The organism is Nocardia donostiensis (assembly GCF_002081715.1).
Lineage (GTDB): Bacteria > Actinomycetota > Actinomycetes > Mycobacteriales > Mycobacteriaceae > Nocardia > Nocardia donostiensis.
In genome coordinates, this window is sequence record NZ_MUKP01000041.1 from 1 (window position 1) to 42,696 (window position 42,696).

50 protein-coding genes, 1 tRNA gene and 2 pseudogenes are annotated in these 42,696 nt (G+C 65.0%); 20 read left to right on the plus strand and 33 right to left on the minus strand.

Annotated elements, in window-relative coordinates; all coding sequences use genetic code 11:
* Window positions 1-1,189: cytochrome b (locus B0T44_RS21140; protein WP_077120887.1), on the plus strand; the 1,189-nt coding region annotated here is incomplete at its 5' end.
* 74 nt (window positions 1,190-1,263) lie between these two features.
* Here B0T44_RS21140 and B0T44_RS27295 read toward each other — a convergent pair.
* The gene (locus B0T44_RS27295; RefSeq protein ID WP_077120844.1) at window positions 1,264-1,473 is read right to left on the minus strand and encodes a DUF397 domain-containing protein; all 210 of its coding nucleotides are present in this window, start codon (window positions 1,471-1,473) and stop codon (window positions 1,264-1,266) included.
* Window positions 1,474-1,902: 429 nt separating this feature from the next.
* Here B0T44_RS27295 and B0T44_RS21150 point away from each other — a divergent pair, with 429 nt between their 5' ends.
* The 3 genes from B0T44_RS21150 to B0T44_RS21160 all read left to right on the plus strand — a co-directional run bounded on the left by B0T44_RS21150 (window position 1,903) and on the right by B0T44_RS21160 (window position 4,258).
* Window positions 1,903-2,400, plus strand: a complete 498-nt coding sequence (locus tag B0T44_RS21150) for a DUF309 domain-containing protein (RefSeq protein ID WP_077120884.1) — start codon at window positions 1,903-1,905, stop codon at window positions 2,398-2,400.
* A 102-nt stretch (window positions 2,401-2,502) separates the two neighbouring features.
* On the plus strand, window positions 2,503-3,459 hold the full coding sequence (gluQRS, locus tag B0T44_RS21155) for a tRNA glutamyl-Q(34) synthetase GluQRS (protein WP_077120842.1): 957 nt from the start codon (window positions 2,503-2,505) through the stop codon (window positions 3,457-3,459).
* Window positions 3,460-3,499: 40 nt separating this feature from the next.
* The gene (locus B0T44_RS21160) at window positions 3,500-4,258 is read left to right on the plus strand and encodes an RDD family protein (RefSeq protein WP_077120840.1); all 759 of its coding nucleotides are present in this window, start codon (window positions 3,500-3,502) and stop codon (window positions 4,256-4,258) included.
* A 92-nt stretch (window positions 4,259-4,350) separates the two neighbouring features.
* On the opposite strand, the gene B0T44_RS21165 is transcribed toward B0T44_RS21160, so the two are convergent.
* Window positions 4,351-4,911 carry a DUF4190 domain-containing protein gene (locus tag B0T44_RS21165; protein ID WP_077120838.1) on the minus strand — a complete coding sequence of 187 codons (561 nt, stop codon included), beginning with the start codon at window positions 4,909-4,911 and terminating at the stop codon, window positions 4,351-4,353.
* A 29-nt stretch (window positions 4,912-4,940) separates the two neighbouring features.
* On the opposite strand from B0T44_RS21165, the gene B0T44_RS21170 reads away from it, so the two are divergent.
* Entirely contained in the window at window positions 4,941-5,723 is a 783-nt protein-coding gene (locus B0T44_RS21170; RefSeq protein WP_077120836.1) for a queuosine precursor transporter, read from the plus strand.
* Between the two features lie 3 nt (window positions 5,724-5,726).
* Here B0T44_RS21170 and tgt read toward each other — a convergent pair whose 3' ends face one another.
* The 5 genes from tgt to B0T44_RS21195 form a co-directional block, all read right to left on the minus strand.
* Entirely contained in the window at window positions 5,727-6,971 is a 1,245-nt protein-coding gene (gene tgt, locus B0T44_RS21175) for a tRNA guanosine(34) transglycosylase Tgt (protein ID WP_438269035.1), read from the minus strand.
* Between the two features lie 120 nt (window positions 6,972-7,091).
* A complete protein-coding gene (locus B0T44_RS21180; protein ID WP_077120880.1) occupies window positions 7,092-9,017 on the minus strand; it encodes an ABC transporter ATP-binding protein in 1,926 nt (641 codons plus the stop codon).
* Between the two features lie 70 nt (window positions 9,018-9,087).
* The gene (locus B0T44_RS21185) at window positions 9,088-10,818 is read right to left on the minus strand and encodes an ABC transporter ATP-binding protein (RefSeq protein WP_077120834.1); all 1,731 of its coding nucleotides are present in this window, start codon (window positions 10,816-10,818) and stop codon (window positions 9,088-9,090) included.
* Between the two features lie 12 nt (window positions 10,819-10,830).
* Complete coding sequence (locus B0T44_RS21190; protein ID WP_077120832.1) at window positions 10,831-11,343, minus strand: RrF2 family transcriptional regulator; 513 nt, start codon at window positions 11,341-11,343, stop codon at window positions 10,831-10,833.
* 39 nt (window positions 11,344-11,382) lie between these two features.
* On the minus strand, window positions 11,383-12,030 hold the full coding sequence (locus B0T44_RS21195) for a TetR/AcrR family transcriptional regulator (RefSeq protein WP_081512472.1): 648 nt from the start codon (window positions 12,028-12,030) through the stop codon (window positions 11,383-11,385).
* A 309-nt stretch (window positions 12,031-12,339) separates the two neighbouring features.
* On the opposite strand from B0T44_RS21195, the gene B0T44_RS21200 reads away from it, so the two are divergent.
* On the plus strand, window positions 12,340-14,637 hold the full coding sequence (locus tag B0T44_RS21200; RefSeq protein WP_077120829.1) for an MMPL family transporter: 2,298 nt from the start codon (window positions 12,340-12,342) through the stop codon (window positions 14,635-14,637).
* A gap of 118 nt (window positions 14,638-14,755) precedes the next feature.
* Here the strand turns inward: B0T44_RS21200 and B0T44_RS21205 are convergent, their stop codons facing one another.
* From B0T44_RS21205 to B0T44_RS21220, 4 genes are all read right to left on the minus strand, one after another.
* A complete protein-coding gene (locus tag B0T44_RS21205; RefSeq protein ID WP_367947005.1) occupies window positions 14,756-14,947 on the minus strand; it encodes a hypothetical protein in 192 nt (63 codons plus the stop codon).
* Between the two features lie 256 nt (window positions 14,948-15,203).
* Window positions 15,204-15,294, minus strand: a tRNA-Ser gene (locus tag B0T44_RS21210).
* Window positions 15,295-15,339: 45 nt separating this feature from the next.
* Window positions 15,340-15,813: a nucleoside deaminase gene (locus tag B0T44_RS21215; protein ID WP_077120825.1), complete on the minus strand. Its 474-nt coding sequence runs from the start codon at window positions 15,811-15,813 to the stop codon at window positions 15,340-15,342.
* 1 nt (window position 15,814) lies between these two features.
* Window positions 15,815-16,354 carry a tRNA adenosine deaminase-associated protein gene (locus tag B0T44_RS21220; protein ID WP_077120823.1) on the minus strand — a complete coding sequence of 180 codons (540 nt, stop codon included), beginning with the start codon at window positions 16,352-16,354 and terminating at the stop codon, window positions 15,815-15,817.
* A gap of 58 nt (window positions 16,355-16,412) precedes the next feature.
* Between B0T44_RS21220 and B0T44_RS21225 the strand changes: the two genes are divergently transcribed.
* Window positions 16,413-17,366 (plus strand): prephenate dehydrogenase, encoded by a 954-nt coding sequence (locus tag B0T44_RS21225; protein ID WP_077120821.1) that lies wholly within the window; start codon window positions 16,413-16,415, stop codon window positions 17,364-17,366.
* A 59-nt stretch (window positions 17,367-17,425) separates the two neighbouring features.
* On the opposite strand, the gene B0T44_RS28795 is transcribed toward B0T44_RS21225, so the two are convergent.
* The 3 genes from B0T44_RS28795 to B0T44_RS21235 form a co-directional block, all read right to left on the minus strand.
* Complete coding sequence (locus B0T44_RS28795; RefSeq protein ID WP_497006532.1) at window positions 17,426-17,593, minus strand: DUF8730 family Cys-rich protein; 168 nt, start codon at window positions 17,591-17,593, stop codon at window positions 17,426-17,428.
* A complete protein-coding gene (locus tag B0T44_RS21230; RefSeq protein ID WP_139347981.1) occupies window positions 17,593-18,069 on the minus strand; it encodes a mycothiol-dependent nitroreductase Rv2466c family protein in 477 nt (158 codons plus the stop codon). Before B0T44_RS21230 ends, B0T44_RS28795 begins: the two co-directional genes overlap by 1 nt.
* An 85-nt stretch (window positions 18,070-18,154) precedes the next feature.
* Window positions 18,155-18,703, minus strand: coding sequence for a putative glycolipid-binding domain-containing protein (locus B0T44_RS21235; protein ID WP_077120817.1), 549 nt, complete (start codon window positions 18,701-18,703; stop codon window positions 18,155-18,157).
* A 379-nt stretch (window positions 18,704-19,082) separates the two neighbouring features.
* On the opposite strand from B0T44_RS21235, the gene B0T44_RS21240 reads away from it, so the two are divergent.
* The 6 genes from B0T44_RS21240 (at window position 19,083) to B0T44_RS21265 (ending at window position 22,991) form a co-directional block, all read left to right on the plus strand.
* Window positions 19,083-20,216 carry a DNA cytosine methyltransferase gene (locus B0T44_RS21240; RefSeq protein ID WP_077120815.1) on the plus strand — a complete coding sequence of 378 codons (1,134 nt, stop codon included), beginning with the start codon at window positions 19,083-19,085 and terminating at the stop codon, window positions 20,214-20,216.
* Window positions 20,213-20,632 carry a very short patch repair endonuclease gene (locus tag B0T44_RS21245; protein WP_077120813.1) on the plus strand — a complete coding sequence of 140 codons (420 nt, stop codon included), beginning with the start codon at window positions 20,213-20,215 and terminating at the stop codon, window positions 20,630-20,632. Before B0T44_RS21240 ends, B0T44_RS21245 begins: the two co-directional genes overlap by 4 nt.
* A gap of 66 nt (window positions 20,633-20,698) precedes the next feature.
* Complete coding sequence (locus tag B0T44_RS21250; RefSeq protein WP_081512473.1) at window positions 20,699-21,415, plus strand: maleylpyruvate isomerase family mycothiol-dependent enzyme; 717 nt, start codon at window positions 20,699-20,701, stop codon at window positions 21,413-21,415.
* 139 nt (window positions 21,416-21,554) lie between these two features.
* On the plus strand, window positions 21,555-21,923 hold the full coding sequence (locus B0T44_RS21255) for an ArsR/SmtB family transcription factor (RefSeq protein WP_077120811.1): 369 nt from the start codon (window positions 21,555-21,557) through the stop codon (window positions 21,921-21,923).
* A complete protein-coding gene (locus B0T44_RS21260) occupies window positions 21,920-22,408 on the plus strand; it encodes an SRPBCC family protein (RefSeq protein WP_077120809.1) in 489 nt (162 codons plus the stop codon). The genes B0T44_RS21255 and B0T44_RS21260 overlap by 4 nt, the downstream gene beginning before the upstream one ends.
* 1 nt (window position 22,409) lies before the next feature.
* Window positions 22,410-22,991 carry a maleylpyruvate isomerase family mycothiol-dependent enzyme gene (locus B0T44_RS21265; RefSeq protein WP_077120807.1) on the plus strand — a complete coding sequence of 194 codons (582 nt, stop codon included), beginning with the start codon at window positions 22,410-22,412 and terminating at the stop codon, window positions 22,989-22,991.
* Window positions 22,992-23,013: 22 nt separating this feature from the next.
* On the opposite strand, the gene B0T44_RS21270 is transcribed toward B0T44_RS21265, so the two are convergent.
* From B0T44_RS21270 to B0T44_RS21285, 4 genes are read right to left on the minus strand one after another with little or no spacing between them, the layout of a single operon-like run.
* Entirely contained in the window at window positions 23,014-23,889 is an 876-nt protein-coding gene (locus tag B0T44_RS21270; RefSeq protein ID WP_077120805.1) for an SDR family oxidoreductase, read from the minus strand.
* Window positions 23,889-25,352, minus strand: coding sequence for a flavin-containing monooxygenase (locus tag B0T44_RS21275; RefSeq protein ID WP_077120803.1), 1,464 nt, complete (start codon window positions 25,350-25,352; stop codon window positions 23,889-23,891). The genes B0T44_RS21270 and B0T44_RS21275 overlap by 1 nt, the downstream gene beginning before the upstream one ends.
* A gap of 35 nt (window positions 25,353-25,387) precedes the next feature.
* The gene (locus tag B0T44_RS21280; RefSeq protein ID WP_077120801.1) at window positions 25,388-26,425 is read right to left on the minus strand and encodes a PDR/VanB family oxidoreductase; all 1,038 of its coding nucleotides are present in this window, start codon (window positions 26,423-26,425) and stop codon (window positions 25,388-25,390) included.
* Entirely contained in the window at window positions 26,425-27,327 is a 903-nt protein-coding gene (locus B0T44_RS21285) for a metal-dependent hydrolase (RefSeq protein WP_077120799.1), read from the minus strand. Before B0T44_RS21285 ends, B0T44_RS21280 begins: the two co-directional genes overlap by 1 nt.
* 93 nt (window positions 27,328-27,420) lie before the next feature.
* Between B0T44_RS21285 and B0T44_RS21290 the strand changes: the two genes are divergently transcribed.
* Entirely contained in the window at window positions 27,421-28,026 is a 606-nt protein-coding gene (locus B0T44_RS21290) for a TetR/AcrR family transcriptional regulator (RefSeq protein WP_077120797.1), read from the plus strand.
* A 41-nt stretch (window positions 28,027-28,067) separates the two neighbouring features.
* On the opposite strand, the gene B0T44_RS21295 is transcribed toward B0T44_RS21290, so the two are convergent.
* The gene (locus B0T44_RS21295; RefSeq protein ID WP_077120795.1) at window positions 28,068-28,733 is read right to left on the minus strand and encodes an NAD(P)-dependent oxidoreductase; all 666 of its coding nucleotides are present in this window, start codon (window positions 28,731-28,733) and stop codon (window positions 28,068-28,070) included.
* Window positions 28,730-29,662 (minus strand): EamA family transporter, encoded by a 933-nt coding sequence (locus tag B0T44_RS21300; protein WP_081512475.1) that lies wholly within the window; start codon window positions 29,660-29,662, stop codon window positions 28,730-28,732. Before B0T44_RS21300 ends, B0T44_RS21295 begins: the two co-directional genes overlap by 4 nt.
* Before the next feature lie 79 nt (window positions 29,663-29,741).
* Between B0T44_RS21300 and B0T44_RS21305 the strand changes: the two genes are divergently transcribed.
* The gene (locus B0T44_RS21305; RefSeq protein ID WP_077120792.1) at window positions 29,742-30,638 is read left to right on the plus strand and encodes a LysR family transcriptional regulator; all 897 of its coding nucleotides are present in this window, start codon (window positions 29,742-29,744) and stop codon (window positions 30,636-30,638) included.
* A 235-nt stretch (window positions 30,639-30,873) separates the two neighbouring features.
* Here B0T44_RS21305 and B0T44_RS21310 read toward each other — a convergent pair whose 3' ends face one another.
* The 5 genes from B0T44_RS21310 to B0T44_RS21320 form a co-directional block, all read right to left on the minus strand.
* On the minus strand, window positions 30,874-32,598 hold the full coding sequence (locus B0T44_RS21310) for a DUF3556 domain-containing protein (protein ID WP_077120790.1): 1,725 nt from the start codon (window positions 32,596-32,598) through the stop codon (window positions 30,874-30,876).
* A 146-nt stretch (window positions 32,599-32,744) separates the two neighbouring features.
* Complete coding sequence (locus tag B0T44_RS21315; protein ID WP_077120788.1) at window positions 32,745-33,161, minus strand: hypothetical protein; 417 nt, start codon at window positions 33,159-33,161, stop codon at window positions 32,745-32,747.
* Complete coding sequence (locus B0T44_RS28225) at window positions 33,158-33,292, minus strand: hypothetical protein (RefSeq protein ID WP_254893701.1); 135 nt, start codon at window positions 33,290-33,292, stop codon at window positions 33,158-33,160. Before B0T44_RS28225 ends, B0T44_RS21315 begins: the two co-directional genes overlap by 4 nt.
* Window positions 33,292-33,465 (minus strand): hypothetical protein, encoded by a 174-nt coding sequence (locus B0T44_RS27300; RefSeq protein ID WP_175648127.1) that lies wholly within the window; start codon window positions 33,463-33,465, stop codon window positions 33,292-33,294. Before B0T44_RS27300 ends, B0T44_RS28225 begins: the two co-directional genes overlap by 1 nt.
* Window positions 33,462-33,719: a hypothetical protein gene (locus tag B0T44_RS21320; protein WP_077120785.1), complete on the minus strand. Its 258-nt coding sequence runs from the start codon at window positions 33,717-33,719 to the stop codon at window positions 33,462-33,464. Before B0T44_RS21320 ends, B0T44_RS27300 begins: the two co-directional genes overlap by 4 nt.
* A 163-nt stretch (window positions 33,720-33,882) precedes the next feature.
* On the opposite strand from B0T44_RS21320, the gene B0T44_RS21325 reads away from it, so the two are divergent.
* Window positions 33,883-35,091, plus strand: coding sequence for a helix-turn-helix domain-containing protein (locus tag B0T44_RS21325; protein ID WP_077120872.1), 1,209 nt, complete (start codon window positions 33,883-33,885; stop codon window positions 35,089-35,091).
* A 3-nt stretch (window positions 35,092-35,094) separates the two neighbouring features.
* On the opposite strand, the gene B0T44_RS21330 is transcribed toward B0T44_RS21325, so the two are convergent.
* A complete protein-coding gene (locus B0T44_RS21330; RefSeq protein WP_077120783.1) occupies window positions 35,095-35,409 on the minus strand; it encodes a putative quinol monooxygenase in 315 nt (104 codons plus the stop codon).
* 146 nt (window positions 35,410-35,555) lie between these two features.
* On the opposite strand from B0T44_RS21330, the gene B0T44_RS21335 reads away from it, so the two are divergent.
* Complete coding sequence (locus B0T44_RS21335; RefSeq protein WP_077120781.1) at window positions 35,556-36,200, plus strand: hypothetical protein; 645 nt, start codon at window positions 35,556-35,558, stop codon at window positions 36,198-36,200.
* A 98-nt stretch (window positions 36,201-36,298) separates the two neighbouring features.
* Here B0T44_RS21335 and B0T44_RS21340 read toward each other — a convergent pair whose 3' ends face one another.
* The 4 genes from B0T44_RS21340 to B0T44_RS28615 form a co-directional block, all read right to left on the minus strand.
* Window positions 36,299-37,108 carry a PP2C family serine/threonine-protein phosphatase gene (locus B0T44_RS21340; protein ID WP_077120870.1) on the minus strand — a complete coding sequence of 270 codons (810 nt, stop codon included), beginning with the start codon at window positions 37,106-37,108 and terminating at the stop codon, window positions 36,299-36,301.
* Window positions 37,109-37,445: 337 nt separating this feature from the next.
* Window positions 37,446-37,817 carry a DUF4288 domain-containing protein gene (locus B0T44_RS27305; RefSeq protein WP_077120779.1) on the minus strand — a complete coding sequence of 124 codons (372 nt, stop codon included), beginning with the start codon at window positions 37,815-37,817 and terminating at the stop codon, window positions 37,446-37,448.
* A 300-nt stretch (window positions 37,818-38,117) separates the two neighbouring features.
* Window positions 38,118-38,474, minus strand: a complete 357-nt coding sequence (locus B0T44_RS21350) for a hypothetical protein (protein WP_139347980.1) — start codon at window positions 38,472-38,474, stop codon at window positions 38,118-38,120.
* A 10-nt stretch (window positions 38,475-38,484) separates the two neighbouring features.
* Window positions 38,485-38,724, minus strand: coding sequence for a CdiA C-terminal domain-containing protein (locus B0T44_RS28615; RefSeq protein WP_367947004.1), 240 nt, complete (start codon window positions 38,722-38,724; stop codon window positions 38,485-38,487).
* Between the two features lie 74 nt (window positions 38,725-38,798).
* Between B0T44_RS28615 and B0T44_RS28230 the strand changes: the two are divergent.
* The 3 genes and pseudogenes from B0T44_RS28230 to B0T44_RS21365 all read left to right on the plus strand — a co-directional run.
* Window positions 38,799-38,864, plus strand: a pseudogene (locus B0T44_RS28230) (hypothetical protein); the annotation flags it as partial.
* 223 nt (window positions 38,865-39,087) lie between these two features.
* A complete protein-coding gene (locus tag B0T44_RS21360; protein WP_217697553.1) occupies window positions 39,088-40,338 on the plus strand; it encodes an ABC transporter substrate-binding protein in 1,251 nt (416 codons plus the stop codon).
* Window positions 40,339-40,381: 43 nt separating this feature from the next.
* The gene (locus tag B0T44_RS21365) at window positions 40,382-41,134 is read left to right on the plus strand and encodes a hypothetical protein (protein ID WP_077120771.1); all 753 of its coding nucleotides are present in this window, start codon (window positions 40,382-40,384) and stop codon (window positions 41,132-41,134) included.
* A 49-nt stretch (window positions 41,135-41,183) separates the two neighbouring features.
* Here the strand turns inward: B0T44_RS21365 and B0T44_RS21370 are convergent, their stop codons facing one another.
* From B0T44_RS21370 to B0T44_RS21380, 3 genes and pseudogenes are all read right to left on the minus strand, one after another.
* Window positions 41,184-41,756 (minus strand): PIN domain-containing protein, encoded by a 573-nt coding sequence (locus tag B0T44_RS21370; protein WP_077120769.1) that lies wholly within the window; start codon window positions 41,754-41,756, stop codon window positions 41,184-41,186.
* 12 nt (window positions 41,757-41,768) lie between these two features.
* Entirely contained in the window at window positions 41,769-42,299 is a 531-nt protein-coding gene (locus B0T44_RS21375; RefSeq protein WP_077120767.1) for a helix-turn-helix domain-containing protein, read from the minus strand.
* A gap of 173 nt (window positions 42,300-42,472) precedes the next feature.
* Window positions 42,473-42,696 (minus strand): annotated as a pseudogene (locus B0T44_RS21380) (NUDIX hydrolase); the annotation flags it as partial.

Sequence of the window (42,696 nt, forward strand, 5' to 3'; positions counted from 1 at the left end):
GCTGTTGATCCTGGCGATGTTCGAGGGGTTCTTCGGGTATTCACTGCCCGATGACCTGCTCTCGGGTACCGGGCTGCGGGCCGCGTTCTCCGGTATCACCATCGGTATCCCGGTGATCGGCACCTGGTTGCACTGGCTGATCTTCAACGGCGACTTCCCAGGCGACATCATCATCCCGCGGCTGTATGTGGCGCATGTGCTGCTGCTGCCCGGCATCATGCTGGCACTCATTGCCGCACATATCGCCATCGTCTGGTATCAGAAGCACACGCAGTTCCCCGGTCCAGGCCGCACCGAGAACAACGTGGTCGGCGCTCGTATCGTGCCGGTGTTCGCCGCCGATCAGGGCGCGTTCTTCGCGTTCACGCTGGGCTTTGTCGCCGTCATGGGTGGCGTTATGCAGATCAACCCGATCTGGAACCTGGGCCCGTACAACCCCTCGCAGGTGTCGGCGGGTTCGCAGCCGGACTTCTACATGATGTGGACCGACGGGTTGGCCCGCCTGATGCCGCCGTGGGAGCTGTATCTGGGCCGCTACACCGTGCCCGCATCGTTCTGGGTAGCGCTGACCATGGGCTTGGTCTTCGTCATCCTGATCGCTTATCCCTGGATCGAAAAACGCCTCACCCGCGATACCGCCGCCTACCACAATCTGCTGCAGCGGCCGCGTGACGTGCCGGTGCGCACTGCAATCGGCGCGATGGCGGTCACTTTCTACGTGATATTGACCCTGTCCTGCATCAACGACATCATCGCCTACAAGTTCCACGTCTCGCTCAACGCCACCACCTGGGTCGGCCGGATCGGCTTGCTACTCGGCCCGCCGCTGGCGTTCTTCATCGCCTACCGATTCTGCCTCGGCTTGCAGCGCAGCGACCGCGCGGTGCTGGAACACGGTATTGAGACCGGTGTGATCAAGCGGTTGCCGCACGGTGAATACATCGAGGTGCATCAGCCGCTGGGCCCGGTGGACGAGCACGGGCATCCGATTCCGCTGGAATACCAGGGCGCGGCAGTGCCGAAGAAGATGAACAAACTCGGTGCGGCGGGCAAGCCGGGTACCGGCAGCCTGTTGCGCGCCGATCCGGTGACAGAATCCGAGCGCAATCTGGCGATCGAGGAAGAAGAGGAACGCCAGCAACTGGCGATTCTGCGCCGCTACCAGGAGCGCGGCAACTCACACGAATAGGCACCGCACTGCGAAGGCCCCGAGTCCATGGTGACCCGGGGCCCGTTATGCCTGGTTTCGGCCGTGCCGGCTGCTCAGCCGCGGCGGAACCCACCCTCCGCTATACCGGTTAGGAATGCGTTCCACTCTCCGGGCGCGAACGCGAGGATCGGTCCGTTCCCGTGGTCCTTGGTATCACGGACCGCCACGTTGCCGTCACCGAGGAATGCCACTTCCACACAGTTCCCGTCCGGGCCACTGTATGTGCTCTTACGCCACACAGCGCCCGTTACATCAATCTTCACGGCACTGACTCCTTTGCTGCGTCGTTCACGATATGTATTTCTGACATCGTTCTGACAAGCTCCGGTATTCGATGAAAACACCAAATACCGGGATGCGCCCAGTATTAGCGAAGCAACTCTCCGGAACGCCAGAGTGCGTTCGCATAGCCAAGAACGCAGATGTTGCGCGGCAGAAACGCCCATCTGGGCCCGCGCCGCGCCATGAACCCTAGCAGGTTCATCCCATATTTGCCGGGCTCTTGCCCACTCCGCCAACACATTTGCCAATCTTGCGAAGACAGAAAGTTGCCGAACAATTGCTGAGCTCGAACGTGCATTACTGGCATCAGACAGAATCGGACCAAAAGGACGAATTAATTGAAACGTGATCTCTTCTATTCGAGAAGACCGAACCACTCACATCCGCATCCGGTGTGCATGATGGAGGTCATGGTGGAACGTGATCGCGATGCCACAGGTCGGGCCGTCAACGCCCGACCCCGAGACAGGTTCGGCCGGCCGCTGCCGCCGGGCAGCATCGGCGTACCACGCATTCCCGATGACCTGAATCTGCCACCCCAGCAAACCCTTGCCTACGCCCAGCAACTGCTGGACGAGGGTCTGGCGTTCAATGCCCACGAGGTTTTGGAGGCGGCCTGGAAGAACGGTCCGTTCGCCGAGCGGATGCTGTGGCAGGGGCTGGCCCAGTACGCAGTGGGCCTCACCCACATTCAGCGCGGCAATACCAAGGGCGCCCGCACGCTGCTGACCCGTGCAATCGGCAAGCTGTCCGCCTTCGACCCGGCGAACGCGGACCATCCGGCGGGAAGATTGCCGTACGGCATCGACGGCCCCGGTCTCATCGCGCACGCCGAAATGCTCCTCGCCGAACTCGCGGCAGGTGGCGCGATCGAGGAGAGCCGGTTGATGCCGCGCCTGTGCACCTGACCGGGCATTGCCGTCGAACCAGCGGCGCAACGCTGTCCAGCTTCGCGACAACGCGGAACCCGCAGCTCACCACGCCCCGAACGAACTCCTACGATGGGTGGAATGCCGACCGACCGCGACCCAAGCAACCATCGCCCGGCCGCTCCGGCTCCCCCCGCAGGCCGATACGCGCCGAGCCCATCGGGTGATCTGCATCTGGGAAATCTGCGCACCGCGCTGCTCGCCTGGCTGTTCGCCCGCTCGACCGGCCGCCGCTTCGTCTTACGCATCGATGATCTGGACCGGGTCCGTCCAGGCGCCGAACAGCGGCAACTGGCCGACCTGGCAGCCATCGGAGTGGGCTGGGACCCGCCGGTGGTCCGCCAATCCGATCGCATCGACCACTACAACGCGGCGATCGATCAACTCACGGCAGCCGGGCTCACCTATGAATGTTTCTGCACCAGACGTGAAATCCAGAAGGCCGCCACCGCACCACACGGCCCCATGGGCGCCTACCCGGGCACCTGCCGCGACCTCAGCGACACCGAACGCGCGGCCAGAAGAGCCGAAGGCCGCCCCGCCGCACTCCGGTTACGCGCGGCGGACACCGAGTTCGAGGTGGTCGACGAACTGCACGGCCGATACCGTGGCCCAGTCGACGATGTGGTGCTGCGGCGCGGAGACGGTATTCCCGCCTACAATCTCGCGGTCGTGGTCGACGACGCCGAACAGGGTGTCGACCAGGTGGTGCGCGGTGACGATCTGCTGCCGTCCACCCCGCGACAGGCCTATCTCGCCACGCTGCTCGGCCTACCGATACCGCGGTACGCCCATGTTCCGCTGGTGCTGAACTCATCCGGGCAGCGGCTCGCCAAACGCGATGGCGCGGTGACCTTGGCCGATCGGCTCGCTCTGGGCGATAGCCCCGGACATATCGTCACCGCGCTCGCCGCATCACTTGGTATGACGGGAACCTCTGCGGCGCAACTTCTCCCGGTTTTCAACCCCGCGCACCTACCGAACAAGCCATGGATACTGGACCCGGACGGGTTGTTGCCCGTCGCCGATAATCCGTAACGTACGCGGCGACCGATTTCTGAGCACGACGAGGGTTTCTATGACAAGCGGTGGGTACGACCCCAACCAATATCCCCAGGGCGGACAGCCGTACGGCCAGCAGCCCCAGTACGGCGGGCAACCGCAACAGCAGTACGGCCAGCCCCAGCAGCCGTATGGGCAACCGCAGCAACAGTACGGCCAGCCCCAGCAGCAGTACGGGCAGGACCCCTACGCCCAGCAGCAGCAACCGTACGGCCAGCCGCAGCAGCCGTACAGCCAGCCCCAGCAGCAGTACGGGCAGGACCCCTACGCCCAGCAGCAGTACGGCCAGCCGTACGCACAGCCGCAGCAACAGTACGGCCAGCCGTACGGCCAGCAGCCCGGATACGGTGGGCAGCCCGTCGGTTTTGGTCTGCGCTTCGCAGCCCGTCTGATCGACGGCCTGATCGTCGGTATCCCCATGGGGATCCTGACGAGTCTGCTGCTCGGGGACAGCATGATGGGCAGTTTCCTCACCGGCCCGCTTACTGTCCTGGTCGCCGTCATCTACTTCGTGGGCATGGAGACCTCCATGGGCACGACGCTGGGTAAGAAGGTGCTCGGCATGCGCGTGATCGCACCCGGTGGCGCCCCGAAGATCGATGCGGCGACTTCGTTCAAGCGCAATATCTACCTGGCGGCGGGAATCATCCCCTGCCTCGGACAGTTGGTCGGGTTCGGTCTGGCGATCTACATGGCGATCACCATGGAGCAGGATCCGAACAAGCAGGGCTGGCACGACAAGTTCGCCGGCGGCACCCAGGTGGTCAAGGGCTGAACGCTCACCCGCAAGGCGAAGGGGCGCATCCGATCCGGATGCGCCCCTTCCGCTGTTTCACGCCTCACGCGAGGCCGAACACTGATGAACGACTACGCGGAACCGGCTGCCACAACAAAGATGAACACCCAGTACAGGACGAAAAGCACAATGAACGCCACACCGATCCAGATCCCCGCCTGCGCCATGCCACGGCCCTGCTGGCCGGTGCGGTTGATCTGATTCAACGCCGCGACACCAAGAAAGATCCCGACGATCGAACTGAGGCCGCAGGTGAACAGGCCGCACAGTGAAGTAATGAGCGCGGCGAGCGCCATGCCATTGGTGCCCTGGCTGGGCGGGTAACCGTAAGGCTGATAACCCACCGGGTAGGTGTACCCGCCCTGCGGATAAGCCTGCTGGGGCTGCTGGTAACTCGGGTACGGCGCGGCGGGCTGATTCGGGTCCGAAGGGTACGGCGGGGGCGGAACAGGAGGTGCGGGCTGTTGCGGTGCCGAAGGATACTGTGACGGTCCCGGCGGTGGCGTCGATGGATACGCGAGCTGATCAGCGGCAGGATACTGCGGCGTCGAACCTGCGGCGCCCGACTCCGGTGACACGCCTGCGCCACCGTACTGCTTCCACCACTCGTCGGAGTCGCCGGGATTCGTCATGGCTACAGCCTATTCCACAACCTGGTTGGATGAACCGGGTGAGGGATTCCAAGCAACCGGAACAGCACGAGGGGACTGGACGCCCCGCGTCGGCCCATGCGGCATTCGCCCAGGTGACGCGGGGCTACTACACACCGCTCGTGGCGCTGTTCACCGCCACGCTGATCATTTCCAACATCTGCGCGACCAAGGGCGTGCAGCTGCTGTCCGGGTATTCGCTGAACATCGGACCGGTGCAGCTGCTGCCCATCAACACCGACGCGGCGTTCTTCCTGTTCCCGCTGGCCTACGTCATCGGTGACGTGCTGAGCGAGGTCTACGGGTTCCGCGCCACTCGCCGCGCCGTGTATTACGGTTTCGGCGCGCTGCTGCTGACCGTGGCGAGTTTCGCCATTGCGATCCAGCTCCCCGCCGCCGAGTTCTATGCCAACCAAGAGGCGTTCCGCACCGTTATCGGTACCACCCCGCAGCTGGTTGTGGCCGGTCTGGCCGGATACTTCGTCGGGCAGCTGCTCAATTCCGCCACCCTGGTGGTGATCAAGGAACGCACCAGGGAGAAGTACCTGTGGGCCAGGCTGATCGGTTCCACCGTGGTCGGTGAATTCGCCGACACCCTGATCTTCTGCTCGATCGCCGCAACCGCGATCGGGATCGACAGCTGGCAGCAGTTCGTCAACTATCTGATCTTCGGCTTCGTGTGGAAAACACTGGTCGAAGTGGTGGTGATGCCGGTCACCTACGCGGTGATCGCCCTGCTGAAAAAGCATGAACCCAGCTACGCCCCCACCGATCTGGGTGCGCTGCGCTCCTGAAGATCAGGGCGCGGTGATGCGGCCCTGCCAGCGACCGAGCGTGTCATCACGGAACTCGTCGAAGTAACCGCCTGCGATACTTTCCCGGATCCGGTCTACCAACCGGATGGTGAAGCGCTCGTTGTGGATCGTGCACAGGGTCGCGGCGAGCATCTCCTTGGCTTTGAACAGGTGGTGCAGGTAGGCGCGGGTGTAGTTGGCGCAGGTGTAGCAGTCGCAGGTTTCGTCGATCGGAGTGAAATCGCGGCGGAACCGGCTGGTGTCGATATTGAAACGGCCTGCATCGACGTAGATTCCGGCGTTGCGGCCGACTCGTGAGGGGTTCACGCAATCAAAGGTGTCCGCGCCTGCCTCGATCGCCGCGAACAGGTCCTCGGGTTCGCTGATGCCGAGCATATGGCGGGGTTTGCTTTCCGGCAGCTCATCGCTACACCAGCCGACGATCGTGCCGAGATTGTGTTTCTCCAGCGCCCCGCCGATACCGTAACCATCGAATTCGGTACCTGCTTTGCCGCGGATCTCCTCGAGTTCGCGGCTGGCCTTGCGGCGCAGGTCTTCGTACTGCGCGCCCTGCACGACCGCGAAAAGCGCCTGGTAGGGCCGGTGTACCCGTTCCTCGGTGAGGCGTTCGTGCTCATCGATGCAGCGTTGCGCCCAATCGTGAGTGCGCTGCAGCGATTTCTCCTGGTAGCCGCGGGTGTTCATCAGGGTGGTCAGCTCGTCGAAGGCGAACATGATGTCGGCGCCCAGCTGATGCTGGATGCCCATCGAGACCTCCGGGGTGAACCGGTGCTTGGAGCCGTTGAGATGCGAACGGAAGGTGACGCCGTCGTCGTCGACGGTGGCCAGCCGTTCCTTGCCTTTGGCGATGACGTCGTCGCTGCGCACGTCGACGGTCTCCATGGCGAGAACCTTCTTGAACCCGACACCCAGCGACATCACCTGGAAGCCGCCGCTGTCGGTGAAGGTCGGGCCGGGCCAGTTCATGAACGTGCCCAGCCCGCCCGCCTCGTCGACGATATCCGGGCCGGGCTGCAGGTACAGGTGGTAGGCATTGGCCAGCAGGGCTTGGGCGCCCAGGTCCCGCATCGCCTCCGGCAGCACCGCCTTCACCGTCGCTTTCGTCCCCACCGGGATGAACGCGGGCGTGGCGATATCGCCGTGCGGGGTGCGCAGCACACCGGTCCGCCCGTGCCGCCCTTCCAGCCGGGCACCGACAGTGAACGAGAACTTTCCGCGATCGGACACGCAGAACATCTTGGCAGCCCGCGTCCCCCCGCCTTCCGCGGGCATCGCCACCGACCCCACAGGTATCGCCCGTTCGGTGAGCTACCGGCAGCCGCTGGTCGCGGTGGCGATCACAGTCGTTCAGGCGTCGGCTGCCGCGGCGGCGAACTGGGCGTTGTAGAGGCGGTAGTAGGCGCCCTGCTCGTCCAGGAGCTGTTCGTGAGTGCCGTGTTCGACGATGCGGCCCGCCTCCATCACCACGATCAGGTCGGCGTCGCGTATGGTGGACAGCCGGTGCGCGATGACGAAACTGGTGCGGTCCTTGCGCAGCGCGGCCGTGGCCTGCTGCACCAGGAGTTCGGTACGGGTGTCCACCGAACTGGTCGCCTCGTCCAGGATCAGGATGGACGGTTTGGCCAGGAACGCGCGCGCGATGGTGATGAGCTGCTTCTCACCCGCGCTGACCCCGGTGCCCTCCTCGTCGATGATCGTGTCGTACCCGTCGGGCAGGGCGTGCACGAAACGATCCACGTAGGCGGCCTTGGCCGCGGCGAGGATCTCGGCTTCGCCTGCCTCCGGGTCGCCGTAGGCGATGTTCTCCCGGATGGTGCCGCGGAACAACCAGGTGTCCTGCAGCACCATACCCATCCGGGACCGCAGATTGTCCCTGGTCATCTGGGTGATATCGACACCGTCGACGGTGATCGCGCCCGCGTCGAGCTCGTAGAACCGCATGAGCAGGTTCACCAGCGTGGTCTTACCTGCCCCGGTCGGCCCGACAATGGCCACCACATGGCCGGGTTCGGCGACCAGCGACAACCGTTCGATCACCGGTTTGTCCGGTGCGTAGCGGAACGACACCGCCTCGAACTCGACCCGCCCGCGGTCCACCGGCCTGGTATCGGCCATCACCGGGTCGGGGCTCTGTTCCGGCGCCTCCAAGATCTCGAAGATCCGCTCCGCCGAGGCCACCCCCGACTGCAGCAGATTGGCCATCGCCCCCATCTGCGTCAACGGCTGGCTGAATTGGCGGGAGTACTGGATGAACGCCTGCACCTCACCGAGCGACAGCTGCCCGCTGGCCACCCGCAGACCACCGACCAGTGCCACCAGCACATAGTTCAGGTTCCCCAGGAACATGATCGACGGCATGATCAGACCGGAAATGAACTGCGCTTTGAAACTGGACTGGTACAGCTGTTCGTTGCGTTTGTCGAACTCGTCGCGGACCTGACGGCTGCGGCCGAACGCGGTGACCACCTCGTGTCCGGTGTAGGCCTCCTCCACCTGCGCGTTCACCATGCCGGTGTGCTTCCACTGGTCGACGAAATGCGGTTTGGAACGTTTGGCGATCTGCGCGGTCACCACCACCGCGGCGGGGACCGTGAGCAGCGCGATCAACGCCAGCAGCGGCGAGATCCAGAACATCATCACCACAATGCCGAACACCGAGAACAGCGAGACCAGCAGCTGGCTCATGGTCTGCTGCAGGCTCTGCGACACGTTGTCGACATCATTGGTGACCCGGCTGAGCACATCGCCGCGGGGCGCGGAATCGAAATAGCTCAACGGCAGCCGGTGGATCTTGTCCTCCACATCGCTGCGTAACCGTTTCACCGTCCGGTTGATGACGAGATTGAGCAGATATCCCTGGACCCAGCCGAACAGCGACGCACCCAGATACAGCACCAGCGCCAGCAGCAGCACCCGGCCGACCGCGTCGAAATCGACGCCGACACCCGGCACAACGGCCATCCCGGAGAGCATATCCGCCAGGTTGCCCTGCCCCTGCTCGCGCAGCCCTTCGATCGCCTGCTCTTTGGTGATACCAGCGGGAAGCTGTTTACCGACGACACCGTCGAAGATCAGGTTCGTCGCCTTGCCCAGGATGTAGGGGCCGAGGATGTTCAGCACCACCGACACGATCGCGAGCACCACGATCAGCACCACATACCCCCGTTCGGGGGCGAGCCGGCGCAGCAGTTTTTTCAGTGAGGGGCCGAACGATTTCGGTTTGGCCCCCGGCGCACCCGGACCGGGCGGCCCCTGCCTTCCCGGCCCGGTCATTTCGCCTCCTGTGTTCTGCGGGGGTTCCCGCACCCCGTCGGCCTGATGAGCGCTGCGCGATTATGTCTCATCACGCCTCCTGCACACTCAGCTGCGATTCGACGATTTCCTGGTATTCCGAGCAATCGCGAAGCAGCTGCTCATGGGTGCCGATCCCGGCCATCCGGCCGTCTTCGAGCACCACGATCTGATCGGCGTCGCGGATGGTTGCGATCCGCTGCGCCACGATGATCACTGACGCGTCCAGGGTTTCCGGCCGCAGCGCGTCCCGCAGCCGGGCGTCGGTGGCGACATCCAATGCGGAGAACGCGTCGTCGAACAGGTAGATCCGCGGTTTACGCACCAGCGCCCGCGCGATCGCCAGCCGCTGCCGTTGCCCGCCAGATACCGTCGTGCCGCCCTGGGCGATCGGAGTCTGTAAACCCTGCGGCATTTCCCGGACGAAGTCTGCGGCCTGGGCGATCTCCAGGCAGCGCCACAGCTCCTCGTCGGTCGCGTCAGGGTCGCCGTAGCGCAGGTTGCTCGCCACCGTCCCCGAAAACAGGTACGCCCGCTGCGGGACGAGGCCGATCTGTTGACGCAGCTCGTCCACGTCGAGATCGCGGACATCGGTACCGCCGACGAGCACCGCGCCGCCTGTGGCATCCATCAGCCGCGGGATCAGGTTGATCAGGGTGGTTTTACCCGATCCGGTGGAGCCGATGATCGCCGTTGTCCGGCCCGGCTCGACCCGGAAGCTGATATCCCGCAGTACCGGTTTCTCCGCGCCGGGGAAGCTGAACTCGGCCGCACGCAGCTCGACCGTGGCGGGATCACCGCGGAACGGCTGCGGACGCTCGGGCCGGTGCACCGACGACCTGGTCCGCAGCACCTCGCCGATACGGTCGGCCGATACCGCCGCCCGCGGCGCCATCATCGCCAGGAACGAGGCCATCATCACGGCCATCAGGATCTGCATGATGTAGGCCAGCAGCGCGGTCAGCGAACCGATCTGTATCTCCCCCGAATCGACTTGGTGCCCGCCGAACCAGATCACCGCGACGGAGGTCAGGTTGCTGATCAGCATGACAGTCGGGAACATCAGCGCCATCAGCTTGCCTACCCGCAGCGCGGTATCGGTGAGCTGGGAATTGGCGACACCGAACCGCCACACCTCCAGCCGTTCCCTGACGAACGCGCGCACCACCCGGATACCGGTGATCTGTTCGCGCAGCACCCGGTTGACCTCGTCGATGCGCTCCTGCATCGCACGGAAGCCGGGCACCATCCTCGCGATGATGAAACCCATGCTCAGCCCGAGCGCGGGCACCGCGATCAACAGCAGCCAGGACAGCCCCAGATCCTCGCGCAACGCCATGATGATGCCGCCGACACACATGATCGGCGCCATCACCGCCACCGTCGCCGCCATCACGATCAGCAGCTGCACCTGCTGGATATCGTTGGTATTGCGGGTGATCAGCGAGGGTGCGCCGAACATACCGACCTCGCGGGCGGAGAACGTGCCAACCCGGTGCAGCACCGCGCCACGCAGATCACGCCCCGCGCCCATGGCGACCTGCGCCGCCAGATACACCGACGCCGTCGATGCGATGATCTGCACCCCGCTGATCAGCAGCATCCGCAAACCCGCGGTCCAGATATAGCCGATATCGCCCTTGGTGATGCCCTCGTCGATCAGGTCGGCGTTCACACTGGGCAGGTAGAGCATGGCGATAACAGAGATCAGCTGCAGTGCAACGACCCCTGCGAGATGACCTCGATAGGGGGTCAGATAGGTACGAAGCAGTCTGATCAGCATGATTAACGCAGGCTACCGATATTCACCGACACCTGTCGCTGTGATTTCCACCGGGTTCTCGCGTGGTTCGCGGCGAGCCCAGGCGCCGGGATCGGCGGTGAGTTCGCCGATGAACCCGGGTAGCCGGTCGGCGGCGATATCGGCGATGGACACGTCCTCTAGCACCGCTCGGATATTCACCCGCAGCGCGATCCACACCCGCTGCAGGGGTTCGGCCGGGCCGGGATAGGTGACGTCCTCGGGGCGGCGGCCACGTACCGAGGCCAGCGGCCCCTCCAGCGCGCGGATCACATCGGCGATGGAGATATCGATGGCCGGGCGCGCCAGCCGGTATCCGCCGTCGGGTCCGCGTCTGCTGGTGACCAGCCCGGCGCGGCGCAACTCGGCGAGCACGCTTTCGAGCACTTTCGGCGGAATCCGCTGCGCCGCCGCGATCGATTCCGCTTTCACCGCCGCCGTCTGCGCCGCGCCTGCAATCTCGAGTAGCGTTCGCACCGCGTGGTCGACCTTCGCGGTGATGTGCACGACAACCCCCTGTCCTTTCGTCTGCTGGTTCGCTCGAATCTACGCGCCCCAAGAGGATGCAGCGGATGCAGCGGGTGCAGCGGGTGCAGACGGATCAGACGGACCAGCCGGATAGAGCACCGAAGTGGCCGCGTCGAGCAAAGTGTTCTCCACCAGCGCATCCGCGGCGCCTGGCACCACTTCGGTGGACAGCAGCGCGATGCCGAGTATTTCCAGCGCGGCGCTGGCGCGCAGTTTCGTTTCGTCGCTCGGGTCCGGTCCGGCCAGCCAGTCGCGCAGTGCCCGGTTGGTTTCGACCAGGTCCGGCTGCCGGTCGGCCATGGCGTTGATGATGGTGACGGTGTCGCGTAGGCACAGCGAGCCCGCGTCACGGTGGCGCATCATGCCGCGCACGTAGTTGCGCAGAACCGTGCGCACCCCTGTCGCGTCGTGCGGTACGGCGTCGATGTTTTCGACCATCGCCCGCATGTGGTCGACGATCGGGTTCAGGATCGCGACGAGCAGATCGAGCTTGGATGCGTAATGATAGTAGAGGGACGCCTTTGTGATTCCTACCGCATCGGCGACCTCACGCAGGCTCGTCTGCTCGAATCCTTTTGCGCCGAAAAGACGCACCGCGGCGTCTCTGATCGCCTTTTTGGTCCCTCCACCTGCGGCGATGGTTTCTGGTACGGCGTGGGTGGTCATCAGCGATCCTCTCGTCTTCGTTGTATCGCACCAACGACCCCCCGAAAGTAGAGGTTGTACCTCCGCTTTACTCGTAGGTAGTCTACCTACCGCACGGTAGACAGAGCGTCAAATGGAGGCGGGAGAGCCGAAGGCCCGCGTAGGAGGCGATGTCTACAGACGTACCGCTTTCCACAGACGTATTGCTGTCAAAGTACCGCTGTCACCACCAGGCACCCTTTCGGCAGCCGTACCGCTGACCACAGACGAACAGAGCCTGAACTGGCGCACCGGCCTATCAGGCTTGCCAGCCACTAGGAGAAATCCCTCGTGTCCGTATTCCTGTACCGATGGGGAAAGTTCGCTTTCCGCCGGAAATGGGTGGTGTTACCCGTCTGGGTGGTGCTGTTCCTGCTGCTCGGCGGACTCGGCACCGCGCTGAGCAAGCCGATGACCGACGACTTCAGCATGCCCAACCTGCCGTCGGAACGGGCCACCGAAATCCTGGACGAGCATTTCCCGGGAATGTCGGAGGCATTCTCGTTCGACGCGGTCACCGGCACCTATGTGATCGCGGCCCCCGACGGCCAGCGCCTCACCGATGACAACAACCGCGCGGCGCTACAGGCACTCGTGCAGAAGCTGAACGCGCTCGACATCGTCGACAAAACCAAACCACTGGTGAACCCGGTCGACGCCGCAGCGCATATGGGTTGCCTGTCCGCTCCCGACCCGGCTCGCTGCAGCGGCGCCCCCCTCAATGTGCTGAACGAGACCGCCCCGAACACGGTGGCGGTGCTCAATGTGCCGTTCACCATCGGCTCCTTCCAGGACATCACCGACGCCGACCGCGACGCCGCCTACCAGGTGGCCGACGAGGCCCGCGCCTCCGGCCTGCAGGTCGAGATGAGCGGCTCGATCGCGATGAAGCAGGAGATGCCCAGCGGTAAATCCGAGATGATCGGTATGGCCGTCGCGCTGGTGGTGATGATCGTGGCCTTCGGCGCGATCGTGGCCGCGTTCGTGCCCATCGTGACCGCCATCGTCGGTTTGGGTGCGGCGACGTCGCTGATCATGCTGGGCACCTCGGCCATCCAGATCCCCAGCTTCACCGTCTTCCTCGCGTCGATGATCGGTATCGCGCTGTCCATCGACTACGCGCTGTTCATCGTGTCCCGGTACAAGCACGAACTCGCCGTGCAGGCGTCACCGGAAGAGGCCGCGGGCACTGCCTTGGGCACCGCGGGCTCGGCCGTTGTCTTCGCCGGCCTGACGGTCATCATCGCACTCACCGGGCTGTCGATCGTCGGCGTCCAGTTCCTGACCTTCATGGGTCTGGGTGGTGCGGTCGCCGCCGGGTTCGCGGTGCTCACCGCGCTCACACTGATGCCTGCGCTGATCGGCGCGCTCGGCAAATACCTGTTCAAGCCGAAGCTGCCGCTCATCGCCCAGCACGATCCCGAAGACGACACCGCGGTCACCAACGGGATGCGCTTCGGCCGGTTGATCGGCAAATTCCCGGCGGTGATGCTGCTGCTCAGCGTCGCCGTGCTCGGCGCACTCGCCGCGCCAGCGGCCGGACTGAACCTCGGCCTGCCCGGCGATGACAGCATGCCGAAGGATTCGACCGTCCGTAAGGCCTACGAGCTGCGCACCGAAGGCTTCGGCGAAGGCAGCAACGGTGTGCTCAACGTGGTCGCCGACCTGAGCAATGTGGCGCCCGAGCAGCGGGAAGCCGCGGTCACCGCGCTACACGACAAGCTGGCCTCGTATCCGGGCATGGACTACGTCACCCAGCCGATGCTCAGCGAGAACGGCCAAGGCGCGCTGCTCGACGGTGTCCCGAAGGCCGGGCCGAACAACCAGGAAACCAAGGACCTGGTGCGGGACGCCCGCGACGCCGAAGCCGAACTGCAGGACAGGTTCGGTCTCGAGTACGGCATCACCGGAACCACCGCCATCTACGCCGATATCGACCACGTGCTGCTGAGCAAGATCGCCCCATATCTGGCGATCGTCGCCGGCGCCGCGTTCGTGCTGCTGATCCTGGTGTTCCGGTCCATCCTGGTTCCGCTCACCGCGGCGCTCGGCTTCCTGCTCTCGATGGCCGCCACCTTCGGTGCGACCGTGCTGATCTTCCAGGAGGGCGCGCTCGGCCTGATCTCCGATCCGCAGCCGATCGTCAGCTTCCTGCCGATCATGCTGATCGGCCTGGTGTTCGGTCTCGCCATGGACTACCAGGTGTTCCTGGTGACCCGTATGCGTGAGGAGTTCGTGCACGGTAAAGCGCCGAAGGCCGCCATGATCAGCGGCTACCATCACGGCGCCCGCGTGGTGACCGCCGCCGCGATCATCATGATCTCGGTGTTCAGCTCCTTCCTGCTGGAAAGCGATGTGGTGGTGAAGTCCATGGGCTTCGCGCTGGCCGCGGGTGTGCTGCTGGATGCGTTCGTCGTCCGGATGGTGCTGATCCCGGCGCTGCTGGCGCTGATGGGCAAATGGGCCTGGTGGATGCCGAAATGGCTGGATCGGGTACTGCCCGATATCGACGTCGAGGGCGCGAAGCTGCAACAGCTGCAGCAGCGCCAGGCGGCGGTCGAGGACAAAGAGCCACTGACGATCGGCTGAGACCGGCGTAAATTCAACACAGCCACGGCCCCGCACCCGGTTTATCGGATGCGGGGCCGTGCCATAGCAAAAGCCGGGTTGCCTATACACCCGAGCTGCTGCCGGCTTCGGGCCTGCGCTACTGGCTCGGTTCCGGCAGCTGACAAGAGCCGATCTTCGGGTTCAGCCCCAGGTAATTGAGCGGACCCGCGAGAACCGTCACGCCGAGAGTCGCTAGCTGTGGGCACTCGACCGCCGCCACATTGAAGTAACCCCGTTGCCCAGCTGCCACCAATCCCGCGACCAGCCAGGCCAGCAGCACCAAGCTCATCACCCGGCCACCCATTCCACCCCGAGGCGATCGCTGTCGAATCGATGAATCCCGCATGGTCATCGCTTCCTTCCACATCTGGGTACCTCAGGAGTACCCCGGCGCCCAGCGACCCCAACCGGATCATTTGGGAGATCGCGCACAACCCGGGGTGATGGGGTCCACGAGAACAGCGCCGTAATCTCCGGTTGAACCGGGTACAGCCACCAGCTCGGCACAAAAAAGCCCCTCACCTGGCGTTTCAGGTAAGGGGCTCTGGCGGTGGCGGAGGGATTTGAACCCTCGGAGGGGGGTTACCCCTCACACGCTTTCGAGGCGTGCTCCTTAGGCCGCTCGGACACGCCACCGCGCACAACGATACAGGAAGGGGGCCCCAGCGCTAAATCGGGTGGTCAGCGTTGGCGGCGGAAGAAGGTGTCGAGGAGGGCGGCGCATTCGGATTCGAGGATGCCGCCGCGGACTTGCGGGCGGTGATTGAGGCGGCGGTCGCGGACGACGTCCCACAGGGAGCCGACGGCGCCGGTTTTGGGTTCCCAGGCGCCGAAGAGGAGCCGGTCGATGCGGGCGAGTACGAGGGCGCCCGCGCACATGGTGCAGGGTTCGAGAGTGACGGCGAGGGTGGTGCCTTCCAGCCGCCAACCGTCACCGCAGACCTCGGCGGCGCGGCGCAGGGCGAGGATTTCGGCGTGCGCGGTGGGGTCACCGAGGGATTCTCGCGCGTTGGCGGCGCGGGCCAGTTCGCGGCCTGCCGCGTCGAAGACGACCGCGCCGACGGGGACGTCACGGGGGCCAGCGGTGGCGGCGGCGGCGAGCGCGGCGCGCACCATATCGGTGTCGGTGGGCCCGCCGCCTGCCGGTCCGGTCATCTCAGCGGGGCAGTTTGTCGAGAACCGCCGAGAACTCGCCCGCGAAGCCGAGCTCCTCAGCGATCATGGTGAGTTGTTCGTCCGGGTACAGGTCGGTGTCGGCGAGGATCACGCTGAACACCGATTCGGGCAGGCCGAGGTCGGTGAGCACCGCAAGGTCGCCCTCTTCGTACGGTTCGATATCGTCCAGCTCGTCGGGGTCGATATCGGGGATGTCGATGTTCAACGCTTCCAGCACATCGGCGGCGATGTCGTAGTCGATCGCGGCGGTGGCATCGGAGACCAGCAGCCGGGTGCCGCTGGGGGCGGGCCGTACCACGACGAAGAATTCGTCGTCGACCGCGATCAGACCGAAAACTGCGCCGGAGCTGCGCAGTGCCTTGAGTTCGGTTTCGGCGGCGGACAGATTGTTCAACGCTGCCGAGCTCAGTGGCGTGCACCGCCAGTTGCCGTCTTCCCGCACAACGGCCACAGCGAAACCGTCCACGTCGCCGTAATCGTCCGACGCCGCCCTGTTCGTGCCCGAGCGCTCAGTTGCCATGGCCGCAACGGTAGTCGGCTCTGGGCCGAATGTTGAAGTCGTATGCGAATCTGGTCCGATGACTGACGACCGGCATGGGCCGCTGTGTGTCCTGGGGATGGGACTTATCGGGGGATCGCTACTGCGGGCAGCGGTTGCGGGGGGTTATCCGGCCTGGGGATACAACCGTTCGGCAGCCGGGGTGCAGGCGGCTCGCGGCGACGGTTTCGACGTGACCGACGACCTGGCCGCGGCGCTGTCCAGGGCCGCAGACAATGCTGCGCTGATCGTCGTCGCTGTGCCCATGCCCGCGGTGGAATCCATGCTGTCGGCGGTCGCGGAATACGCTCCCGGTTGTGCAGTGACCGATGTGGTGAGTGTGAAGGCGCCGGTGCTGTCGGCGGTGCGCGGACACGGTTTGGGTGACCGCTTCGTGGGCGGGCATCCGATGGCGGGAACGGCGGCGTCGGGCTGGCCCGCGACCGATCCCGAGCTTTTCCGGGGCGCCGCGTGGGCAGTCGGGGTGGACGAGGGCACCCAGCCGGAGCCCTGGACGCGCGTGGTGCGGCTGGCGCTGGACTGCGGGGCCACGGTGGTGCCGGTGGTGGCCGAAGAACACGACCGTGCTGTCGCCCGCATCTCGCATCTACCGCATGTGCTGGCCGAAGCACTGGCCCTGGCCGGGGCGGGGGGTGGAGAACTCGCACTCGGTCTGGCGGCAGGATCGTTCCGCGACGGTACCCGGGTCGCGGGCACTGCCCCCGATCTGGTGCGTGCCATCTGTGAACCGAACGCCACCGCCCTGCTCGATGTGCTGGATGAAACGCTCACGGTGCTGTCTGCAGCCCGTGATCTTTTGGAAGAAGATGGGTCGCTCGCCGATCTCGCCGAGGCCGGTCACGCCGCGCGGGGCCGATACGAAGCGAACGAACGCTGGGAGATCACCGACATCGACCCGGGCGGGCGGAACTGGCTGGAGCGGTTGCGAACAGCCGGACAGCGCGGCGGAGTGATCACCTGTTTGGCGGGATAAGTCCCGGCAAGTCCCGAGCATCGAAGTGTTCGCAGGCAACTGTTCCCCAGAGCGCGGGCTCAGCGTAGCCAGCGACGGCGAGAGCGTTGCGGCGGCGGATCGGTAGGGGTGTCGTGTCCGGGACACCATTGTCGTGGCGGGATCGTGGCGCGGACGGCGTCGATGTGGGCACCGCAGCCGGCCCAGGTGGTTTTGCCGCAGGCGCGGCATGGAACGGGGTAACACATCAGTAGTCATCCTCGGTGGTGAAGGCGGGCGGCCCTTGATAGGGGCGGTGCAGCGCGGCGAATCCGGGAGTGGTCGCAGCGGTGACCAGTGCGTGCAGCAGTTCGACCGCGCGACGCGGGGGCGGTGGTGCGATGAGTACGGGGCCGGAGAAGCCGCGACCGTCGATGGTGATGATAGGGCTGCCGCCGGTGCCGCCGAGCGCTTTTTGGCTGGCGTGGTGAGCGAGTTCGACTGCGGCATCGTGAGCAGGATCGTCGAGTGCGGCCACCAGGGTGGAGTCGAGTCCGGTCGCGGCGAGCGCGGAGATGACGGCAGCATCGGCGTCGGTGTGTGGCCTGTACGGATGCAGACGAGCACCCAGTGCCAGGTACAGCGGTGTGAACACGTCGGGGCCGTGGCGCCGGTCGGCGGCGGCGAATACCCGCCCGATGCGGTGTGAGCGGGTGATCATCGGCTCGTGGACGCCGTTCCACACTGCCGCAGTGTGGAACGGCATTCGGCGGAATCGGCGTCGATGCCCGCCGTGCGACCTGCGCCGGGTCCCGAGCAACCGATAACGGTCAGATGCGTTGCGCAAGGCCTGGATAGTCGAGGACGAACCCCTCGGGGTCGACGGTGAGGGTGGCGCTGGACACCGGCGACAGCACGCTGATGCCGTCGCTGGCGCTGCTGTACACGAGGGCGGCTTCCTGGGCCGTCAGCTCGGGTATGCGCACATAGACCACCGGTATCTCCACGTCTTCCACGGCGTGCTGCATGCTGAACCGGCGGATCGGGAGGGTATTGAAGAACGGGCTCAGCACCACATCCACGTCCCTGGCTCCGCCGAAGGTGGAGCGGATGTGGGTGCCGGGGGCGTCGACCAGCCAGTAGTTCTCTTCGTCCCGTGCGATCGAGGCATGGCGTTCGCCGCCCGCGGTTGTGCTGCGCAGCGAGAGGCGGGTCGCCGCCCCGTTCTCGTCGGTGACCAGGTCGTAAGAGGCGCTGAACGCCGGATGTTCTGCGCTTTCCCCGCCGACGATCCGGCCTGCCGCGCGGATACGCTGGCCGTTGATCGTCACGCGGACCGACTCCATCCGGGAGGCATCGTGCGCGCGCCAGGTCAGCACCGCAGGCCACCCGGAGGGCGCCTCGCGGCTCTGTGTCGACGACGCCTGACGGCTCTGCGTTGTTGACGCCTGACGGCTCTGCGGGCCCGAGCCTTCATCGCTCACATGGGTCACGTATCTACCGTAAGCGACGCGGGTGACAGCCCAGTCGACGCGGCTGCTCTAGATCGGCGCGTGCCGCACCGCGGGCCGACTGCGTCGAATACGTCCGATCGTCGTTTCCGGTCCGGGCTTTTCCTGGCGCCGCAGCTCGGTACGTGGTCGGCGCGCTATACCTGCGGCCAGGGACCGGCGTGCGTTGGTACCGGCCAAGACTCGAGTAACCTGCACTTCGGTGGCAGGGCGGGTCGGTGAGGGAAAGGATGTCGTGAGCGCGCGAATGGTCGGGCTGTTCGCCGGGATCGGCGGGCTCGAACTCGGGCTGGCCAGGCAGGGCTGGCACACCGAATTGTTGTGCGAGATCGACTCGGGCGCGCAGGCGGTGCTGGCCGCGCGTTTTCCCGGGACCGCGCTGTACCCGGATATCACCCGGTTGCGCGCGCTACCCGCAGGGGTCGAACTGGTCGCCGCCGGTTTCCCGTGCCAGGACCTCTCCCAGGCCGGGCGGACCGCCGGGATCACCGGTACGCGTTCCGGTCTGGTGGACGAAGTGTTCCGGCTGGTCCGGCGTAAACGGGGGCCGCGATGGCTGCTGATCGAGAACGTCCCGTTTATGCTGCAGCTCGGCCGGGGGGCTGCGATGCGGCATATCACCAGCGCATTGGAGGAATTGGGCTACACGTGGGCCTACCGGGTGGTGGATGCGCGCTCGTTCGGCCTGCCGCAGCGCCGTAACCGCGTGCTGATGCTGGCGTCGCGTACCGAGGACCCGCGCCCGGTCCTGTTCGGTGAGGACGCAGGCCCGCGCACTGTCGGCGACCCCGCCCACGATCCATGTGGTTTCTACTGGACCGAGGGGGTGCGTGGGCTCGGCTGGGCGGTGAACGCGGTCCCCACCCTCAAAGGCGGTTCCGGCCTCGGTATCGCGAGCCCGCCCGCGGTACGGCTGCCGTCCGGCGAGATAGTCACTCCCGGCATCGTGGACGGTGAACGGCTCCAGGGTTTCGACGCCGGCTGGACCGCGCCCGCGTTGGAGGTTCCCGGTTTCCGGCAGGGTCATCGGTGGAAGCTGGTCGGCAATGCGGTCAGCGTGCGCATGGCGGCGTGGGTGGGGGCGCGCCTGGCCGAACCGATCGATGTTGCCGTCGACGAGCGTCCGCTGCCACCCGGCCGCGCCTGGCCGGTCGCCGCGTGGGGCCACAACAGCCAGGTCTTCCAGATCCCGGTATCGACATGGCCGGTGCACGAACCGTACGAGAACCTGGGCGACTTCCTCACCGACTCGCGACTGTTGTCGGCGCGCGCCACCGCCGGATTTCTGCGCCGCACCGGTATGGGAACCCTGCGGTTCCCGCCCGGCTTCCTCGAGGATGTGCAGTCCCACCTCGGGCGTATGGGCGGTTGGGCGGCATGAGCGGCAAGGCGTCCCGCCCGGTCACCGACGCCGCGACCAGCGCGCGAATGTCACGGCAACGTCGTTCCGGCACCGCCCCCGAGCTCGCCCTACGCCGCGAACTACACCGCCGCGGGTTCCGCTATTTTGTCGACCGCGCCCCTATTCGAGGCCAGCGGCGACGAGCCGACCTGGTTTTTCCCCGGCTGCGTGTCGTCGTCTATGTGGACGGTTGTTTCTGGCACCGCTGCCCGCAGCACGCCACCGATCCCAAGAACAATGCGCAATGGTGGGCGGCCAAGCTGGCGGGGAACGTGGAACGCGACCGGATGACCGACGCGGCGTTGGCTGCCGCCGGGTGGCGGGTCGTCCGCGTCTGGGAGCATGAGGACCCGGTTGCCGCGGCAGATCGGGTGCAAAGCGCGCTGGACCGCTGACCCGGCAGCTGGCCGGTCGGCGAAATCGTTGTGTGCACACCGTTGCGCACTCGCTAGGGTTCCTCTGTGACCAGCGACGCAACCGAAACCACTGATCAGCAGCTCGTCGAGGTGATGGCCGCGACCGAGCGCCTCCTTCGCACGGTGGACACCCTCGACGACGACGCACTTCGCGAACTGTCGCTGCTGCCGGGTTGGACGCGCGGACATGTCCTGGCTCATCTGTCGCGTAACGCCGACAGCCTGGTGAATCTGCTGTTGTGGGCGCGGACCGGTGTCGAAACCCCGCAGTACGCCAGCGCTTTCCTGCGCGATTCCGATATCGAGGAGGGCGCGCCCCGGCCGCTCTCGGAGCAGCGCGCCGATCTGGTGGAGTCCACCGGTCGACTGGTCGGCTTGGCGCAGACTTTGTCGGTGCAGCAGTGGAACGCCGAGGTCCGCACCAGGCAGGGCAGGCCGATTCCGGCGTCGCAGATTCCGTGGATGCGGTGGCAAGAACTGGAAATTCATCACGTCGACCTGAACGCCGGCTACTCCCCCAGCGACTGGCCCGCCGATTTCGTCGCGCGCATCCTGCCTGATGTCGCCGCCGACCTCGGCCGCTCCGTAACCGAATCGTTCGAGATCAGGTCGGTGGACACCGGTTTCACGGCCGTGCTCGGCTCGGGAACCCCGGAACGCACCATTGCGGCTCCCGCATCCGATCTGCTGGCGTGGCTCATCGGTCGTGGCGCGAGCGCTGATTTCCCGGCGGCGCTGCCCGAGCTCCCCTCCTGGCGTTGAACCGCAGGGGCGGCGCTGGGCTCGGGAGTACGGCCGCGGCCCCAGGCCTCCCATCAACCCATTCGAGCTAAACCATATGGTTGACAAATAATTGGGCAGCGACCTAGTCTTTATTCAACCCAGTAGTTGAGGAAGTTCAGTGGACGAGAACTCAGAACAGCTCAACCGCGTATTCGCGGCACTGGCAGATCCGACTCGGCGAAATCTGGTGTCCCAGCTGGCCCACGCCGACGCAACCGTCGGTGAGCTGGCCAAACCGTACGACATGAGCCTCCAGGCGGTCTCCAAGCACATCAAGGTGCTCGAGGAGGCGGGACTGGTGACGCGGAGCAAAGACGCCCAGCGTCGGCCCGTCCATCTGGACGCGGAAGTGTTCGACCTGATGACGAAGTGGATCGAGCGCTACCGCCGGAAGGCGCAGGAACGCTACCAGCGGCTCGACGCCCTGCTGGACCGTATGACCGACGACAACGAATCGACACCCGAACGCGCGAAGGACGCATCATGACCACAACCCGGCACGACACCGAGATCATCGCGGACGAGAAGGTCCCGACGATCCGGATCATCCGCGAATTCAACGCCGCCCCCGAGCAGGTGTTCCGCGCCCATGTCGACCCCGAGCTCTATGCCCAGTGGATCGGCCCGCGCGCGATCAGCACGCGGATCACCCGATGGGAGCCGCACACCGGCGGCGCGTGGGCCTTCGCCAACGACCAGGACGGCACGGAAATCGCCTCCTTCTACGGCAGCTTCCATGAAGTGCGACCGAACGAACGCATCGTGTGGACCTTCACCTACGACGGCGAGCCCGACGGGGTCGCCCTGGAGACACTGACGTTCACCGAGCTCGCGCCGGGGCAGACCCGGCTGGAAACGCTCAGCGTGGTCGCGGACTTCGCAACCCGAGACGGCATGCTGGCCAGCGGGATGAGCACCGGAGTCGAGGAAGGCTACGACAAGCTCGACGAACTGCTCGCGAAAGGAGCCTGAGATGATCTCGGCGACTCCGGTCCCAGCGGTGCAGCACGCCCGTGATGCCGCTCGGTTCACCGCGCTGGTCGAATCAGCGCCCGCCGAGGGCTGGTCGCGGCCCAGTCCTGTCGTGGAATGGACCGCGCTCGATATCGTGAAGCATCTGATCGAGTGGTCGCGCGGTTTCCTCCACGGCGCGGGGATAGCGTTGCCTGCGCTGGACGTCGCGACCGACCCCGTATCGGCCTGGAAGCAGCACGTCACCGACATCCAAGCCATTCTCGACGAGCCCGCGGAGCGGGTGCTGAGCAATCCGCATATCGGCGACAAGCCGGTGGACGTGGCGCTCGACGAGTTCTACACCCCGGATATCTGGATGCATACCTGGGACCTGGCCAAAGCGTTCGGCCGCGAACCCGATCTGGATGAACAACGGTGCGCCGACGCCCTGGCCGGCATGGCGCCCATGGAACAGATGCTGCGGGACAGCGGACAGTTCGGCCCGGCCGTGCCCGTCGCCGAGGACGCGTCAGCGCAGGACAAACTGATGGCATTCCTCGGTCGCGATCCAGCCTGGCATTCACCCGATCCCGAACGCTGAGGCACCTGCGTCCGCCGCGTTGCTACCCCCGCTGTTCCAGCTGCCGGATCAGTCGGTGCAGACCGGTGTCGTTGGCCAATCTGCTGTCCAGCACCACGTTCACCACCCCGCGTAGCAGCGCGTAGGGCTCCCATCCGCCGGGCGCGATGGTGCGCGCGGCCCGGCGGGCGATCCCGTCGGCGATGGTGCGTGCCGCCTCCTCGGGGGTGATGCGGATGTTCAGCGGCCACGGCAGGTAGCCGTCGAGTTCCTGTCCGAGTTCGTCCTCGTCGAGCATATTGCGGGTCATCTGGGTCTGTACCACGCCGAAATAGGCGACGCCTGCGCTGGCACCGACCGCGGCGAGTTCTACACGCAGCGCGCGGCCGAGCTGCTCGACCCCCGCCTTGCTCACCATGTACGGCGAACCGCCCATACCGGGTGCAAACGCGGCACACGACGACACCACGACCACATGTCCGCGCGCCGCCACCACATAGTCCAGTGCTGGCCGCACCGTGTTGAACACCCCGTTGAGGTTGATCGCCATCACCCGGTCGAACTCGTCCGGGTCCATGGTCCGCAGTGTCGCAGGTCGCGGCGTCACCCCGGCGTTGGCCACCACCACATCCAACCTGCCGAACCGCCGCACCGTTTCCTCGACCGCCCGCTGCATATCTGCTCGATCGGCGACATCGGCGGCGATCGAATAAGCGCGCTCCCCCAGCGCGGACGCCGCCCGCCCCGCCATCGCCGCATCGACGTCCACCAGCGCCACGGATGCGCCGCGGCGATACAGGATATCGGCAACCTTGCGGCCGATGCCCTGCCCGGCGCCCGTGATCAGCGCGGTTTTCCCCCGGACATCGTAGGACGGGCCCGCGAGAAGGTTGAGCGGGTTGAACCAGCCGATATCCATCAAGCGGTCACCTCATAGGCTTCGTGGTCGAATCGGGCAGTGCGGCGGCGGTATTCGAAGCTCCAGCTGGGGTAGAGCCCGGCATTGCTCTTCCCGTCGGGGGTCGTGTAGTACGTGTGGCAGCCGCCGGTGAGCCAGACGGTGTCCCTACTGCGCTCGGCCATTTCGTCGACGAACGCAGCCTGCACTTCGGGTTTGACCTCCACCCGTTGGGCACCCTCGGCACGCATCTTCCGCATCGCATCGACGATATAGGTGATCTGCGATTCGATCATGTAGATCGCTGATTGGTTACCGGCGGCCCCGAACGGGCCGAGGGTGACGAAGAAGTTAGGGAAACCCGCCATCGCGGTGCCCAGATACGACCGGGGCTGCTCCCGGTACTGCGCGGCGATCGACACCCCATCGCGGCCGATGATGCGGTCGAACGCGGCCGGGATCGGTTCGAAACCGGTGCCGAAGATGATGGTGTCGACCGGGATCTCGTCGCCGGCGCGGGTGCGGATCGAATGCGGCCGCACTTCGGCGATCCCGTCGGTCACCACATCGACGTTGGGCTGGTCGAGCGCGGGTAGGTAGGCGTCGGAGAAGATGGCGCGTTTGCAGCCGATCACGTAATCGGGGGTGACTTTCTTGCGCAGTTCGGGATCGCGGATCTGGCGGCGCAGTTGCCACCTGCCGAGCAGCTCGTAAGGGTGGCGGAACCGGTTGTCGACGAAACCGACCAGCCCGAAACCTTCCAGCAGGGTGTACCAGGTGCCGCGGACCGCTTTGCCCGCCATCGGCAGGTTGCGCAGCAGCAGCCGCTCCACACCGCTGGTTTTGCGGTCCATTCGCGGCACGATCCACGGGGCGGACCGCTGGAACACGGTCAGCCTGGCCACTGCCGGCTGGATCTCCGGTACGAACTGCACGGCCGATGCCCCGGTGCCGATCACCGCGACCCGCTCGCCGGTGAGGTCGTGCTCATGATCCCAGTGCAGGGAGTGAAACGTTGTGCCCGCGAAGGTGTCCAACCCGGGCAGCGAGGGGTATTTGGCCTCGGCGAACACACCGGTCGCCGAGATCAGGAAGTCGGCGGTGAGCTTGCCGCGGGCGGTTTCGAGCTGCCATCGGTTGTTGTCGGTGTCCCAGCGGGCGTCCAACAGTTCGTCGCGGTAGCGGATATGGCGCACCACCCCGTGTTCGGCCGCTACCCGGCGCAGGTAGGCGAGGATTTCGCGCTGTTTGCCGTACATGCGCGACCAGTTCGGGTTCGGCGCGAACGAGTAGCTGTACAGGTGGGAGGGAACATCGCAGGCGCACCCGGGGTAGGTGTTGGCCTGCCAGGTGCCGCCCAGGTCGTCTGCACGTTCGAGGATCACCAGGTCACCGAAACCGGCTTCGCGCAGTTTGATCGCCAAGCCGATACCGCCGAAACCGGCCCCAACGATCACGATATTGCGGTGTTCGATCGTGGACATCGTGGTCTTCCCAGCCTTTCGCCGAGCTAGATGGGCTACAGGTCGAGCACAAGCGAATCGCGGGCTGCCCGAGAGACACAGGTGAGCATGTGGGTGCCGCGTTCGGATGCGGGCAGGATGCGGTCGCGGTGGTCCACCTCGCCCGCTCGCACCGCCACCTTGCAGCTGCCGCAGAACCCTTGCCTGCAGGAGTAGACGACGCCGGGCAGAGCGCGGCGGATCGCGGTGAGCGCGGTCTCCTGTGCGCCCACGCGGATGGTGCGGCCGCTGCGGGCCAGCGTGATATCGAACTCGCGGCCGTCGACCACGGGGCGGGCCGAGAAACGTTCGATGTGCAGCGAACCGGTCGGGTTGAGGTGGAACATGCTGCGCGCCGCGGCGTCCAGCATCGGCGGTGGACCGCAGACATACACCGCGGCGCCGGGTGCGGCGCGGGCGATCAGCGCGGGCACATCGGGTGTGCCGAATTCGTCGTCGGGCCGGATATCGGCGTCGGCGGGAAGCCGGTCGAGGAAGGGCATGGTGTCCCTGGTACGCCCGGTGTACACGAGCAGGCCGCGGCTGCCCGCTGCCCGGACCATCGGCAGGATCGGTGTGATCCCGATACCGCCGGCGAGGAACAGATACGACGGCGCGTCGACGAAAGTGAAGGCGTTACGGGGCCCGCGGATACGGACCAGGTCGCCGGCACGTAACCGTTCGTGCACCTCGCGGGAACCACCGCCGCCGTCCGCGATGCGGCGCACCGCGATCCGATAGCTGAACCGGTCGGCCGGGTCGCCGCACAGCGAGTACTGGCGTTGCTTCCCGGAGGGCAGGAACACATCCAGATGCGATCCCGGCTTCCATGCGGGCAGTTCGCCACCGTCCGGCGCGGCGAGAGTCACCTCGACCACGTCGACTGCTTCCCGCTGTATTGCACGGACCACGAGTTCGCGTTCGAACCCGCTGCGACGTACCGGTTTCGGACGCGACAGCAACGCCGCGGCGGGGTTGGCCACGAAAAGCAGTTTGTAGGCGTCCATCACGGCGCCGATCGCGCGCAGACCGTACGGCGGCGTGGTCGTGCCCATCAAGAATCACCCGGCTCACCCGCGCGAGCGGCCGGGGAATGCGCCAGATAACGCAACGCCTTGTCCATCGACCCGAGCTGCGACGGATGGAACCCGGGACGCAGATAGCGCGGGATCTCGGTGGCGAAGATCGTGAATTTGGGGATCACTCCGCGTGCGGTCGCGCTGAGGAATTGCCACGGCCAGGATGGGCCCTTCTTCGGTGTCGGGTCCTTGGCGTACAGATAGGCCGACGAGAGCAGAAATGTGGCAAGCAACGCGGTGCTGGCCACCAGCGCCGTCCGCGCTTTACGCAGATAACCGCCGTCTACATGCATGTAGGCGTCGTAGACGACGCTGCGATGCTCGACTTCTTCGGCACCGTGCCAGCGGATCAGATCCAGCATCGTCGGGTCCATGCCGAGTTTTTCGTACCGGTCGTTGTCCAGCAGCCATTCGCCGATCACGGCGGTGTAATGCTCCATCCCGGCGAACAGGCCGAGCCGTTCCTTGAGCCATTCCTCTTTCGCACGACCGGTGAGCCCGTGGTCGCCGAGTACGCGGTCGACGAGCCAGCTGAACTTCTCGACCATCGAATCGACGTCCAGCCCGATGGATTGCAGATGTTTGCGCGCGCCCTCGTGGCTGTTGGCGTGCATTGCTTCCTGCCCGACGAAGCCGGCCACTTCTTCCCGCAGCCGTTCGTCGTCGATATAGGGCAGTGCTTCGCCGAGCGCCTGCGCCATTGCCCGTTCGCCTTCGGGAAGCACCAGGTGCATCACGTTGATGATGTGGGTGGCCAAGACCTCGCCCGGGATGTAGTGCATCGGCACGGACGAGAAGTCGAAATGCACATCGCGCGCGTTGATCGCATGCGATTCCTCGCGGTAGTCGCGCTCCGATGCGCGGGTCTGCTGCACCATTACCCGAATGTACAGCGCAACATTTTGTATTTCAATGTTGCAGCAGGTTGAGCGATAAACCCGCTGGCCCAGCGGCCTTGCTAGCGTTGGTCCATGTCCGCTGCGTTTCCGTCTTCACCGGGGCTTCACGACTCTGTCGAGGCCCGCATTCTGGACGCGGCGCTCGTCCGGTTCGGGGAGTTCGGCGTCAAGAAAACGACCATCGAAGACATCGCACGCCAGGCAGGGGTGGACCGGGTGACGGTCTACCGGCGAATCGGCTCCCGCGACGACGTCGTCCAAGCGGTGGCCAGCCGCGAAGTAGCGGCGGTGCTGACCGAACTCGACGCGATCTCCGCACGCCACACCGACCTGGGCGATCTGATGGCGGAATTCTTCGTCATGGTGATGACCCGCTGGCGCGAACACCCCCTGGCGAACCGGATGCTGGCCCTCGAACCCGACCGCATCCTCCCCAAAATCACCATCGAAGGCACCCCCGTCTTCGCCATGTCGGTCGCGGCCATCCACACCGCCCTGTGCCGCGCCGCCGACGCAGGCCTGCTCACCGAACCACCCGATCTGCTGAACCGCGCCGAAGTGGTGTGCCGCATCGTGCACTCGTTCGTCCTCGGCCCGCAGGGCATGATCCCCATCGACTCCGACGAAGACCTCGCCGATTTCGCCCGCACCTACCTGGTGCCGATCGTCACCGGTTGAACAGCACCGGCGTCGACCCGAGGCACGATGCACATCGGCCGTCAGTAAGCCACGGTCAACCGCGTTCCGACGCTTGGATTCTCGAGCTCGTCCAGCACCGCGACCGCGAAATCTTCGACACTGATGTGCGAACTGCCGTCCGAGGTGGTGAGCAAAGTGTCGGTGCCCCTGCGGTAAGTACCGGTGCGGGTGCCGGGTTCGAGGATCGCGGGCGGACTGAGGTAGGTCCAGTTGGTGGCCGGGTATTTCTCGCAGGTGCGCAACTGGGCGACACTCGCCTCGGCGACAGCCCGCCACTGCTCCGGCACATAGTCCGGATCGTCCACGACGAGGAGATTCGCATCTCCAGGTGAGCGCAGCGGCCCGGCCCCGCCGACGACCACTACGCGCGTACCGGATTCCACTGCCGTATCGAGCACCGTCGCGGTAACCTCCGGTAGGGCTTCTTCTCCCGGAATCGCCCGTACGCTCAGAACCACGGCATCGGATCCGGCGAGCAGTTCACGCACGGCGTTCCGGTCGCCCGCGTCGGCGGCCACTGCGGTAACCGCCCCCGGAGACGGTAGCGAAGTGTGACCGCGGAGAGACCCGCGAGCGCCGCAACTCGAACCCCGAGAGACCGCGGTAACCAGGTGGCCGCGCTGCGCGGCCTCACCGGTAACTCGCGAGCCGACCATGCCGGTTGCGCCGATAACAGTGATTCTCATGCCGAATGTCCTTTCGAAGAGATGCGGCCGGGCGTGATCTGCCCGGCCAGCAAAGCGGCCAGAGCCAAGACGAAACCGGCCATCTGGATGGGGTTGAAGAACTCGCCGAGCAGTACGACACCGAGCACGGCGGCGACCAGAGGCGACAGCAGTCCGAGCAGGGCGGTGGAGGTGACGGGCAGCGCGCCGATACCGCGGAACCACAGGGTGTAGGCGATGACGCCGCCCACCACGCCGAGCCACGCGTACCCCAGTACCGCTCGGGCATCGATTCCGGCGGGCACGCCCTCCACGAGCAGGGCGAGCGGCAGGAGGAAAAGGCCGCCCGCGATGAGTTGCCATCCGGCGACCGCCATCGGCCCCACACCGGAGGGCCGACCCCACCGTTTGGTGAGCGTCACCCCGAGAGCCATCGCGACCGCCCCCGCGAGGCCGGCCAGTACACCGGCCACATCGAATCCTGCGCCCGGCCCGATGACCACGAGCCCCACCCCGGCCACCCCGGCCACCGCCCACGACAGCCGCCATACCGTCGGCCGTTCCGACAACACCATGGCGGCGAGGGCCGCCACCACGATCGGCTGCGCGGCCCCCAGCGTCGCGGCCACCCCGCCGGGGAGGCGTTCGGCGGCGAAGAACAACAGCGGGAAGAACATTCCGATGTTCAGCACGCCGAGGATGCTCGCCTTCCACCACCAGGAGCCGCGCGGCAATGTCCGGGTGATCGCCAGCGCGAGCAGTCCGGCAGGCAGCGCACGCATCAGGGCTGCGAACATCGGGTGGCCGACGGGCAGCATCTCGGTGGTCACCACGTAGGTGGTACCCCAGACGGCGGGCGCGAGGGCGGTCGCGGCGATGATCGCAGCCCGTGACGGGAATGCGGTGCGGCCGAGCGTGTTCGGGAGAGGTGGGGCGGCTGTCGTAATCACCTCTGAAGTTTCACCGGATCAGCATTGATGAGTCCAACGCATACTTGTCATTCCATCGATCTCATTTCACGATTGTTCGATGGAGCTGCAACAGATGCGGTACGTCGTCGCGGTGGCGGAAACGAAGAATTTCACTCGTGCCGCCCAGCAATGTTTCGTCGTCCAGTCGGCGCTCAGTCACCAGATCGCCGCCCTGGAACGAGAGTTGGGCGTGCAACTGTTCGCCCGCACCAGCCGCCGCGTCCAGCTCACCGCCGCGGGCGAGGCGTTCCTGCCCGCCGCCCGCCAATGCCTGGAGGCCGCCGAACGGGCCGCAGCCGAAGCCGCCGCCGCTGCCGGACAGGTGCGCGGCCAATTGCGGATCGGCGTTATCCCGACCGCCGCCGCGCTGGACGTTCCCGCCGCCCTGCACCGCTTTCGCGAGCAACATCCCATGGTGCGGATCGCTTTGCGGGTCGGGACCAGTGACGAGCTCACCGCCCAGGTCCGCGCAGGCGACCTCGACGTCGCCTTCCTCGGCTTACCTGAATCCGATCACCCGCGTGGTGTTCACGCCCACGAACTCGGCCGCGACCGCCACGTCGCTGTCACCGCCGTCGACCACCCACTGGCCAGGCGAAAAAAGGTGAACCTGCGTCGACTGGCCGAGGAAACCTTTGTCGACTTCCCCGCCGACTCTCCCGGCCGCGCCCAAAGCGATCAAGCCTTCGCCGCCGCCGCCCTCACCCGCGATGTCGCCTTCGAGATAGCCACCGCCGACCTGATAGCCCGCATTGTCGCGCAAGGCCTCGCCATCGCCCTGCTGCCCTCCGCCGTCGCCTCCGGCCTGCCCGGTCTTGCGACGATCGCTGTCACCGACGGGCCCGGCCGCATCGAATGGCTCGTTTGGAGCACATTCAACCCCTCCCCCGCCACCAAGGCCTTCCTCGAAACGATCCGAACGTTTCAGCTGGCCATCCCTACTGGCGATGCTTGATTCCGGCACAACCAGCCCTTCGACGACGATTCGCTGCCGCGCTCGCCGACAACGAACGACAGCTCACCGATCGCCGACCTCGCCATGGCCGACCACTACCTCGCCGACCTCGAACAGCTGAAAATCATGACCGGCCCGCAAGCCCGTACCGAGGCCACGACCCGGTTGGCCACCGGAACCCCGCCAAGGCGATGCGGCAGCACCTTCGGTCGCGGGTTCGCCGCGAGTGATGCAGTCAGCCGCGAGACGGGTATACGGGTACGTCGTCGTCCCAAGGCTGGCGTGTCACCATATCGGCGACCCGGACCGTGCCGTTTTCGAATTCGCCGGTTGCAGCGTCGACGAGCCGGTAACGCTGGGTCTGCCTGTGGATCGGCTGTGCGTCGAGCAGCACCACCCGCACCTCACCGGGTTCGAATCCGCAGCGTTGCTGTAGCGCGGCGATCAACTGTTCGTTGTGCATATGGCCGTCGCCGAAGTTCCAGCCGATGGCGGTGGAGCAGATGCGTTCACCGTCGGTGATGGTGTAATCGTCTTCGTTCTGCCCGGCCATCGCGCGATGCGCCAGGGTGAACAGGGCTTTGCCGTGGGTGTTGAAGGCACGGAACGCGTATCCCAGATACAGCGGGATCTGCGCCGCCTCCTTACTGCCGAAACGTCGTTCCAGCTGGGCGGCAGGCATGCTCGCGATGGCGACGATGCCGTTGCTGATCTTCTCGGTCGCCGATGGCTTGATACACCACAGCGTGGTGTCCCAGTTGCCCGCGTAATACCGCATTCCGGGCAGGAACGAGATCTTGCGCGGGAACAAGTTACCGAGTGCCACGATGCTCGCGATCACTACGAACAGGATCACCACGGGCAGTGGGTTGTGCAGATCGGTGACCTGCACATCGGCGTGGGCGACGAACAGTGTCAGCAGCCCGAAGATCATGAAGACGTTCCACTCCAGCGGCACGCCCATCGGTATCGCGGTGAGGATCACCAGGTGGAAGCAGATCAGCACTATCGCGGCGATCGTGGTCGGCCACCCGCCGCCGCTGAAGAACAGCACCAGCGGCGCGCACATCTCCACCGCGGTGCCGCCATGGGCGAACAGTCGCGACAGCCGCCCCGGCCGCAAGTCGTCGGGGAAACGCTCGAAGAACATTCGCTTGATGGCCCGCGGCCGGATGACCGGGCTGTTGGACATCATCGTCGACACCACGAACGGGAAATGCTTGTTCAGCTTGGATACCGCCGCGCCCATCCAGATCACGACGAAGACCACTTTCGCGGCGACGATCATATCCACACCGGCGAACAGGAAGGTGACCGCCAAAGTGCCGTACACCTCACCGCGAGCGGCCAGGAAGATCACCTTGTCGCGCAGCCCCAGCACGGCCAGGATCACGAGTATCGCCACGATCTGCCATGTCGGTAGCACCCCGACAGTGGTGTCGAGCGCCGGGATCGGGCCGGTGCCGTCGGAGAACAACGCCACCACCAGCATGATCAGCAGCGCCGCGTACAGCAGTATCTCGACCGGTGTCCGAGTCGTGCCCGCGGTGAACGGCACCCGCCCTGGCCACGGCGGCAACCGGATGGTGCGCGGCCGCAGCCAGTACAGGATCGACCCCATCGGCGGAAAGTATCTGTTGTTCAGCGGCCCGAACCCGCAGCCGAGCCCGACTACCTCGAACAGCATCGTGAACAGCACGACCTTCTGGAACACGATCGGCTCGGACCACCACGACCCGACATCGGTGAACCCGTCGATACCCTCGGTCGCCAGCGCGAACAGCCACGCCCCCAGCACATAGAGCGCGATCTTGCCGACATAGAACAGATGCAGCACAACCGGCGTCCCGAACCCGACCTCGGCCCAGTGTCTGGCCATCGGGCGAATCTTCTCCGCTCTGCTGCCCTTGCTCCATTCCGCCATATCGAGCACCGGCATTTCGGCCCGGAGGAATCCCATACCCAGTCCGTTCTGTCTTCGACGCGTCGAGCAGCCCTTGCCCCTGGGTGAGGTGCCGCTCGACGGCAGCAATCCAGGGCCGATCATGACACGAGCAGCCAACAGAAGGAGCGGTTTTTAGAAACATGTTCTAGTTTCAGCGGCGGTCAGGCAGATGAGCCGGAGCCACCAGGAAGGGGCCGCACCCACCCAGGCTGGTCATCCACCCACACCGCAGGCATCGGCAACGTTTTGTCCTCGACCACACACTTCCACAGCAGCTCATACGAGAGCCCGTAATAGCGCCGCATCTGCGCCGTATCCCAATACGCGGTCGGCTCAGGACGCTCGACGGGGCAGCCTGACATCGTCCACATTTCCGCGCATTCCGCCGCCCACCCGCAGCGCCTCCGCTCGCCGAGCACCACGTCCGGGCCGGGTACCCAAATGGGACCGTCGATCCGCCACCGTGACAGGGAGACCGGAGCCACCCCGGCGATCGTCGCGAATGCGGTGACGCCGAGATATCTGGGTGCTGTGCTCATGCGGTCGGCGGTGGCGCGCAGGCGGGCTCGATCCCTCACTCCTCGACCTCGCCATCGATATAGCGGGGTTCGTCGTCGGGATCGAGAGGGTGACCGTCGGTGCCAACGGCATACCAGCTGCCGTCGTGATGCTGCACCATCCCTTGAAATTCAGGTTCGCGACTGGCCATCACATCACCGTCGCCGCATACGAAAGGCTGTGCAGGTAGCGCTCACACCCACCATGCCCGGCATGCGCAGCAAGCAGATACCGCGCCTCTTCGAGGCTTTCGGATCGGCCGTGATCACCGCATTTCTGCAGCCGCCACCGATTGATCTGCGCCGGTGTCGCGACCGCATTCATCGGACGAGCCCTTCTATGCGCCGGTCCGGTATGAAATGCCCGGCGTTGTAGAGGGTTCGAGCGGCGGCAAGTTTGCGGTCACAGCTGTTGAGGTTGCAGCGGCGGTGTAGCTGCATCACCGTATGCGCTTCGGTGAGCGTCATCGACTGGCTGTCGTCGTAGTCGGCTCGCGTGTAGGGCAGGGTGTAGATGGTGCCGACGAGAGCGATCGTGACAGTTGCCGCGACGGCGAAAAGAACCAGCAATTCGGGCATCTTGTTGCCTCACTGGATGTCGTTGTGTCGTTTGAAGTCCCCAGCGAGATGTCGGGGAGATTGTGCCGGGTGACCAAACTGTGCCCGAATTCAATCTGAGGAAGTACGAAGCTTTTTCGTACTCTCAGCACTCAGGGCAGCGTTAGATAGAGGGGTGACCGCAATGACCGAAGACCGTGGTGGCGTAGCGACGCGCGTTGCTCAAGCTCGGAAGCTGGCCGGACTCACCCAGCGACAACTCGCGACGAAGGCTAATGTATCGGTCGGTCTAGTCCGGTCGGTCGAGCAGCGCCGGGTCCCAGCCACGCCCGCGTTCCTCGGCGCCGTGTCCAAGGCGCTGCGCGTCAGTGTCTCCGATCTCACCGGGCAGCCGTACCCGCCTGCGCCGGGTCCCGATACTGAGGTGCACGCCGCGGTCGCTGCGCTTCGCACCGAACTGGCCGCCTACGACATCGACAACGCCAACGTTCTGGAGGTACGTCCTCTGCGACAGGTCGCGGCGGATGTCGAGAAGGTGTGCCTGTGGCGGCGTGCTGCCGCGTTCCACCGCCTCGCCGAGGAGCTGCCGACGCTACTCGGCGAAGTCCGCACTGCAGTGCACCGCAGCAATGGTCGCGACCAGGACCAGGCGCTGACGTTGCTGTGCGAGCTGTACTACTCATCGCACAGCCTCGCTCACAAGCTAGGCTACACAGATCTCGCCACGGTGGCTGTCGACCGGCTGGCGTGGGCAGCGAACAAGGCAAACGACCAGTTGTGGATCGCGGCCAGCCAGTTCCACCGCGCCGCTCTGCTGACTTCCGGCGGCGACTGGACAGCCGCCCTCAACTTCCTGGAACGTTGCCGCTCAGATATCGAACCGCGGCTCAGCATCGGTCGCCGCCACGACTTGATCTCCTGGGGTGGGCTGCATTTGCAATCCGGTCTGGCCGCCTCACGGTCCGGGAAGCAGGACCTTGCCGATGCTCACTTGGACGAAGCTCGCCAGACCGCAATCCGGCTTGGTGATGACCTCGACCCGATCCTGTCGTTCGGTCCCACGAACGTCGACATCTGGTCAGTGGCGCTCGCCGTCGAAGCGATGGACGGTACCGAAGCGCTCAACCGCGCGCGTTCATTGGTCATTCCCGCAGACGCGCCGAAAGAACGGGCCGGTCACCACTACATCGATCTGTCTCGCGCCTACCTGTTGCACGGCGACCGATGTCGTGCATTCAACGCATTGCAGACGGCAAAGAACGTCGCGCCGTCACAAACCAGGTACAACCCGATGGTTCATGAGACCGTGCGTGCCCTGGCACGAGCTGAGGCGCGGACGGTGGACACAGTGCATGGATTCGCTGTCTGGTGCGGAATCACCGACCGGCTCTGACCATTACTCGCCAGCGGGTAGCCCCTTCGCGGCCGCCAGGGTCAGGAACTCGACCCGGAAGTCGGCGACGTAATTGCTGCGCTGATCGAGGAACCGCCGGGTGTGCGGCTGCCGTTCGTGTTCCTCGAACGCATCTCGGTCGCGGTAGACTTCGTAGAACACCCGCGCCAGCGGCTCGCTCTCGACAGTATGTGTGCTGTAGACCAGTGTGCCGGGTTCGTGATCGATGATGCCCTGCACTGTCTCCTCCACAAGCTGGTCAAAAGCTGCGGCCTTATCAGCATCCTGCAGTTCGAATCTCACGACGAGTGCGTACACATACTCACTGTAGGCGCACCAGGCCCTCAGCTCAGCGTATTCGCATCACCGCTTCGACAGCATTGTCAGCAGGGCCACGCGGCCGGAGGTCTCGAAATATTACAAAATGAGCTGCTCTCCTCGCCCTAGTCGTGCATCGTATCCCTATGAAAGATGAGGGGGCGTCGAACCTTGACCATATCTACCCGGCGTTGGGCAGGCTCGTCGTCAACAGTGGCTTCATGGAGACGCACCTACGGTTGCTCGTGTCGTGGCTCGCAGATATCGATGACGCATCAATAATATTCGATGGTCAGTCCGTTGATTGGCTCACCCAGTCCGGCCAAGCCATACTGCGCGAGCTGAAACAAACCAAGGACTTCAGGCTCCAGGACTGTGAGCGTTTCGAAAATGCACTTGCGAGAGCGAAAAAGCTGAACGGTCAGCGCAACTTGTACGTGCATGGGCACTGGAGCGTGCACAATATGCTCGATGATTACACGCCCAGGCCTCGGACCAGCCCCGAAGACCACCGCATCTTTTACGTATGCCGCAGCCGCCTGCGCAGGGCGATCGAAGAATATGAGGTGGCAGTGGTTGATGTCGAAACGCTCGCCGACCAAATGTTGGAACTAGTACATGAGATCGATGAAGCAGTACATGAAGGCAATATTCTTCGCTGGGTGGTGTTGCAGCTCGACCCACCACCTACGTTCCCAGACGAACTGAATTCCGCAGCGCTCAACGCTCTGCGCCGGGTGATGCATAAAAGGGCAGTTCGCAAGGGACAGGATGTGCCACCTCCGAGCTGAAGATCGTACGATTTCTATGCACTCTGTGCCCGGCCCCAGCCGATGATGCCGCAGCCAGCCAGCTCAATCCCAGATGGCGAAATTCGGCAACAACTCTGTTAGGTGACGGGCTCGTGCCGAGGACGAACCACGACAATGGTTTTGTCGTCGTGACGCTTCGACCGTGGTAGTGCTTGTCCGTCCGGGTCGCTATTGGCCTCCCAGTCGGTGCAGAAGGCAAGAAGGGCTCGGAGCTCTTCGGCTGAGCAGTCGGCGATCCGCTGCCAAGGAATGCCTAGTGCGGTCAGGACCTCGAAAGCACCATCTGTTGCTGCGATCACCCAGGAGACAAACCGGAGGGGATAGCGCCGAGTGATCGCATGGGCGGCGGCGGAAGGCTCGGCCTCGGCGATCCAATATCCGCCAGGCTGGTTGCGATGCTGGCGTTCTCGACGCTGCAGGGCTTGAAGTAATTGGTGGTGTTGGTGGTCGAAACCAGCTCCGGCAGAGAGTCGCTGTCGGTATCGGTCGGCCTCCGGGATGCCGAGTTGGGCTAAGCGGTCGTCCACGATGACCTCTTCGGAGCCGTCGGCAAACCTGATGATGACGGCCGAGTCACCGAGTACCAGAATTTCGAGGAGTTGTTTGTTGAACCACACGATTACCACGGTGCTGGAGGGTGACTTGCCCGGCTCCAGCCCGAGCCGTATCGCTGTTGCCTGGATGGCCTCGGCCAGTACGACTGGAAGATCGGCACCATCAGTAAGACGTGTACTCAGCTGATTGCCGAGCACATCAACATAATCACCGGCCGGTTGGGTCCCTGGCTCGTAGGCGCTCGCGCCGTCAAGCAGTACCACGGCATTTTCAGTTGTGATGACGCGGTCCTCATCGGATTCCGCGGGCACTTGGGCTGCTGCGATCTCCATGATCACCTCGTGTTATGTAAGGACCAACCATCAGGTGACGAGCAGCAGCCCATACGGTTGAGTCGATCCCTGCTTGTAGGGTTCAATCGTGGCTCCACGATGGCGCTACCGGGCGAGATAGTGAGAACCTGGCCGCCGTGAGGTCGGCCAGCGGTTCGAGGTGTCGCTGAAGACATCCTGACTCCGCCCGCACAGTGGCGAGATTCGAGTCACTGCTGGTTACACCTCAGCAACAGTTCCCTCGGCACCGCGTGCGCCATTCACGTTCCGCCCGTTCTGCCGCTGTCACCGGAAGGATGTTCAGAACTGTCGTTGTCGGTGCCGCCGGCGGCCGCAACTAGGCCAAAGGTTCCTTGCCCCCAAGGAACATCTCGAACGACTTGTAGTCATCGATGCTGGCGAAATGCCGCGAGTACAGATCAACTGTGGTAGCCGAATCCAGTGGATCGATCACCTCGTTCACGTCGATCACGGCATAAAGTTTGACATAACTGCCGTCTTCGGACTCCGTCACCTCACGGTCGATATGCTCATTGGCCAGGCCCCTCGCCTGATCGGGATCTTCAGCCCAGACCAGTACGAAATCTTCGCGGTAGTACACACCCTGACCACCGACTTTCCCCATTTCATAGACGATTAGGGCGATGTGGGGTTTCCTACCCGCTGCGGGTCCGCCGATCGGTGAGTTGGTCACTTCTGAATCGTCCATCCGTGAGTATTTTTTAGCTTTCCTGACTTACGGGTCGTTAGACGCTTCACTCTTGATCGCAGCGAGAGTGCTGTTCAGCTACTGCGTCGGGAATTCAGCTTTCGCTGGACCATGTCGCATCTACCCAGAAAGACTGAGCTGTCTCCCCAAGAACAGAAATCTCCGGGACGCCCGGCGCCCCGACTTATGCTTGCAGGCCCCCAGGACCGATGGCGGACCCGACAAAGTTGCAGGCGATGACGCCAAGGCATGCGAGAGACAGCGGTAGGGTGTGGCGTGAACTGCAGGACCACGCCTTGCTCAACGCTCGGCCAGAAGCTGGCGGAAATCGTACACCAGCACTCCATTGTATCTACCCTCCCTGTGCAGGGCTTCGAACAATTTCCTGGCCGTCGACTCTTCGCGGCGCCTATCGGAGTCCAGGTCTCTGATGGTGACGACTATCGGATACTTCGAGAATGGAATCCTATAGTCATCGTCGTAATCGTGAGTTAGTTCGACATCGATAATGTAATTTCCGAGGTCGAACAGGTACCCGGTTCCTCCATTCCTTGAAATCGAGTCTTCGGCCCCTTTTCCGGTGATTCGTTGTATATCTTCGATCAGGTCCAACTCATTGTTGGATGGCTTGGTGAAGATCTCGTAGTGTGCGCTCAAGTCCAATTCCTCATGGCCAGACGATTTCCCAGCCATCGCCTACTATTCGAATCGATTTCATCTTATCCGGATTCGCCCCAAGGAACCGTCCAAGACCTCGTTGTGCTTCCTGTTGGGTCAGGCCGCTACCTCGCGCATCGAGTATCGCGCTATCAGCCTGACCCTTAGCGCTGTTCAACGCGTTCTTTACGCTGTTGTTGCTGGCGCCATCCCTGCACGCTGGAAGACGCGGAGCAACGAAACCGGACACTGCGCAGTGCTGTATCCGGTCATTGCCGAGGCGGCGCGCCGGGTGGGCGCGGCATCGACCTTGACCCGGTCGACGTGACCGACCCGAATGAAGCCCGATGGTTGCGCGCCTGCCTACCGCCGGACCAGCCGGAGCGAACGGCGGGGCTCGAAGCGGAGATGGCGATGGCGGTGGCGGCTTCTCCGCTGCTGGTCACAAGGCCGTTTACTGGCGTGGCTGGCAGGCGGATCACACCTCGAGAACAGCCCCTCGGTGCAGCGTGCGCAATGAGTTTGATCCTCCGCAACGAGGGAAGGTGGTCGGTGACCGAACACCGGGCGCAACAGTTGGCCGTGCACGACACTTTCACCGAAAGGGCATGTCGTGGAGGTAAGCAACCTGGGCCGGGGCGTCGGAGCAGACGGCCCCGCATTCGGGAATGTGGCAGCAGGTCACGAAGCCCTCACCATCGGCGTAGTAGTCGCTCGCACCGGCAGGTTGGCGAGTTTGGGCGATCCGGTGGACTTCGCCATGTCGTATCTGGCGCCGAGCTTGGAGGGCATCTCTATCCGGGGGCACCGGATACGGTTGGTGAGCCGGGACAGCACCTCAACTGCCGAGGGCGGCCGACGGGCCGTCGCGGAACTCGTCCGTGACGAGGGGGCGGTCGTTGTGCTCACCCTGGCGGGTACCCAGGTTCTGCCCGCTGTCGCCGACAGCTGCGAAGAGCTCGGCGTCACCTGTATCTCGAGCACTTTCCCCTGGCAGGTCTACTACTACGGGCGGGGCGCCACCGACAACCGGCCTTTCGAGCGGACCTTCCACTTCTGCTGGGGTTTGGACGATATCGCCGAGATCTTCGCTGATCTCTGGGAGCATACCTGCGGGACTTCCCACGTCGTGGGATGCTTGTGGAACGGTGGGCCGCAGGGAAATTGGTCTCGCGACGACCGGCGCGGCTTCGCTCCCGTAGCGCGGGACCGCGGCTACCGACTCGTCGACCCGGAGGGTTATCACGAGCCGGCCGCTACCCTCGACACTCACCTGAACGCTTTCCGCGAGGCCGACGCCGACATCGTTACCAGCGCCGCCACCGCCCGCGATCTCGGCCTGTTCCGGGCACGCGCCACCGAAGTGGGTTGGCGGCCCCGTCTGATCACGTGTTCCCGCTGGCTCGCCTACCCGCCCTGCGCAGCCGGCCCCGACGGTCCGCCCGCACAGGCGAACGTGGGCACGCTGGTCTACTGGTCGCCCGCCCACCCCTACTGGTCGTCGCTCGACGGCAGCACCGCCGCCGAATACGCCGAAGCCTACGAGCAGTGGAGCGGACGGCAATGGCTGCAACCCCTCGGTCTCGCGCACGCCTTGTTCGAGGTCACCGTCCACGCGCTGCGCACAGCGGACGACCCCGCCGATACCGCCTCGATCGCCGCCGCGATGAAGCGGACCAACGTACACACCCTCGCCGGGCGGCTGGACTGGACCAGCGGGCCGGTCCCCAACATCGCCACTGTGCCGCTGGCGGGCGGCCAGTGGCAGCCGGGCGTCCGCCACGACTACGAGCTCGCGGTGATCACTCCCGGCCGGGTCGACGGGTTGCGGCCTACCGCTGATCTGTCCCTCTCTACGGCATGACCGCAGGGCACGACTATCACTCCAGCCACTCAGGAGACAGACCATGAGCTACCGAGCCTTGGCGATAGCGGCACTTGCCGCCAGCGCATGCTGGGCCCTCACCCCACCTGCCGTGAGCGCGGCACCGTCCCCCGAACCGGCGCCACCCAGCGCAACGAGCGATACGACTCCCCCGCGCACCGCCATATCGGTGCGCACGCCGTTCGGCTTCCAGTGGGGAACGGCGAACGAATTTCAGACGCGCAGTGCACTGTCGATGGCCAAGCTCTACCTCGCCGACTACGCGCTGCGCCATGGCGACGGTTCGGCCGAGGACCACGCCTACGGCGAGCGGATGATCCGCTACTCCGACGACGCCGCCGCCGACGCGGTCGAAGCCAAGTACCCCGGGGCGATCGCGGCCGTCGCCGCCGAATACGGACTCGAAGAAACCCGACCGGGCACGAGCTGGAGCACCTCCACCACCAGCACCGCCGACCTAGCCGATTTCCTCGACACCAAACAGCGCACCGACCCCGGCTCACCGATCCTCGGCTGGATGGCCACCGCCGCACCCACCGCCGCCGACGGCACCGAGCAGAACTGGGGCACCGCCCTGCTGCCCGGTGTGCAGGGCACCAAATGGGGTTGGTCGGATATGGCGCCGCCCGAAGTCGCTTCGGCCTCGTTCGGCCCAGGCTTCTCCGTCGCCGCGCACACCCATGGCAGCCCGGCCGATCAGAACAACGACCTGTTCGGCGCAGTACCCACCGTCATTGCCGACCTGCTCGGAGTTCCGGTCGCCCCCTCCTCATAGGTGTAGTCGCCGTTCAACCAGCCTTTGTACCGCTGCTCCGCGACCACAGTTAGGCACCGCTTCGGAGCAGTTCGACTGCCTCGACCATCCCGTAACGGCTGACCAGAGTCTCCAGAACATGCTCGACGCTCTCGGGCGGATTGCGGCGGCGACCGGTGATGGCCTCGACAGCTTGGAGTGCAGTGCCGGGAGCGACAGCGACGGTATCAGCCGCGAACTGCGCAGGCCGCAGAATCTGAATGTGCTTCGGAACCTTGGATTGTGGGAAATGACGCACGTTGTCGGTGACGATAGCGCCGGCGCCGCCGACTACAGCGGCGGCGATCACATGTTCGTCGTCGGCGTCTGGAAGACCGAACGTGCCCTCGTGGGGTTCCCAGCCTTCCACGAGGGCACCATCGAAGGCCGAGCCCATCTGCTCGATGAGGCGGTGAGCACGCGTCTCGGCATTGCGTCGATCCTCACCTCGCGCGACTAGCTTGCGGGCTTCGTGAAACTCCAGCTCTTCGAGGATCGTGCTGGACCATAGCGGCCGGTACAAGCCTTCGACTGCTAGTGACAGCAGGAAATCGCGTTGCAGACTCGGCCACAGCACGCACGTATCCAGCACGACAGCGAACATGCCGGGATTGTTTCAGCCCTTGCTCTTTCGCCGTTCTGCGGCAGCACGGCGGGCCTCGCGAAGCTGCTGTTGGATCACTGACGGATCTTCCTCGGCGTCGAGATCGACCGAAGTCTCCGCCAGGAAAGCGTACTGCCGTTGCCTGCGAACTTCCCGATACTTCAGAACGTCATCGAGCAGCAGCCGGTGCCGGGTGCCGATGCGCTCCGCTGGCAGCTCGCCTTTCTCGATAAGCCGCTTCACCGTCGGCCGACTCACACCGAGTAGATCCGCAGCCTGTTGAGACGTCAACGTCATGCTCTGGGGCGCTACGGTAACTGCCTTGCCCGCTCGCATCGCGGCCACGATTTGTTTCAGTGCCTGGTGCACTTCCCGCGGGAGTTCGATCCGGTCGTGCTCGTCTACGCCGACCAGCGCGTAGTTGGGTTGCGCGCGAGTGCCTTGGCTCCGTTCGTGCGCATCGAGGAAGCTGAGGACGGTGGCGAGGCCCTCCTGCCCTTCGGCCGGGATATAGGTCCTCTCCTCGAGTACTTCTGCGGTCATGCGGCACCTCCTCACCTGAACGGACGGCAGCAGATTCGAACGTTCCGAAATACGTTTCGAAACGTTCGAATAGTGTCTCATGAGCGACTACTCATGTCGAGTCACGACTGGCCACACCTCGGCCACAAGACACTCCGGCAGCTCAGGCGGGGGTGAGCTTCGGACAGTAGTGCTCAGTGCTGGATCAGGCCGCCGACCGGCACAGGGGCGACGTGGCCGGTTACCGGAAGGGTTTGCGCCAGGGCGAAGCCGATGTCGACCAGCGATGACCGGTGCAGGGAAGCGACGTCGGGGATCGGAGTCCAGGTCGACTCGACGGTTTCGCCGTCCGGCTCGGGTCGGAGTTGGCCGCCGGTGATGCGGACCTGGTAGAAGATGCCGACGTTCTGGTGTTCGG

Bases quoted from the DNA above. Each gene is read 5' to 3' on its own strand.
- B0T44_RS27305 (WP_077120779.1), bottom strand. From the start codon at position 37,817: ATGGACGATTCAGAAGTGACCAACTCACCGATCGGCGGACCCGCAGCG.
- B0T44_RS21165 (WP_077120838.1), bottom strand. From the start codon at position 4,911: ATGACGAATCCCGGCGACTCCGACGAGTGGTGGAAGCAGTACGGTGGC.
- B0T44_RS21170 (WP_077120836.1), top strand. From the start codon at position 4,941: ATGAACCGGGTGAGGGATTCCAAGCAACCGGAACAGCACGAGGGGACT.
- B0T44_RS21375 (WP_077120767.1), bottom strand. From the start codon at position 42,299: ATGACCGCAGAAGTACTCGAGGAGAGGACCTATATCCCGGCCGAAGGG.
- B0T44_RS21305 (WP_077120792.1), top strand. From the start codon at position 29,742: ATGGAGCTGCAACAGATGCGGTACGTCGTCGCGGTGGCGGAAACGAAG.
- B0T44_RS21240 (WP_077120815.1), top strand. From the start codon at position 19,083: ATGGTCGGGCTGTTCGCCGGGATCGGCGGGCTCGAACTCGGGCTGGCC.
- B0T44_RS28225 (WP_254893701.1), bottom strand. From the start codon at position 33,292: ATGGCCAGTCGCGAACCTGAATTTCAAGGGATGGTGCAGCATCACGAC.
- B0T44_RS21205 (WP_367947005.1), bottom strand. From the start codon at position 14,947: ATGAGCTTGGTGCTGCTGGCCTGGCTGGTCGCGGGATTGGTGGCAGCT.
- B0T44_RS21285 (WP_077120799.1), bottom strand. From the start codon at position 27,327: ATGGTGCAGCAGACCCGCGCATCGGAGCGCGACTACCGCGAGGAATCG.
- B0T44_RS21260 (WP_077120809.1), top strand. From the start codon at position 21,920: ATGACCACAACCCGGCACGACACCGAGATCATCGCGGACGAGAAGGTC.
- B0T44_RS21270 (WP_077120805.1), bottom strand. From the start codon at position 23,889: ATGGATATCGGCTGGTTCAACCCGCTCAACCTTCTCGCGGGCCCGTCC.
- B0T44_RS28795 (WP_497006532.1), bottom strand. From the start codon at position 17,593: ATGTGTTACCCCGTTCCATGCCGCGCCTGCGGCAAAACCACCTGGGCC.
- B0T44_RS21150 (WP_077120884.1), top strand. From the start codon at position 1,903: ATGGTGGAACGTGATCGCGATGCCACAGGTCGGGCCGTCAACGCCCGA.
- B0T44_RS21220 (WP_077120823.1), bottom strand. From the start codon at position 16,354: ATGGCAACTGAGCGCTCGGGCACGAACAGGGCGGCGTCGGACGATTAC.
- B0T44_RS21280 (WP_077120801.1), bottom strand. From the start codon at position 26,425: ATGGGCACGACCACGCCGCCGTACGGTCTGCGCGCGATCGGCGCCGTG.
- B0T44_RS21180 (WP_077120880.1), bottom strand. From the start codon at position 9,017: ATGACCGGGCCGGGAAGGCAGGGGCCGCCCGGTCCGGGTGCGCCGGGG.
- B0T44_RS27300 (WP_175648127.1), bottom strand. From the start codon at position 33,465: ATGAATGCGGTCGCGACACCGGCGCAGATCAATCGGTGGCGGCTGCAG.
- B0T44_RS21340 (WP_077120870.1), bottom strand. From the start codon at position 37,108: ATGGAGATCGCAGCAGCCCAAGTGCCCGCGGAATCCGATGAGGACCGC.
- B0T44_RS21320 (WP_077120785.1), bottom strand. From the start codon at position 33,719: ATGCCCGAATTGCTGGTTCTTTTCGCCGTCGCGGCAACTGTCACGATC.
- B0T44_RS21275 (WP_077120803.1), bottom strand. From the start codon at position 25,352: ATGTCCACGATCGAACACCGCAATATCGTGATCGTTGGGGCCGGTTTC.
- B0T44_RS21365 (WP_077120771.1), top strand. From the start codon at position 40,382: ATGAGCTACCGAGCCTTGGCGATAGCGGCACTTGCCGCCAGCGCATGC.
- B0T44_RS21160 (WP_077120840.1), top strand. From the start codon at position 3,500: ATGACAAGCGGTGGGTACGACCCCAACCAATATCCCCAGGGCGGACAG.
- gluQRS (WP_077120842.1), top strand. From the start codon at position 2,503: ATGCCGACCGACCGCGACCCAAGCAACCATCGCCCGGCCGCTCCGGCT.
- B0T44_RS21310 (WP_077120790.1), bottom strand. From the start codon at position 32,598: ATGGGATTCCTCCGGGCCGAAATGCCGGTGCTCGATATGGCGGAATGG.
- B0T44_RS21185 (WP_077120834.1), bottom strand. From the start codon at position 10,818: ATGCTGATCAGACTGCTTCGTACCTATCTGACCCCCTATCGAGGTCAT.
- B0T44_RS21295 (WP_077120795.1), bottom strand. From the start codon at position 28,733: ATGAGAATCACTGTTATCGGCGCAACCGGCATGGTCGGCTCGCGAGTT.
- B0T44_RS21335 (WP_077120781.1), top strand. From the start codon at position 35,556: ATGAAAGATGAGGGGGCGTCGAACCTTGACCATATCTACCCGGCGTTG.
- B0T44_RS21265 (WP_077120807.1), top strand. From the start codon at position 22,410: ATGATCTCGGCGACTCCGGTCCCAGCGGTGCAGCACGCCCGTGATGCC.
- B0T44_RS21225 (WP_077120821.1), top strand. From the start codon at position 16,413: ATGACTGACGACCGGCATGGGCCGCTGTGTGTCCTGGGGATGGGACTT.
- B0T44_RS21245 (WP_077120813.1), top strand. From the start codon at position 20,213: ATGAGCGGCAAGGCGTCCCGCCCGGTCACCGACGCCGCGACCAGCGCG.
- B0T44_RS21325 (WP_077120872.1), top strand. From the start codon at position 33,883: ATGACCGAAGACCGTGGTGGCGTAGCGACGCGCGTTGCTCAAGCTCGG.
- B0T44_RS21370 (WP_077120769.1), bottom strand. From the start codon at position 41,756: ATGTTCGCTGTCGTGCTGGATACGTGCGTGCTGTGGCCGAGTCTGCAA.
- B0T44_RS21290 (WP_077120797.1), top strand. From the start codon at position 27,421: ATGTCCGCTGCGTTTCCGTCTTCACCGGGGCTTCACGACTCTGTCGAG.
- B0T44_RS21195 (WP_081512472.1), bottom strand. From the start codon at position 12,030: ATGACCACCCACGCCGTACCAGAAACCATCGCCGCAGGTGGAGGGACC.
- B0T44_RS21215 (WP_077120825.1), bottom strand. From the start codon at position 15,813: ATGACCGGACCGGCAGGCGGCGGGCCCACCGACACCGATATGGTGCGC.